56 protein-coding genes and 1 riboswitch are annotated in these 57671 nt (G+C 49.7%); of the genes, 2 read left to right on the top strand and 54 right to left on the bottom strand.

The annotated features are described in order from the left end of the window. Positions 1-16: 16 nt before the first annotated feature. The 42 genes from folP to ACE3MQ_RS25310 all read right to left on the bottom strand — a co-directional run bounded on the left by folP (position 17) and on the right by ACE3MQ_RS25310 (position 46050). Complete coding sequence (gene folP / locus ACE3MQ_RS25515) at positions 17-853, bottom strand: dihydropteroate synthase (RefSeq protein ID WP_379398101.1); 837 nt, start codon at positions 851-853, stop codon at positions 17-19. A 36-nt stretch (positions 854-889) separates the two neighbouring features. Further along, positions 890-1777, bottom strand: a complete 888-nt coding sequence (pabC, locus tag ACE3MQ_RS25510; protein ID WP_379398099.1) for an aminodeoxychorismate lyase — start codon at positions 1775-1777, stop codon at positions 890-892. Next, positions 1774-2355, bottom strand: coding sequence for an aminodeoxychorismate/anthranilate synthase component II (pabA, locus tag ACE3MQ_RS25505; RefSeq protein ID WP_379398097.1), 582 nt, complete (start codon positions 2353-2355; stop codon positions 1774-1776). Before pabA ends, pabC begins: the two co-directional genes overlap by 4 nt. Next, positions 2352-3941, bottom strand: coding sequence for an anthranilate synthase component I family protein (locus ACE3MQ_RS25500; RefSeq protein ID WP_379398095.1), 1590 nt, complete (start codon positions 3939-3941; stop codon positions 2352-2354). The genes pabA and ACE3MQ_RS25500 overlap by 4 nt, the downstream gene beginning before the upstream one ends. Before the next feature lie 175 nt (positions 3942-4116). Further along, on the bottom strand, positions 4117-5055 hold the full coding sequence (cysK, locus tag ACE3MQ_RS25495; protein WP_379398093.1) for a cysteine synthase A: 939 nt from the start codon (positions 5053-5055) through the stop codon (positions 4117-4119). Positions 5056-5312: 257 nt separating this feature from the next. Continuing rightward, positions 5313-6203: an Hsp33 family molecular chaperone HslO gene (gene hslO / locus ACE3MQ_RS25490; RefSeq protein ID WP_379398091.1), complete on the bottom strand. Its 891-nt coding sequence runs from the start codon at positions 6201-6203 to the stop codon at positions 5313-5315. 92 nt (positions 6204-6295) lie between these two features. Beyond that, entirely contained in the window at positions 6296-7060 is a 765-nt protein-coding gene (locus ACE3MQ_RS25485; RefSeq protein WP_379398089.1) for a type III pantothenate kinase, read from the bottom strand. 5 nt (positions 7061-7065) lie between these two features. Further along, positions 7066-7932 (bottom strand): carboxylating nicotinate-nucleotide diphosphorylase, encoded by an 867-nt coding sequence (nadC, locus tag ACE3MQ_RS25480; protein ID WP_379398087.1) that lies wholly within the window; start codon positions 7930-7932, stop codon positions 7066-7068. Then, the gene (gene nadB, locus ACE3MQ_RS25475) at positions 7922-9538 is read right to left on the bottom strand and encodes an L-aspartate oxidase (protein WP_379398085.1); all 1617 of its coding nucleotides are present in this window, start codon (positions 9536-9538) and stop codon (positions 7922-7924) included. Before nadB ends, nadC begins: the two co-directional genes overlap by 11 nt. Positions 9539-9577: 39 nt before the next feature. Then, on the bottom strand, positions 9578-10516 hold the full coding sequence (gene nadA, locus ACE3MQ_RS25470) for a quinolinate synthase NadA (RefSeq protein ID WP_379398083.1): 939 nt from the start codon (positions 10514-10516) through the stop codon (positions 9578-9580). Between the two features lie 407 nt (positions 10517-10923). Further along, on the bottom strand, positions 10924-13068 hold the full coding sequence (gene ftsH / locus ACE3MQ_RS25465) for an ATP-dependent zinc metalloprotease FtsH (protein ID WP_379398081.1): 2145 nt from the start codon (positions 13066-13068) through the stop codon (positions 10924-10926). Positions 13069-13170: 102 nt separating this feature from the next. Next, positions 13171-13710 (bottom strand): hypoxanthine phosphoribosyltransferase, encoded by a 540-nt coding sequence (gene hpt / locus ACE3MQ_RS25460; RefSeq protein ID WP_379398079.1) that lies wholly within the window; start codon positions 13708-13710, stop codon positions 13171-13173. Between the two features lie 60 nt (positions 13711-13770). Beyond that, a complete protein-coding gene (gene tilS, locus ACE3MQ_RS25455; RefSeq protein WP_379398116.1) occupies positions 13771-15204 on the bottom strand; it encodes a tRNA lysidine(34) synthetase TilS in 1434 nt (477 codons plus the stop codon). Between the two features lie 58 nt (positions 15205-15262). Then, on the bottom strand, positions 15263-16201 hold the full coding sequence (locus tag ACE3MQ_RS25450) for a serine/threonine protein kinase (RefSeq protein WP_379398114.1): 939 nt from the start codon (positions 16199-16201) through the stop codon (positions 15263-15265). After that, positions 16185-16928 carry a vWA domain-containing protein gene (locus ACE3MQ_RS25445; protein WP_379398077.1) on the bottom strand — a complete coding sequence of 248 codons (744 nt, stop codon included), beginning with the start codon at positions 16926-16928 and terminating at the stop codon, positions 16185-16187. The genes ACE3MQ_RS25450 and ACE3MQ_RS25445 overlap by 17 nt, the downstream gene beginning before the upstream one ends. Before the next feature lie 372 nt (positions 16929-17300). Continuing rightward, on the bottom strand, positions 17301-19805 hold the full coding sequence (gene spoIIE, locus ACE3MQ_RS25440) for a stage II sporulation protein E (protein ID WP_379398075.1): 2505 nt from the start codon (positions 19803-19805) through the stop codon (positions 17301-17303). Between the two features lie 385 nt (positions 19806-20190). Continuing rightward, positions 20191-20670 (bottom strand): S1 domain-containing RNA-binding protein, encoded by a 480-nt coding sequence (locus ACE3MQ_RS25435; protein ID WP_379398073.1) that lies wholly within the window; start codon positions 20668-20670, stop codon positions 20191-20193. Positions 20671-20784: 114 nt separating this feature from the next. Continuing rightward, entirely contained in the window at positions 20785-21132 is a 348-nt protein-coding gene (locus tag ACE3MQ_RS25430; protein ID WP_379398071.1) for an FtsB family cell division protein, read from the bottom strand. Between the two features lie 16 nt (positions 21133-21148). Continuing rightward, on the bottom strand, positions 21149-21718 hold the full coding sequence (gene yabQ / locus ACE3MQ_RS25425) for a spore cortex biosynthesis protein YabQ (protein WP_379398069.1): 570 nt from the start codon (positions 21716-21718) through the stop codon (positions 21149-21151). Further along, the gene (yabP, locus tag ACE3MQ_RS25420) at positions 21715-21996 is read right to left on the bottom strand and encodes a sporulation protein YabP (protein ID WP_379398067.1); all 282 of its coding nucleotides are present in this window, start codon (positions 21994-21996) and stop codon (positions 21715-21717) included. The genes yabQ and yabP overlap by 4 nt, the downstream gene beginning before the upstream one ends. Before the next feature lie 131 nt (positions 21997-22127). After that, positions 22128-22400, bottom strand: a complete 273-nt coding sequence (locus ACE3MQ_RS25415) for an RNA-binding S4 domain-containing protein (protein ID WP_125081651.1) — start codon at positions 22398-22400, stop codon at positions 22128-22130. After that, the gene (locus tag ACE3MQ_RS25410) at positions 22400-22672 is read right to left on the bottom strand and encodes an HU family DNA-binding protein (RefSeq protein WP_110930517.1); all 273 of its coding nucleotides are present in this window, start codon (positions 22670-22672) and stop codon (positions 22400-22402) included. The genes ACE3MQ_RS25415 and ACE3MQ_RS25410 overlap by 1 nt, the downstream gene beginning before the upstream one ends. 184 nt (positions 22673-22856) lie before the next feature. After that, the gene (gene yabN / locus ACE3MQ_RS25405) at positions 22857-24359 is read right to left on the bottom strand and encodes a bifunctional methyltransferase/pyrophosphohydrolase YabN (protein ID WP_379398064.1); all 1503 of its coding nucleotides are present in this window, start codon (positions 24357-24359) and stop codon (positions 22857-22859) included. Positions 24360-24454: 95 nt separating this feature from the next. Continuing rightward, positions 24455-26152 (bottom strand): putative polysaccharide biosynthesis protein, encoded by a 1698-nt coding sequence (locus ACE3MQ_RS25400; protein WP_379398112.1) that lies wholly within the window; start codon positions 26150-26152, stop codon positions 24455-24457. Between the two features lie 194 nt (positions 26153-26346). Then, positions 26347-26889: a stage V sporulation protein T gene (spoVT, locus tag ACE3MQ_RS25395; RefSeq protein ID WP_379398062.1), complete on the bottom strand. Its 543-nt coding sequence runs from the start codon at positions 26887-26889 to the stop codon at positions 26347-26349. A gap of 327 nt (positions 26890-27216) precedes the next feature. Next, a complete protein-coding gene (locus tag ACE3MQ_RS25390) occupies positions 27217-28359 on the bottom strand; it encodes a peptidylprolyl isomerase (protein WP_379398060.1) in 1143 nt (380 codons plus the stop codon). Further along, positions 28346-31870: a transcription-repair coupling factor gene (gene mfd, locus ACE3MQ_RS25385; RefSeq protein WP_379398058.1), complete on the bottom strand. Its 3525-nt coding sequence runs from the start codon at positions 31868-31870 to the stop codon at positions 28346-28348. Before mfd ends, ACE3MQ_RS25390 begins: the two co-directional genes overlap by 14 nt. Before the next feature lie 149 nt (positions 31871-32019). Continuing rightward, on the bottom strand, positions 32020-32250 hold the full coding sequence (locus tag ACE3MQ_RS25380; protein WP_379398056.1) for an anti-sigma-F factor Fin: 231 nt from the start codon (positions 32248-32250) through the stop codon (positions 32020-32022). A 148-nt stretch (positions 32251-32398) separates the two neighbouring features. Beyond that, positions 32399-32959 carry an aminoacyl-tRNA hydrolase gene (gene pth / locus ACE3MQ_RS25375; RefSeq protein ID WP_379398054.1) on the bottom strand — a complete coding sequence of 187 codons (561 nt, stop codon included), beginning with the start codon at positions 32957-32959 and terminating at the stop codon, positions 32399-32401. A 645-nt stretch (positions 32960-33604) separates the two neighbouring features. Beyond that, positions 33605-34558, bottom strand: a complete 954-nt coding sequence (locus ACE3MQ_RS25370) for a ribose-phosphate diphosphokinase (protein ID WP_379398052.1) — start codon at positions 34556-34558, stop codon at positions 33605-33607. A gap of 216 nt (positions 34559-34774) precedes the next feature. Beyond that, positions 34775-36169 carry a bifunctional UDP-N-acetylglucosamine diphosphorylase/glucosamine-1-phosphate N-acetyltransferase GlmU gene (glmU, locus tag ACE3MQ_RS25365; RefSeq protein ID WP_379398050.1) on the bottom strand — a complete coding sequence of 465 codons (1395 nt, stop codon included), beginning with the start codon at positions 36167-36169 and terminating at the stop codon, positions 34775-34777. A 127-nt stretch (positions 36170-36296) separates the two neighbouring features. Then, positions 36297-36581 carry a septation regulator SpoVG gene (gene spoVG, locus ACE3MQ_RS25360; protein WP_110930526.1) on the bottom strand — a complete coding sequence of 95 codons (285 nt, stop codon included), beginning with the start codon at positions 36579-36581 and terminating at the stop codon, positions 36297-36299. 183 nt (positions 36582-36764) lie between these two features. Beyond that, positions 36765-37595: a pur operon repressor gene (gene purR, locus ACE3MQ_RS25355; RefSeq protein ID WP_379398048.1), complete on the bottom strand. Its 831-nt coding sequence runs from the start codon at positions 37593-37595 to the stop codon at positions 36765-36767. Between the two features lie 70 nt (positions 37596-37665). Then, complete coding sequence (gene ispE, locus ACE3MQ_RS25350) at positions 37666-38520, bottom strand: 4-(cytidine 5'-diphospho)-2-C-methyl-D-erythritol kinase (protein WP_379398046.1); 855 nt, start codon at positions 38518-38520, stop codon at positions 37666-37668. A 191-nt stretch (positions 38521-38711) separates the two neighbouring features. Further along, positions 38712-38888, bottom strand: coding sequence for a small, acid-soluble spore protein, alpha/beta type (locus tag ACE3MQ_RS25345; RefSeq protein ID WP_379398044.1), 177 nt, complete (start codon positions 38886-38888; stop codon positions 38712-38714). A 173-nt stretch (positions 38889-39061) separates the two neighbouring features. Continuing rightward, complete coding sequence (veg, locus tag ACE3MQ_RS25340; protein WP_379398042.1) at positions 39062-39340, bottom strand: biofilm formation stimulator Veg; 279 nt, start codon at positions 39338-39340, stop codon at positions 39062-39064. Between the two features lie 249 nt (positions 39341-39589). Then, positions 39590-40486: a sporulation peptidase YabG gene (gene yabG, locus ACE3MQ_RS25335; RefSeq protein ID WP_379398040.1), complete on the bottom strand. Its 897-nt coding sequence runs from the start codon at positions 40484-40486 to the stop codon at positions 39590-39592. A gap of 94 nt (positions 40487-40580) precedes the next feature. Further along, entirely contained in the window at positions 40581-41465 is an 885-nt protein-coding gene (rsmA, locus tag ACE3MQ_RS25330) for a 16S rRNA (adenine(1518)-N(6)/adenine(1519)-N(6))-dimethyltransferase RsmA (RefSeq protein WP_379398038.1), read from the bottom strand. Positions 41466-41471: 6 nt separating this feature from the next. Continuing rightward, a complete protein-coding gene (rnmV, locus tag ACE3MQ_RS25325; protein WP_379398036.1) occupies positions 41472-42026 on the bottom strand; it encodes a ribonuclease M5 in 555 nt (184 codons plus the stop codon). A gap of 112 nt (positions 42027-42138) precedes the next feature. Continuing rightward, positions 42139-43275: a G5 domain-containing protein gene (locus ACE3MQ_RS25320; RefSeq protein ID WP_379398034.1), complete on the bottom strand. Its 1137-nt coding sequence runs from the start codon at positions 43273-43275 to the stop codon at positions 42139-42141. Between the two features lie 256 nt (positions 43276-43531). Further along, a riboswitch (cyclic di-AMP (ydaO/yuaA leader) is annotated at positions 43532-43763 on the bottom strand. Positions 43764-43977: 214 nt separating this feature from the next. Continuing rightward, positions 43978-44745, bottom strand: a complete 768-nt coding sequence (locus ACE3MQ_RS25315) for a TatD family hydrolase (RefSeq protein ID WP_379398032.1) — start codon at positions 44743-44745, stop codon at positions 43978-43980. Between the two features lie 18 nt (positions 44746-44763). Continuing rightward, positions 44764-46050, bottom strand: a complete 1287-nt coding sequence (locus ACE3MQ_RS25310) for an HD domain-containing protein (protein ID WP_379398030.1) — start codon at positions 46048-46050, stop codon at positions 44764-44766. Positions 46051-46386: 336 nt separating this feature from the next. Between ACE3MQ_RS25310 and ACE3MQ_RS25305 the strand changes: the two genes are divergently transcribed. Continuing rightward, positions 46387-46641, top strand: a complete 255-nt coding sequence (locus ACE3MQ_RS25305) for an AbrB/MazE/SpoVT family DNA-binding domain-containing protein (RefSeq protein WP_019640040.1) — start codon at positions 46387-46389, stop codon at positions 46639-46641. Between the two features lie 185 nt (positions 46642-46826). On the opposite strand, the gene rsmI is transcribed toward ACE3MQ_RS25305, so the two are convergent. The 10 genes from rsmI to ACE3MQ_RS25255 all read right to left on the bottom strand — a co-directional run bounded on the left by rsmI (position 46827) and on the right by ACE3MQ_RS25255 (position 54686). Next, a complete protein-coding gene (gene rsmI / locus ACE3MQ_RS25300) occupies positions 46827-47717 on the bottom strand; it encodes a 16S rRNA (cytidine(1402)-2'-O)-methyltransferase (RefSeq protein ID WP_379398027.1) in 891 nt (296 codons plus the stop codon). Next, complete coding sequence (locus ACE3MQ_RS25295) at positions 47714-48481, bottom strand: tRNA1(Val) (adenine(37)-N6)-methyltransferase (protein ID WP_379398025.1); 768 nt, start codon at positions 48479-48481, stop codon at positions 47714-47716. Before ACE3MQ_RS25295 ends, rsmI begins: the two co-directional genes overlap by 4 nt. 91 nt (positions 48482-48572) lie before the next feature. Further along, complete coding sequence (locus ACE3MQ_RS25290; protein ID WP_379398023.1) at positions 48573-48953, bottom strand: initiation-control protein YabA; 381 nt, start codon at positions 48951-48953, stop codon at positions 48573-48575. 44 nt (positions 48954-48997) lie between these two features. Beyond that, the gene (locus ACE3MQ_RS25285) at positions 48998-49798 is read right to left on the bottom strand and encodes a PSP1 domain-containing protein (protein ID WP_379398021.1); all 801 of its coding nucleotides are present in this window, start codon (positions 49796-49798) and stop codon (positions 48998-49000) included. 118 nt (positions 49799-49916) lie between these two features. Further along, positions 49917-50891 (bottom strand): DNA polymerase III subunit delta', encoded by a 975-nt coding sequence (gene holB / locus ACE3MQ_RS25280; RefSeq protein ID WP_379398019.1) that lies wholly within the window; start codon positions 50889-50891, stop codon positions 49917-49919. An 86-nt stretch (positions 50892-50977) separates the two neighbouring features. Beyond that, positions 50978-51421, bottom strand: coding sequence for a YaaR family protein (locus tag ACE3MQ_RS25275; protein ID WP_379398017.1), 444 nt, complete (start codon positions 51419-51421; stop codon positions 50978-50980). A 198-nt stretch (positions 51422-51619) separates the two neighbouring features. Beyond that, positions 51620-51949 (bottom strand): cyclic-di-AMP receptor, encoded by a 330-nt coding sequence (locus ACE3MQ_RS25270; protein WP_379398015.1) that lies wholly within the window; start codon positions 51947-51949, stop codon positions 51620-51622. A gap of 81 nt (positions 51950-52030) precedes the next feature. Beyond that, the gene (gene tmk, locus ACE3MQ_RS25265) at positions 52031-52675 is read right to left on the bottom strand and encodes a dTMP kinase (RefSeq protein ID WP_379398013.1); all 645 of its coding nucleotides are present in this window, start codon (positions 52673-52675) and stop codon (positions 52031-52033) included. Next, positions 52665-54335 carry an aminotransferase class I/II-fold pyridoxal phosphate-dependent enzyme gene (locus tag ACE3MQ_RS25260; protein ID WP_379398011.1) on the bottom strand — a complete coding sequence of 557 codons (1671 nt, stop codon included), beginning with the start codon at positions 54333-54335 and terminating at the stop codon, positions 52665-52667. The genes tmk and ACE3MQ_RS25260 overlap by 11 nt, the downstream gene beginning before the upstream one ends. Positions 54336-54500: 165 nt before the next feature. Next, on the bottom strand, positions 54501-54686 hold the full coding sequence (locus ACE3MQ_RS25255) for a sigma factor G inhibitor Gin (RefSeq protein WP_379398009.1): 186 nt from the start codon (positions 54684-54686) through the stop codon (positions 54501-54503). A 227-nt stretch (positions 54687-54913) separates the two neighbouring features. Here ACE3MQ_RS25255 and ACE3MQ_RS25250 point away from each other — a divergent pair, with 227 nt between their 5' ends. Further along, positions 54914-55438: a hypothetical protein gene (locus tag ACE3MQ_RS25250; protein WP_379398007.1), complete on the top strand. Its 525-nt coding sequence runs from the start codon at positions 54914-54916 to the stop codon at positions 55436-55438. A 116-nt stretch (positions 55439-55554) separates the two neighbouring features. Here the strand turns inward: ACE3MQ_RS25250 and ACE3MQ_RS25245 are convergent, their stop codons facing one another. Next, complete coding sequence (locus ACE3MQ_RS25245) at positions 55555-55983, bottom strand: hypothetical protein (protein ID WP_379398005.1); 429 nt, start codon at positions 55981-55983, stop codon at positions 55555-55557. Between the two features lie 279 nt (positions 55984-56262). Next, a complete protein-coding gene (locus tag ACE3MQ_RS25240) occupies positions 56263-57348 on the bottom strand; it encodes a PdaC/SigV domain-containing protein (RefSeq protein ID WP_379398003.1) in 1086 nt (361 codons plus the stop codon). Positions 57349-57671 lie beyond the last annotated feature (323 nt).

The following is a 57671-nucleotide window of genomic DNA, read 5'->3' as shown; positions in this document are numbered from 1 at the left end:
GCCTGATTTAACAACTTTAGGCATAAATGATGGCATCGCACATTTTAGCCATGCGTTTGATTTCCTTCACGTCGTGAACCCGCATCATTTGACAGCCCTGCGCAATGCCGAGAGCTACTGTCGCAGCAGTGCCCATAATCAGCTCATCTACCGGCAAATCCAGCGTGGTTCGGATAAATCTTTTTCGTGAAGTTCCGAGCAGAAGCGGGAAACCTAGCCCCACCAGCCGATCCAGCGCCTGCATCACCCGCAAATTCTCATGATAGTCTTTGGCAAACCCGATTCCCGGATCAAGGATGATTTTCTCGTCCTTCACTCCAGCTCGCCGGGCAATCTCCACACTAGCCAGCAAATCCGCTTCCACGTCCTGCATCAAATCCCCGTAGTCCCGATCATGCCGGTTATGCATCAAAATGACGGGACATTGATATTCCGCCGCGACCTCTGCCATGAGCGGATCTGCTTTGCAACCCCATATATCATTGATGATATGAGCCCCCGCGGCAAGTGACTGCCTCGCTACTTCGGCTTTATACGTGTCTACAGATATCGGAATATGAGGAGCTTCGCGGTGTATGGCCTCCACGATCGGTATAACCCGCTTCAGCTCTTCGTTTAACGATACAGGCTCATGCCCAGGCCGAGTCGATTCTCCGCCAATATCGATGATATCCGCTCCGTCCACGATCATTTCCAGCGCATGGGCAACCGCTCGATCCGTATGATTATAACGCCCGCCATCGGAGAAAGAATCAGGAGTCACATTTAAAATACCCATAATTAAAGTCCGTTCACCGAGCTTAAGCTCCTTATCCCCACATGTGTAGGTTCGTTGATACAACGTAGGCTGCATGTTATTTCGCTGTCTCCCTTCCATCCATCTATCCGTCTATATATCAGAATAACTTCTATAACTATTTAGAAGCATTTCCGTAATGGGGCCAATCCTTCCATCCCCAACCGAATATCTCGTCCCCTCAGGTTCAACTAATGTCGTCACCGGCACCAGCTCCTGAATCGAATTCGTCAAAAAAATCTCCTCCGCCTCAATCAGCTCATCCCAGGTATAGTATCCCTCCGCATATTGGAGTCCCTGCCGCTCAGCAAGCTCCATGACAAAAATCCGAGTGATTCCGGGTAGTATGCCCGTCCCGATCACAGGCGTATATAACCTTCCTCCGCGCACAAAAAATAAATTACTAACGATCCCTTCGGCTAAATATCCTTGGGCCGTCAAGAGCAATCCTTCAGGCATACCCGCTACATGAGCATCTCCGATCAATCCCGCCAGCTCCCGCTTGGCTAGAATATTATTCATGTAGTGCAGCGATTTGAGCCTTATTTTACCCTCAGGCGTATTGCGCGGCGTTGTTAACCGCCATAATTCCTTACCATGGGTATAGAGCCCGGATACAGTCGGCGGCAAAGGCTTCACATAGACTATAACGGTCGGCTCCGTATAATCCTCTGGCGGCAAACCCAGCGGCCCGGCGCCCGCCGACACCGTCAGCCGGATATAACCCTCCAGCAGTTCATTTGCCTCCAGCAATTGGGCGATTTCATATTGCAGCAGCTCTTCTCGTGCATCATAACGTATGCCCAATTCCCGGCATCCGCTCCGAAGACGCTCCAAATGCCGATCCAGGAGAAAAGGCCGCCCCCGATACGTCCGAAATGTCTCGAACAGACCCATTCCGTACATGAAGCCGTGATCCATTACGGATATCACGGCTTCAGCAGAAGGGGTAGGAACTCCGTTCACCCCGATATAATTCATACCCCCGTTCCCGCCTTGCGGTTCAGGAAGTTGCGAAGAATTTGATGGCCATGCTCGGTAATAATCGATTCCGGATGGAATTGAACCCCTTCCACGGCATATGTTTTGTGGCGCAAGCCCATGATTTCACCTTCTTCGGTCTCTGCAGTAATTTCAAAGCAATCGGGAAGACCGGCTCGCTCCACAATCAGCGAATGGTAACGGGTTGCCGTAAACGGCGAAGGAAGCCCGGCAAATACAGACTCGCCTTTATGATGTATCGCTGAAGTTTTGCCGTGCATCAGCCGATCGGCTCGCACTACCTTGCCTCCAAATGCTTGGCCAATGGCCTGATGACCCAGGCAAACGCCGAAAATCGGAATCGTTCCTTTAAACCGCTCAATGACATCCAGGGTAATTCCCGCCTCATTCGGGGTACATGGCCCTGGAGACAGCAGAATGTGATCCGGCCGCAGCTCTTCGATGCCTTGCAAATCAATTTCATCATTTCGGCGCACAATGATTTCTTCCCCAAGCTCGCCTAAATACTGTACGAGGTTGTACGTAAAAGAATCGTAATTATCGATAACCAGTATCATAATTTCATCCCCTGTCTTTGGCCTTCCGTGGCGAATTCCTCACTCAACTGAACCGCCATCGTTATAGCTCTGGCTTTATTATGGCATTCCCTGTATTCCCGATAAGGCACGGAGTCGATCACGATACCCGCTCCGACCTGAATATGTCCTACGCCGTCCTTAACGGCCAGTGTACGTATAATAATATTTAATTCCATATTTCCGTTGTAGTCAATCCACCCCATTGCACCCGTATATGGCCCGCGAGTCACGGGCTCGAGCTCCTCGATAATCTCCATCGTCCTGACCTTCGGTGCGCCGGTAATGGTTCCCCCTGGAAATACGGCGGCGATGGCATCGAATGGCGTCTTCCCTTCGTCCAGTTCCCCTTCTACCTGAGACACCAGGTGCATCACATGGGAATAGTATTCGATCATCATCAGCTCGCTAGCCTTCACAGTGCCGAACTTGGACACGCGCCCCAGATCATTGCGGAGCAAATCGACGAGCATGATATGCTCTGCCCGTTCCTTTTCGCTGCCCAGCAGCTCCCGAGCCATCATCTCGTCTTCCTCCAGCGTAGCGCCACGGCGTCTAGTGCCGGCAATAGGGCGTGTAGCCATCTTTCCCTGCTCCAGCTTCACGAGGAGCTCTGGAGAGACCGAGACAAGCTGGAAATCAGGAAACCGGAGCAGTCCCATATAAGGAGAAGGATTCAACAATCTCAGCCATTCATAAATCTCCTCCGGCGCAGCCTTGAGCGGAATGCCCCGGCGCAGCGACAAATTCACCTGGAACACGTCGCCGGCCGCAATATACTCCTGCACCCGGCGTACCGCTGCTTCAAAATCCTTCTGAGCAAAAGAGATCGAAGATGAACGCTCCAAAATATCATCCCATTCGGTTGACGAAGCATCTCTGGCTGCCAGCGCTGACCGCCGAATTCTTATTTTCTCCGCCAAGGCTCCCTTCTTAGCCTCATCGATCATCTCATTCCAGCGGCCAAGCATCAACGATGCCCGCCGCCCCGCTTCCTCAAATGCTTCGGCCAGTGACAAAGCAGAATCTCCCGTTGCAATGGGGATGGGGCTATGAACTATAGCGTATATCTCTTCATGCTCATGATCGAACACCCATAGCTCTTCCATACGCATCCATATATAATCATCAATCTGGAGGTCATCCTCGGCCAGGACGGGAAGACGTTCCAAAGAGCGGGCAACATCATAGCTGAGATATCCTACACCGCCTCCGCTGAATTTGGGCAGTCCAGGAAGCGTTGGCGACGTAAAAGGCTTCAGCCACTCGTGGAGCACGTCCAGCGGCCGTCCTTCAACTTGTGTGATATGGCCTGTGGAGATATCCTCGATTCGGGCTGAATTCCCTTTTCCCCGAATGACCGACAACGGCTCCAATCCAAGAAATGTATAGCGACCGTCCTTGCCGCTCTCGAGCACAAAGGAGTACGGATGCGCTTTATTCCAGGCTTGTGCCCAATCACCCGGCAGGCGGGAGCCCGACTTCATTTTGATGGCGTAAGGAAGCAGCGTCCAGTTCCCTTCCGCTGCCCATCTTTCCCAATGTTCCCATCTTGTAATGGTAACCATGCTATGTCACTACCTCCAGCCCTTCATGCGTTCTTGTTGCTAGCTAGTATACTAGAACCTTATTCTGTTGAACATCCCCAATCTCGTGCAAATACATGCACTAAACATGCAATAACCCCCATACCGTCTGACGCAAGCGGTTGGGGGTTAATTCAATTTATCAAAGCCGCAGCTCTTATGCCTCGAAATTATACAGCGGCGTGCTCAGGTAACGCTCGCCGTTACTTGGAACGACAGCCACAACGCGTTTGCCTTTGCCCAATTCTTTAGCTACCTTAAGCGCAGCGAAGATGGCCGCACCGGAAGAAATTCCGGAGAGAATGCCTTCCTCTTTAGCAACTTGGCGAGCTTGCTCGAAGGCTTCGTCATTCTCTACATGAATAATCTCATCGTAAATTTCACGATTCAGAATTTCAGGGACAAAGTTGGCGCCGAGACCTTGGATCTTATGCGGCCCAGGCTTACCGCCCGAGAGAATTGGAGAAGCAGCTGGTTCAACAGCAAAAATCTTAAGCTCAGGGAAACGCTTCTTCAGCACTTCGCCAGCACCGGTGATCGTCCCACCCGTTCCGATTCCCGCTACGAACGCATCGAGCTTGCCGTCAAGCGATTCGATCGCTTCAACGATTTCCGGGCCTGTCGTTTCGCGGTGAATCTTCACATTGGCCTGCGTTCTGAATTGGTCTGCCAGGAAATAGTCCGGATTCTCGGACAGAATTTGCTCGGCCTTCTTCACGGCACCATTCATGCCTTCGGCTCCCGGAGTCAGTACGAGCTCGGCTCCATAAGCACGCAGCAGGTTACGGCGTTCTATACTCATCGTCTCAGGCATAACGATAACCGCTTTATATCCTTTAGCGGCAGCAACAAGCGCCAGCCCAATTCCTGTATTTCCGCTAGTTGCTTCAATGATTGTACCGCCTGGCTTCAATTTGCCCGCTTTCTCAGCTTCTTCAACGATACTGATCGCAATGCGGTCTTTAACGCTGGCGCCCGGGTTTTGGTATTCCAGCTTTACATAAATCTCAGCGCTGTCCTCGGGTACAATGCGGTTCAAGCGAACAAGCGGCGTATCCCCGATCAAATCTGTTACGTTGTTAACGACTCTAGCCATACGAAAACCTCCCTGAATAGTTAAAAAATATAATAATAAAGGTTGCAGGACAATCTAATCTAGCTGCAAAAAACGAAAGAGGAGTCGGATTTTCTGCGGTTCTCCTGCCCTCATTTATTTCCGAGTAATTAAGTTGGTATTGTTCTTTCATTATCTTAACAATCTGCGGTAGGAGTTGTCAAGAAAGGATATAAAAAAAATACTTTGCCGCTTAGCCCATCTTCGGAGAACGACAAAGTATTGAGATATTTCCGATGTTATTTCTTGGTCTGGGCCTGAAGCTCGGCAATCCGCTCCGGGCTGAATTTATAAGCTTCATTGCAGAAATCGCATACGACTTCAATCTCTTTATTCTCCTCCAGCATCTCGGTAAGCTCCTCATAACCCAAGCTGATTAGCGTACGTTCCACGCGCTCAACCGAGCAATTGCAAGAGAATACGACTTCCGATTCGTCCAGGAGATTAAAGTCTGGCACAATCCAGCGCAGCATCTCCTCCAGCTCAAGCCCTTGATCAAGTAGAGAGGTTACAGGCGGAAGCTGACCGATCGCCTGCTCAATCGCACTGATCTCCTGGTCGCTGAGACCAGGCAGCAGCTGGATAATGAAGCCGCCGGCCACAATGACCGAAGAATCGGCATCCACAAGCACACCTAGCCCCACGGCTGATGGCGTTTGCTCCGATACGGCAAAATAATACGTAAAGTCCTCTCCAAGCTCGCCGGAGATAAGCGGAACGCTTCCCCGATAAGGCTCTTTGAGGCCCAAATCCTTAGTTACATGGATAAAGCCCGTCGTACCGACCGCTCCAGCCACGTCGAGCTTACCCTGGCTATTGCTAGGAAGCTGTACATGAGGATTCGTGACATAGCCGCGAACCTCGCAGTTGGCGTTCGCATCGGCGATAATCTGCCCGATCGGCCCATCGCCCTTTACCTGAACCGTGAGCTTCTCATCCCCCTTCAGCATAGCGCCCATCATCGTTGCTGCCGTAACGGTTCGCCCCAGAGCTGCTGTTGTGGTTGGGTATGTATCATGACGGCGACGCAGCTCTTCCACAAGTGCAGTCGTGCGCACGGCAAACGCACGTACCTTGCCGTTCATGGCCGTTCCCCGAATTAAACGGTCCTTCTCTTGCTCCGTTCCCATAGATGGTAAGCCTCCTTATACAGATGAATTGATTTCTTTTTAATGGATTTACTGATCACGCGAACTCATTTGCTACCGATTGCCTTACTGCATTACTGATTGCGTTCGTATATGATGCGCAGCCCTTCCAAAGTAAGGAGCTGATTCACTTCCTGAATCGATTCGGCTTCACTGGCAATTAACTCCGCCAGTCCTCCGGTCGCTATCACCTTCAGCTCGGCATCCATCTCCCCGCGAATCCGGTTCACGATACCATCCACTTGCCCCGCATAGCCAAAAATGATTCCCGATTGCATCGCATGAACCGTATTGCGGCCAATGACCTTCTTCGGCTTCTCCAGCTCGATCCGCGGCAGCTTGGAAGCACGCTGGTAGAGTGCCTCCGTGGAAATGCCGATGCCCGGCACAATGGCTCCACCGAGATAATTGCCCGCCGCATCGATGCAATCAAACGTCGTCGCCGTTCCAAAGTCGACGACAACGAGCGGGCCACCATACTGCTCTACCGCAGCTACCGCATTGACGATGCGATCCGCGCCGACCTCGCGCGGATTCTCATATCGCAGATTAAGTCCCGTTTTGATGCCCGGCCCGACAATCAAAGGTTTTTTGCGCATATACTTCTCGCATAGCTCTTCCAGGACATGCATCAATGGAGGGACAACCGAGGAAATGATGACCCCCTCAATATCGTCTACAGCGATTTTGGACATTTGAAATAAATTATAAATCTTTACCCCGTATTCATCGGCCGTAGACTGCCGATTTGTACTAAGTCGGAAATGGTGAAGCAGTTCTCGGCCCCTGTAGATTCCTAATACGATATTTGAGTTGCCTACATCTACCACAACGAACATGCTGCTTACCCCTCTTTCTTCTCGTTCAGATCCAGACTAATGTCCAGACTGTCAAAAGAATACGTGAGCCTTCCGACGGAAATGACATCTACGCCACTCTTGGCGATCCCATAAATCGTCTGTAGGGATACGTTCCCTGAAGCCTCTACCGTAACATGAGGCGCCCTTGCTTTAATTCGGCGCACCGCTTCCTTCATCAGCTCCGGCGCCATATTGTCCAGCATAATAATGTCTGCACCGGCTGCCAAAGCCTCGTCCACCTGCTCCAAATTTTCCGTCTCGACCTCGATGGTCATCGTATGCGGAATAGCCGCACGTGCTCGCTGCACCGCTGAGGCAATCCCGCCGGCACCTTTAATATGATTATCCTTGATCATGACCGCATCATACAACCCGAAGCGGTGGTTGGAGCCGCCGCCTACGCGTACCGCATACTTCTCTAGCATTCGATGCCCAGGCGTGGTCTTCCGCGTGTCGACGAGCCTCGCGGGAAGCCCTTGCAGCGCATCGACATACTGCCTCGTCCGCGTCGCTATTCCTGACAAGCGCTGCAGCAAATTCAAGGCAAGCCGCTCTCCCGTAAGAATACTGTGCGTGCTGCCCTCCACCTCGGCCAATACCGTCCCTTTGCTGACGGCATCGCCATCACTTACCAATGCCTTGAACGAAAGTGAAGGATCTACCACCTCAAAAACAAGGGCAGCGACCGGCATACCTGCTGCGATACCGTCTTCCTTGGCATGGATAATCCCCTTGGACTGATGTCCTGCCGGCACGGTTACAGCTGCCGTAATATCGCCTGAGCCGACGTCTTCCCTAAGCCAGTGGCGAATGGATTCCACCAGACCTTCGTTATATCCGTTAAACATCATCGCTCATTTCCTCCAACATTCCTTTTTTCCGTTGCTGCAAAATATGCTTGCGCCAGCCTGCATCATCACGCTGCGGATAGTCCTCGCGGAAGTGACCGCCTCGGCTCTCCTTCCGGGCTAATGCCGACTCGGTCAACAAAAGGGCGCATGTCAGCATATTAGCATACTCCCACTGTTCCCGGGTATGTAATGCCGCCCTGAATATCGGCAGCTGACGGCGCAGCTCCTCCAGCCCTTTGACCAGCCCTTCTTCGCTTCGGCGCAAACCCACTTGCCGCACCATAACCTTCTGCAGCTTCAATCGCCGTTCCACAATCGGCTGCATAACGGCATCATGGCGCTCGGTTTGACACTTTATGCCCTCCCCTGTTCTATTCAGAGGGGATAGCTCTTGAATGCGTTCAATAATGCGCCGTCCGAACACGATCGCCTCGGACAAGGAATTGCTCGCCAGCCGATTCGCTCCATGAACCCCGGTCGATGACACTTCCCCGCAGGCAAACAGGCGCTGCACGCTAGTCTCGCCATTAAGTCCCGTACGGACTCCTCCCATCATATAATGCGCAGCCGGAGCCACGGGAATCCAATCGGTCGTCATATCCAGGCCGTACCCAATGCAAGTATCATGGATCGTCGGAAAGCGGTGCTTGATCGTCTCCGGTGCCTCATGCGTGATATCCAAATAAACAAAACTCGATTTCGTCTCCTCCATCTCGCTGACAATGGCCCGCGCCACGATATCGCGAGGAGCAAGCTCCAGCAGCTCATGGTATTTCTCCATAAACCGCTCGCCCTTCATGTTGCGCAGCACCGCGCCTTCCCCGCGAACCGCCTCGGATATAAGAAAGCGCGGTGCCCCAGGATAGCAGAGAGAGGTCGGATGGAACTGAATGAATTCCAGATCCCGAATGACGGCTCCAGCCCGGTAAGCCATTGCAATCCCGTCCCCGGTAGCCACATCCGGGTTGGTCGTGTATCGATACAACTGCCCTGCTCCGCCCGAGCACAAAATGGTAGCAAGACCCCGGAGAAATACGCGCTGTCCATCCGGACGCTGAACGAGTGCCCCGATGCATTCATTTTCCTCCGTAATGAGATCAATTACAAAATGCTCGTTCCAAATCTCGATGTTAGAATGGCCAGCAACCTGCTCGGACAACGCACGAACAATCTCATAGCCTGTCGCATCCCCATTAGCGTGAAGAATACGACGATGACTGTGAGCCCCTTCCCGCGTTAAAGCCAGCTCCCCGTTCTCAAGGTCAAAGGCTGTGCCCAGCGTAATCAATTCATTTACTCCAGCAGGCCCCTCATTGACTAGAATATCCACCGCCGCCGAGGAACATAGCCCAGCCCCGGCCATCAGCGTATCTTGTCTGTGGTATTCCGGGGAATCCTCGTCCGAAATGACCGCCGCAATGCCTCCCTGGGCATAACGGGTATTGCTCTCTAGCAGCGATTTCTTCGTAATCACGATAACGCGATGCCTCTCACTTGCTTTAATGGCCGTAAACAGTCCGGCGATGCCTGACCCAATGACGATGATGTCCGTATCGATGACAGGCAGCTCACTTAAATCAAAATCAACCAAATATTGTGGTATCATTACACAGGTCACCTATCTTGAACAAGAGAGTAGCGCATGCTACTTGACTTGTAACATGCGCTCTAAGGAAGTTCTGGCTTTGTCGGCTACGGCAGGCGGCACGTAAATCTGCGGCTGCATCGTCTCCAAGCACTTGACCAGCTTTTTCAAATTGTTGACTTTCATGTTCGGACAGACCAAGAACTTCGTCGCGAAGTGGAACGTTTTATCGGGACTATCCTTCCGCAGTTGATACCCTGTTCCATCTTCTGTTCCCACGATGAACTCCTTGTTGCTTGAATTTCTGCAATACTCCAAAATGGCTGTCGTACTGCCGACGAAGTCCCCCATGGCAACCACCTCAGGACGGCATTCTGGATGAACCACGAACTCCGCATTAGGATGCTTCGCTCGCATCTCCACTACGTCTTTCACCGTCAGCATATCGTGCGTATTGCAGTAGCCTTCCCAAATAATCATCTTCTTGTCGGTGTGCTGCTGTACATAGTGTCCCAGGTTCTTATCCGGCACCCATATAATTTCATCGGAGTCTACCGAATTGATAACCTTAACCGCATTGGAAGACGTACAGCAAATATCCGTCTCAGCCTTGATCTCGGCGGAAGAGTTAATATAAGTTACAACCTTCGCATTAGGATGCTGGGCCTTCAATTTGCGCAGACCATCCACATTGACCATGTCCGCCATAGGGCAGCCCGCACGCTCGTCGGGAATCAATACCGTTTTGTTCGGCGCCAGAATTTTGGCACTCTCCCCCATGAAATGCACGCCGCAAAATACGATCGTATCCGCATCCGTCGAAGCTGCCTTCTGGGCCAGCAAGAAAGAGTCGCCCCGAAAATCGGCAACCTCCTGAATTTCATCACGCTGATAATAATGCGCCAAAATAATAGCGTTGCGTTCCTTCTTCAACTGAAACAGTCTCTCGCGCAGTTCGCGGTTCATTTCCGCCTTCCGCTCTAATGCCAGAGCTTCCACGATGATCCTCCCCCTTAATCATTCATCCGCCGTTCTCTCTATGTAGCGGGATTGCACTCCTGCGTTATCGTCCTATGTTCCTGACAACTCCCTGACACTATAACATTGGAGAACGTATAAAATTTCACGTTGCTCGTCATGAAAGCTGGCCAAGGATGTGAAATTCGGTACGTTCTTATTTGCGTAAAACCGATGTTTCACTTCATTGTCACATTACGGTGTTCAACAACTAATTTACACAAGGTGTGTATCGCTGTCAATCGACCTGAATCCACAATGTATTAAATTTAAAGATTAATAACCAATTTCTAGTTAATCTTAACTGACCATAAGCATTCAGCAAAAAAAGGACAACCCCTAGTAAAATATCTACATAGGGGCTGCCCTGATTCACTTACGTATTCCGATTAGACGGTCGGATTGTTATTTCCGTTGTTCCCGGAGCCTTTATCTGGATCGTCTCCGTCAGGACGGTTACCGTCCGGTAAATCATTCACCGTTCCGTCCGGTGTATCTACGACTGGATCGCTCGTTATGTCATTCGCCGATCCGCCAGGCACGTCATTAGGGATGTCGCCCGTCGGAATGCCTGACGCAGTAGGAGAACCATCCTCAGGCTTGCCTTGGATACGAACGCGTACATCGCCGATATTATCAACGACTGGCTCGCCAGACTCCGTTGATCCGCCGCTGCCTTCGCCACCCTCTTCAGGCTCAAGCAATTTCCCGTGCTCGATCAATTGCTTAATTTGCTCCAGCTCCAGCGTCTCCTTCTCAAGCAAGGTTTGCGCGATAAGATGCACTTCTTTGGAGTGCTCGGTCAGAAGCTGCTTACAACGTTCATACATTTCCGTAATGAAGCGGTGCATCTCCTGATCGATTTCATAAGCGATTTGATCACTATAGTTCTGTTCATGGCCGATGTCGCGGCCCAGGAATACTTGGCCTTGCGATGTGCCAAACTGCATCGGTCCGAGCTTCTCACTCATCCCGTATTCAACAATCATGCTGCGCACGATGCTGGTTGCTTGCTGGAAGTCACTATAAGCACCGGTACCGATCTCACCGATGAACAGCTCTTCGGCAACACGGCCGCCAAGGAGACCCGTTACCTTGTCGAGCAGCTCCTGCTTCGTGACAAGCATCCGATCTTCCTTCGGAAGCATGATGACATAGCCGCCAGCCCGGCCACGCGGAATAATCGTTACCTTGTGAACCATATCCGCATGCTCCAGGAAGTAGCCGACAATCGTATGGCCTGCTTCATGGTATGCTACGATCCGTTTCTCGCGGTCGCTGATCACGCGGCTGCGCTTCTCTGTACCCACGATAACGCGATCGATCGCTTCATCCACTTCTCTCATCGAAATATCCTTGCGATTTCGACGTGCAGCCAAAAGCGCTGCTTCATTCAACAGGTTCGCCAGATCGGCGCCTGTAAAGCCTGTCGTGCGCTTCGCAATAATATCCAGCCGAACATCATTCGTCAGCGGCTTGTTGCGTGCATGCACCTTCAGTACTGCCTCACGGCCTTTCACATCCGGACGATCTACCGTGATTTGACGGTCAAAACGTCCCGGACGCAGCAGCGCCGGATCAAGAATATCAGGACGGTTCGTTGCAGCGATGATGATGATGCCTTCATTAGCCCCGAATCCATCCATTTCTACGAGCAACTGATTGAGCGTCTGCTCCCGCTCGTCATGACCGCCGCCAAGTCCAGCGCCCCGCTGACGACCGACGGCATCGATCTCATCGATAAAAATAATACAAGAAGCCGATTTCTTCGCATTTTCGAACAAGTCACGCACCCGGGAAGCACCCACCCCGACGAACATTTCTACGAAGTCGGATCCGGAAATGCTAAAGAATGGTACGCCAGCTTCACCTGCTACAGCACGAGCGAGCAACGTTTTACCGGTACCCGGAGGCCCTACGAGCAATACGCCCTTCGGAATTCGTGCCCCAACCGCAGAGAACTTGCGCGGATCCTTCAAGAACTCGACAACCTCGACAAGCTCCTGCTTCTCTTCATCCGCCCCGGCCACATCCTCGAATGTAACCTTCTTCTTCTCATCGTTATACAGGCGTGCCTTGCTCTTGCCAAAGTTCATCACTTTGCCGCCGCCGCCCTGGGCCTGGTTAAATAGGAAGAAGAACAGAATGAACATAATCGCAAGCGGTAACAGAGAGGTCAAGAACGTGAGCCAGATGCTCTGCTCCTGCATCTTCTTCCAGTTCAAATGGAAGCCGTTCTGTTCGCTTAGATCCGTGATTTCCTTCAAGACATTCGGGTCGTAAGGAATATAGGTCGTGAAATTCGTCGTTTTGCTATCTCCGACGGCTTGCTTATATTTACCGGTTACCAAATAAGCGTAACCGTCAAATTTCCCTGTAATTTCATCGACGTTGTCAGCCTTCAATTGCTGACGTAATTGATCATATCTAGGGGTGTCGGCCGTTTCATTAGAGCCGGTAACGATTTGGACGATGCCCACCACGACTAAGAAAAGTATTAAATAAAAACCAGAATTCCGGATGAACCGATTCATCCCCTGCCTCCTCTCAAAACAACTTAAGTTATTTTACCATAGTCCCTTACTCATTATCAAAAAAGTCGCAGGCGATGTTCGGCCAAAGGCCAGCTATAGGCTTTAGCTCTTGTACACTTCTGGCTTTAACACTCCGATATAAGGAAGGTTACGATATTGCTCCGCATAATCCAGCCCATAACCGACGACGAACTCGTCAGGAAGCACAAACCCGGACATATCCGCTTCCAAATCAACCGTACGACCTGCCGGCTTATCGAACAGGGTAACGATCTTTACGGACTTCACCTTGCGACGTTCCAAAACATCCACCAAATAGCTGAGCGTCAGGCCGCTATCGATAATATCCTCGACGATCAGAATGTCGCGTCCCTCTACGGAATTGTCCAGATCCTTAATAATCTTGACTTCGCCAGACGATTTTGTGGATGCGCCGTAGCTGGATACAGCCATGAAATCAAGCTCAAGCGGTACTGTAATTTCTTTAACGAGATCCGCCATAAAAATAAAAGCGCCTTTCAGAATGCAAATGACGAGCGGATTGCGTCCCGTATACTCTTCACTAAGACGCTTGCCCAGTTCTACTACTTTGTCCTGAATCTGTTCCCGGGTAATCAAAACTTCTTTAATGTCGTTGTGCAAAATAAGTAGACCTCCTACGTTATACTATGAATGCCATAACCCGGCGATAACCCGATGCTATTACTCACTGTTCCTATCCATAGTTATCAGCACGACGGAGGACGTATGTTGTCCAACCGCGGCTATCGAGGATCTCCGAATGCCGGGAATCCATAGAATCTGACCCTGACCATCGGTGACTATAGGAATACGGGAACGGAGAGAGGGAGGTATTTTCTCGTCGATGAAAATATCTTTGACTTTTTTAGTACCGTTTAGCCCCTTCACTTTCATCATGTCTCCCGGCTGACGGGAACGCACTGTAAGCGGATAAACCAGCTTATCCGCATCAAATACCGCTCTGTCCTTACCGTGCGCCATCGTACTCATAGCATCTTGCCCGGCCGCGGTCTGCGTAAACAACAGGTTGGTACCTAAACCTTGAATAGTAACCTCCGCTGGAACCCTGTCCACGCGGTATGTATAGCGAAGGCTCTTGTTCCCCCCCGCTGCATTAGGTATAAACCTGATGGTGTCGTATTCACGAACACACTGCAGCCCACCTCCAAGATCAAGACTCCATGTCGTGGGGGAGCTTTGAATCGCCCCTTGACGGACACGTTCGATCTTGATAAAATCGCTTTCTTCTATGCCGAAAGGCAGATAATTTAATATTAGTTTAATCAACCTCCGTTGTAAAGCGGCATGTAAGGAGGTAAACGGCCCGATTTGAAAGACTAAACCTTCATCTTTCGAAGTGACCAGCTCCTGATAAGCCTGGTGGGTCGCTTGCTGCATATAATCATCTTCTTCGCCAAGCGTCTCGGCCAGTCGATTCAACGACTCTGCCAACTGTCCATTATATTGCCCCAAAAATGGCAGCACATCCAAACGAATTGCATTTCGTGCATACTTATTTTGAAGATTGCTGCTATCCATGCGATAAGGAATCCCTGAATCCTGGCAAGCCTGCAGGATCTCGGCCTTATAAATTCGCAGCAAGGGACGGATCAGGTTCACGTTATCCTCACGCCGCTTCATGCGCATTCCCGCAAGCCCGGACGGACCGCTTCCGCGCAAAATACGCATCATCACCGTCTCCGCTTGATCATCTGCATGATGGGCAAGGGCAATGGAGGCTGCCCCATATTTCTCGGCCACCGCATGAAGATATTCGTACCTCTTCTCCCGGGCCGCAAGCTGCGTTCCTTTTCCCGATTGCTCCATGTAAGCAGGGACATCGAGGTTCCCTAACTCAAAGGGCACATCAAGCCGCTTGGCCAGCCCCTCCACAAATTCGGCTTCCTCCCGGGATTCTTCAGGTCGAAATCCGTGATTGATATGGGCACATACAAGCGAGAAACCCTGTTCCGTACGGGAGGCTATCGCATGCAATATATGAAGCAAAGCGACGGAGTCAGATCCTCCGGACACGGCGACAACGATACAATCTCCGGGAGACCACAACCGCCCCTCCTCCCCGATGCGGCGAACCCGTTCTACCAGGGGATACATGCTGTAATCATCCAATGTCTCCCACCTCACAACTGATTTATTCCCAAAACTGCAATAGTCAGAACCGAAAGGCCAAATAAAGCGCATAAATCAGCAATGTAACAGACACCGCGAATGCGCTAATAATCCATCGTGGGGTTGAAGCCTTCTTCTTTACTCCCTGCTTGGGAGCCATGATAAGTTCTCTCCATAATAAGCAAGCCTCCGACGTATCGCGGAACTCTCCTTGAATCGCCCTCTTCAGCCATGGCCTGTAGGGCTCGAGTGAAGGAGCCGTATGGACGATGGCCAGCAAATCATCTTTGCTTCTCATCTGCGGCAGCTGTGTTGCCGCATGCTTCAGGGATCGCTCCGAAAGCAGATGGATGCAAACGACGGCAAAGCTGAACCAGTCATAAGAAGGCTCTGCCGTGCGGCCGCCGGCATTCCAGAAGCCCCGGTCATACCATTCGGTGAATTGCTTGACGCTGCGGCCAATACTGCTGACGCCGCCATAATCAATCAGCTCTACTTCTCCGTAAGCCCCTACCAGCACATTCTCCGGCTTCAAATCACCGAATACCCAGCCGGATTCGTGCAAACGACGCAGCTGCTGAAGCAAGTTCAAGCCGGCTGCATCCATCCAGCGGGTTCCCCTTCTACCTAAAAAAGCCCGCAAAGGTTCTCCTTTTATGTATCTCATCACGTAGAAAGGAATCTCCTTGCCCTGGAGAGAATAATCGTCTACCTCTACCAGATAAGCGAGATCCCGTTTAATAGAACCATGCCGTCTTCCTTGGCGCTGCAAGGCTTTTAGCACATTAATTTCAGACTGAATATCCACCGTATCAAAACCCATCTTAAGTGCGTACAGTCTAGCGCTATCCACCTGCTTTACCAAATACACGACCCCATTAGCTCCCTGTCCCAGCAGGCGCTGAATGAGGTATCGGCCGCCCTTCCAGCGTCCGGTGATGAGCGTACCCTGCGGCAGATTCAGCTTAAACGACGTAGTCACCGAGCATTCCTTCTCCTTCATCGGATTCCTCCGGCCAAGCCACTTTTCCGTTTCCATCCAGTGTACCATAACGGAAGAATTCCATCACCTTCTTGATCGCTGGACCGGTAGGCGTCGCCCCCTTCATGACCAATCGCTGAAAAATCGATCTGGCGCTTCCAAGGTCGAGCGTCCAATCCAGATCCAGTACGGCATCCTCGCCTCTAGATCCCGGAAAATGAAAAACAGCTAATTGGCTTTGCCCCTTCCTTGCTCCCAGACTAAGCATCATGTCACGGATCGCCTCCTCCACCGCCGCAAGCTTAGGCTTCATGCTCGCGCTTGCATCAATAAGCAATGCAACCTGCAGGGGACTGCTTTCACTAAAATCATCGATCACTTCGACGACGCGCGAACGCTTATCGGGCGGCAAATCCTCAATGCCGTCACTTCCCAGTATATGTCTCAACTCTCTATTAACCGCCTGCTGAACTGTCTGAACCACCGTCTTGCGCGTAAGCATTTGCATCGTCTGCGCAAGGCGCTCCGTTGCGGTAAGCTGGCTCATTCCGCCTCCCGCCCTGGCAATCTCCGAAATCTCCTGGCTTCCCAACTCACCGATCGTTCCATAATCAACGATACCTACAACGTTAACCGTTATTCCCTCTTGCCGAGCCAGGGCCGCCGCCAGAACCGGACTTTCACCTACATTAGAGCAACCATCCGTGATTAGCATAATTTGTCGCATTAGCATATGCCCCCTTCCATTCTCTCTCTCTCTATCATTTCCAGAGATCTCGGAATTCAAACCACGTGCATGCGCATTTCAACCGAATTCCTCTATAACCAATAATAAGAGAATAAGCACACCCCACAGCGTTCCTGCTGATGTCAAAAAGCTTAGATAAGCCGCAAAAAGGTATAGATACAGGGCTGCCCTACATCCATACCTCCCGCTTTCTGTTCCGTAGCTACTAAATTAAGCGGATCAAAATACCGCTACTACATGATCCATTCACCTTGTAAAAAGAAGCAATCCGGGATAGCGCAGGAGACGCTGGTTCCCCCAAGCACTCTAGCTTTTGCAAACAACGGTAACAAATAGACTAGCCCCTCCCTATCAGCTTACGGTACGGGGGCGCTCAAGCCGGCTAATCCCCGGAATATGCAAAGTCGACCACTGTGGACGCAAATGCTCTACCTTGGCTACCACGACGGTCATATCGTCTTGGATCACATTTTTCTGGTAGCGAATGACGGATTCCAGCAAATGATCTGCCATTTCCTGCGGTTCATCCGTCTTAATCTCTAAAATGAGCCGCTTCATCCATAATTCCTTGTTGACGGCATGACCCGGGGCATCATAGATCCCATCTGTCATCATAATCAAGGTATCGCCCGGTTGCAGTTGAACGGTGACCAGGTCGATATCAATCTCTTGAATAATCCCGATCGGCAGATTACTTGCCGACACAGGGATCACTTCGTTGCCCCTTTTGATAAAGCTTGGGGAGGAGCCGATCTTCATAAACGTCGTCTTAGCCGTATATTCATCGATTAGCGCCATATCGACCGTGGCATAGACCTCATCTGGAGAACGCAGCATAAGGATCGAATTTACCGACTTTATGGCAATCGTCTCATCCATCCCCGATTGCAGCAGCTGCTCCAGGATGTTGAGAGCCGTGCTGCTCTCCTGCCTCGCCCTTTCTCCATTTCCCATCCCATCGCTGATAGCGACCGCAAAGGTTCCATTGCCAAGCTCCATGGCACTAAAACTATCTCCTGATAGCAAATCCCCACCTTTGGCCGTACCTGCTACGCCCGTGACAATTTCGTACGTTTTAGCCGATCCGAACGTTACGGTCGTCAGGCCCTCCTTGCCCCCGCGTTCACTTTCTCCGGTTACCGCGATATGCTCTCCCAGAATATCGGATAACAGCGGCGCGATAATTTTGCGGCATTCGTCAAATCCTCGAGTATAGGCATGAACGATCTCAATCTCCACATTTCCCTGATCCAAATTCACAATGTCGATACTGTAAATGGACAGCCCCAGCTTCTCCAAAGCTTCGCGAATCTGTTCCTCCTGGCGATACATCGCCTGTCCTTCCCGCTTAATCTCCTTAGCCAAGTCCTCCATAACCTGAGATACACCCGACAATTGCTCGGCCACGAGCTGCCGGCTATCGTATATTTGCCGTTTCCACTGCATATCATGTTGGTACAGATCATATTCCCGCTTCATCAGCTCCAGCACTTGATCTGTCTTGGTACACATTTTGCTCCAATTGGCGGGCAGATCCCGTTTCGTTAAATCCGGCTTTTCCTCAATCGCAGTCATCATTTCGGTCATGAATTTATACGTTTGATAGAATTTCCCGTCCCAGCAGCTGTTCCGGCGGTAACAGGTCGAGCAGGCTCCTTCTGTGACTGCATTCATAAAGTGATCCATCTCCTCACTGCGCTTCGCCATGTCACCGGAGCTGGATACTTGTCCAAAGCTGCGGGACAATTGCTTGAATACCTGCGAGAACTGCGTCACCCGTTCAGCCGTAATATCACGCACCCGCTTGGCGTATTCATGCTGCGTTTTCGTATGATCCTGCGTGCCTGGCACATATTTGGCGATCATTCTCATTACGCTGCCTGGGGTTAAAAGGAATAACAGCACGGCCGCACAGCTCTCCCATGTCGAGGAGATAATATCCTTTGAGCCGGTCAAATAAATCGATAGAATCGAGGAACCAAGCAGCATGCCAAAGCCGACAGCCCATTTTCGCCCCTCCCGCATCATGCCTGCCAGCATGCCCGAAAAAGCGAGCAGACTCATTTGATACAGCGCTGCCATATTGGCCAAACTGAGGATCAGTCCCGTAACGACGCCAACCGACGCTCCTAACGAGGCACCGCCGACCAAGGCAAATACCAGGATGAGATACCTGGATAAAATATGCTCTGCCGACAATCCGTAGATTTCCCATCCGACCAGGCCGGTCATGACCGAGGCCAGCATGATGACCAGACATAATATTTCCTCATTACGCAGCTGATAGTTTTTCTTTCGATAGGTGAATATAGGAATCGCTTGCATAAACACAAGCGTTAAAACGAAGCTTAAAACCGCGTCCATCACAGTCATGGTTAAGGCATACCATGTAAGCGAAGGACCGATCACAGCACCGAACAGCCCTACGATAAAGGTGGACGTAAAAACCATTAAAGGGGCGTAGGACAGATCCGCCCGCTCGAACGACTCCATCCCCCGGTAAATCAAATAAAAGATCAGCAGTTCGGCGGCAATGCTTACAACGTGCTCGCCAGACCCGAACAGAGCACCCGCAAGGATGGAAGAAGCTACAAGGATAGCGATATCCCGGCGAAGGAACATCATCACCGCGAAAAAAGCCGCCGCAAAGGGAGACAATTCATCCAAAATGGTTGCTCTACCCAGCAAAAAGCTCATCGTCATCATTAACAGTGCCCAACGGTTTGTTGCAAAGAATTGGCTTGCTTTATTCAGTACAGGCGCTTGGCTCCATCCCCTCCACCAAGACTCCCTTACCTGCTCCTTCGTTGCCCTCCGCGATCCCGGGAAAGCGATGACATTCCATTTTTCCCTCATTCTGGCACCACCTCTTCTAAATTTTGTAAGGTATGTCCCATTATAGGGAGATGCCATCGGAAAGTTTGTCACAAACCGGAACGGATCAAAAGAAATTTCCGACAAATTGAGAGGGATTTATAAAATGGCGCGAATATAGGCCTGTTCTAACATAGCGGCTCCGGAGGGGTTTCTATGTTCGTACTAAACTAGCAAAATAGCGTCCTTATGATCTAGCGATTCCCCTTGAGATAGCTGGAAAAGCGTAGTAACCTGTCGGTAAAAAAATGAAGACGACAAAAAAACCACTCTCGTACTAAGCAAAATTCAGAGTGGCTGATTAGAAAAAAATATAAAAACCGCAGGCTAATCCTTCAGCCTGCGGTGTGCATCATTATATACAAAATTACATACGCTTGGCTCCGCGGCCTCCGCGTTTGCCCTCGGTGTTCTTCTTCAACGAAGAAATGCGCTCTTCACTATCTTTGAGGAAGCGGGACATTTTATCTTCAAAAGAAGCTTTGCCGGCTGGGGGCTTGAATGAACGCCCTCCCCGTTCACGGTTAAATCCGCCGCCGGGACGATCTCCCTCTCTTCCGCTAGGACGATCCGGACGCGGCGCGCGAGGTGGTCTAGCTGCCTCTACCGGTTTGTCCACGGCCTGTTTAATAGAAAGGCCAATCTTGCCGTCCTTGTCAACGTTAATAACCTTAACAGTTACAGCGTCGCCTATCTTCAGGTGATCGTTAACATCCTTGACGTAATTGTCGGCGATTTCTGAGATGTGAACGAGACCCGTGACACCTCCTGACAGATCCACAAATGCTCCGAAATGCGTGATGCCTGTCACTTTTCCTTCTAACTTGGTGCCCACTTCAATTGCCATAAAATAAAATGATCCTCCCTTAAAAATATACAGCCAGGCCTCGAAATCTTGACTGCGGTGATTTGATTATACCGAATGACTGAAACAAGGTCAACAGACGTATGTCCTGCTTAATTAGTCATTTCCTGCCTGTGACTCGGAAACACGAACCGGAATTTCGCCCGGCTTATAAAGACCATACTTCTTCATTGCAATTTGTCCTATATATTCGGGGTCTTGGAGACGATTGATTTCGTACTTCAATTGATCCAAGCTCTGCGTGGCCGCTGCCATTGAAGCTTTGCGTTCCTCCAGCTGCTGAGATTTCACACCTATTTCGCCCGACTGGGAAATGTATGTATACCCTGCCCAACCGAGAAAAACAATCATGAAACCCAGCCACAGCCGAATTCGCCGACGTGCCCCAGCCATTTGATTGGAAGCCTGAGTTTTTGAGCTTGCTGACGTAGTTGCTTTGTGCATAGGGCACCTCCTGACCTCAATGTTTGCCGAACCAACGCTTCCATAAAGCCGTTATTCGTTCTCGCATGGATATCGCCATTTCTACGATTCTGAGCTTCCTGACCAACGGCCTTGCGGCCCAGGCGATGATCTTCCATAACGGAACGAGGGATATCCGCCCCAAAAACAGCATGATGACCCAAATAAAGCCAAGTAACAGCTTGATTCCTTTCAATAACCATATTATCGGCGCTACAATAAAAATACTGAATATTCTCACCGATGCTAGGTAAATCTTTTTAACTATCCTCATTAACATTACCACAAAACGCGCCGTTATAACACTTAAGAACAAAAAATAAATCCAAACGCCTATAAATAATCCAAAAAAAACATAGAAACGCAGTTCACCCTGGTTACTATGGTATAACATGCGGAACACGAACAACGATGCTGCCACCCAATAGACAAAATCTAAAGCATGCACACTCCACCGTGGGAAGCGGAGTTGTCCCGATACGACCCGATAGCTGTCAAAGGCGATCCCCAAAATCCCCCCGGAGGCTGCCATCCATAGGAGCGTCGCCCATTGAATCTCCAAATTCATCGGAACAGCTTGCCGAGCAGCCCTTTGCCGCCGGGTGAAGAGCCGGGATCCAAGTAGGACAAGGAGTTGACAAGGCCCTCGATACTGACGAGTCCCTGCTCCAAATTCAGATTTTTGATATGTAAATTCTGGCCGCGAATCGTTAAATGACCCAGCTCCGTTTGAAGCAAGAACTCCTCGCTATCGAAGCTCTCCACATTAAGGACACCTGTAATTTCAAGCAGCTTCCGCTGGAACAATCGAATTTCCTGATGCTTTCCTTTATTGAGATCCACCATGGCATGTACCCCTCCTTCTTACAGATAGCTTATGGAGGGAGGTATAGGTTTAGAACTGCTAAATAGAACTGCTAAAAAACCAAAACGGCGCCATGACGGCGCCGTAATTTGTTCGTTTCAATCCTAATTGTTCATAGAAAGTTGTCCTTTGGAATCGGCTCTTCCTTCACCAGCGTATACAGTGTGGAGGCCTCCTCCTTGCGAGTGGTTTCTGCCAGCCGTTCGACACGTACAGTTACCAGCTTTTGGCCAAACTGAATCGTAATTTCGTCCCCGACCTTCACAGAGGTGCTTGGCTTGGACTCACGTCCATTGATGAGAACCCGGCCCTGCTCGGAAACATCCTTGGCCACCGTACGCCGCTTGATCAACCGCGACACTTTCAGGAACTTATCAAGACGCATTATTTTACAGCTTCTTTAAGTTTGTTGCCCGCTTTGAAAGCTGGAACGTTAGATGCGGGAATTTCGATCGTTTTACCAGTTTGCGGGTTACGACCTGTGCGTCCGGAACGTTTACGAGTCTCGAACGTGCCAAAGCCGATCAATTGCACTTTGTCTCCGCTAGCGAGAGCTTCAGTAATTTCACCAAGAAACCCGTTCAATACGGACTCAACGTCTTTTTTAGTCAAGCCGCTTTTGCTGGAAATGTTGTTGATCAGATCTGTTTTGTTCATCAATAATGCCTCCCAATAATTAAAGAAATGATGATATACGGCTGTACAAAGGAGTCTATACCTCCCATAAGTCGCCATACCTTTGTAAGAGTATTCTTGCTTCACTTTAAAAATCCTGCCCGAAAGCGATAATTTTTTTTGTTTTTTTCCCAAAAAGCACCGCTATTTAGACAAAATGTCCATTTTACGACTGCTTTTCTAGCTCTTTTACTTCATCCCAGTACTTGTCCATTTCAGCAAGGGAGCTCGTCGCCGGCGTCTTGCCCGCCGCTTTGAGCCTCTGCTCGACATGCTGGAAGCGCCGTACAAATTTGCGAATCGTCAAGGAAAGCGCCTCTTCGGGGTCGACCCCGATAAAACGAGCGGCATTCACGACCGAGAACAGCACATCGCCCAGTTCCAGTGACTGCTCATCGGCGGACTCGGCTTGCTGAACCGACGCTTTGAGCTCCGCCAGCTCCTCTTCGATTTTGGCCCATACCCCGGAAATATCCTCCCAATCGAACCCGGCCTTGGCTGCCTTCTTCTGGAGCTTATAAGCCTTCATCAGGGCGGGCAAATCGCGAGGCACACCGCTAAGCGCAGATTGCTCTTCCGGCTGAATGCCCTTGCTTCGCTTCTCCTCGGCCTTCATGGCCTCCCAGTTGCCGAGCGCCGCTTCCGCATCTTCGGCACTCAGCTCACCAAAGACGTGGGGATGGCGATAGATCAGCTTCTCATTCAAGGCCTGAATCACGTCATAAGCAGTAAAGGTGCCCGTCTCCTCCTCTATTTGCGAATGAAGCATCACCTGAAGAAGTAAATCTCCGAGCTCCTCCCGCATATGATCCGGGTCGTCATCATCGATCGTTTCAAGCACCTCGTACGTTTCTTCAATGAGGTTTTTGCGGATAGACTGATGGGTCTGCTCCCGATCCCAAGGGCAGCCTTCCGGGCTCCGCAGAATCGCGACGATTTCATGCAGGCGCTGAAAGCTTCTGTTGCGCAATTGATCATCCTGGCTCGCCGGAATGTAAATCAGCGACAAATTGCCATACCCGGACACGTGATCCAGCTCGTGAAGCGGTACGCGAAATATTTGCTCCTGTCCCTCAACGCCAAGAGCATGGCAGGCGATCACTTCGTAGTCATCGGGGTACATTTCCATGAGGCTAAGCTTCACGTCAGATGCCGTAAAGGTATCATACACTTGGCCAATCAGTGTATGCATGCGCGGATCCAGCGTCATGCCTCCTACATCAGATGCGTCGAACAGCTGGAAGCCCTCGATAGGGTCAAAGCCGAGCCGGACAAAAGCTTCATCCAAAAAGCTCTCCCCGCCGCGCACCTGCAGCTCGATTCCTTCTTCTGGACAGCGACGCCGCAATATTTGCACGGTTGCTTCGGCGACCATTGGGTGTCCCGGAACCGCATATAGTATAGTTGTGTCGTCCGCAGCACGCTGTGCCCTTGCTACCAGTTTCGCTGCGATCTCTTCATATACGGACGGAAAGTTATCCTTCTCCTCATATACCGAGTCAAAAGATTGAAATTCAATACCTTGCTCGCCTTCAAGCCAGGATACGACCGGATGATCCTTCGTGCGAACATATCGCTCTGTCGCTGTCTTTAACTGTTTCATTATGCCTAGAGTCAATTGATCCGGATCCCCCGATCCAAGGCCAACTACGATGATCGCTTTGCTCATGTGGCTTCACACTCCTGTTCTAGCATCTTGTTCTACTATAACACCGGAAGGCGTGCATTAAAAATATCATGCGCCTCCTCGCCGAATCAGCGGCGCTACCGCAGCAGCCGCAGACGGTGCAGCGCCGCCACCAGCCGCGGCGAGACGCGGGGCAGTGCCGCCAGCTCAGCCGCGCTCAGCAGCCCGGTGCGCAGCACGGCTGCCGCGAACACGGCGGTGCCAACCGCCACGCCGAGCAAGCTCTCGGCGAGGGCTGCCATGCGCCCGCCGCCCAGCGGCAGCGCGCCCACGCCCAGGCGCACGAGCAGCACGGCGCACGCCATGGCGAGCACGGCCGCCACTGGGCGCAGCAGCGCCAGCGCCGTGCGGGCGCCTCGCTGGGCGCGCCCGGTGCGCCGCGAGAGCAGCGCGAGGTTGAGCGCTGCGGCGGTGCCGTAGGCGGCGATGCCGGCGATGGCGGCGCCCGTGATGCCAAGCGGCGGCACGAGCAGCGCGTTCAGCGCGGTCTTGAGCGCTGCGGCGGCGAGCAGATGCAGCGCGGGGGCGCGGACGTGGCCGAGCCCCTGCAGGAGCGCGGCACTCACGGTGACGAGTGCCCCGGGCGCCGCCGTCCAGGCGATCCACGCCAGTGTTGCGCTGCCGGTGGCGTCCTCGTACAGCATGACATTAATCGGCCTCGCCAGCAAAGCGAGGCCAACCGATGCCGCGAGGCCGATCAACCAGAACCAACGCAGGGCGAGCATCGTCTGCCGCTGGATGCCCTCCCGATCGTTCTTCATACGCAGCTCCGTCAAAGCAGGAATAAACAATACCGATAGCGAGGAGGCCAGCATCGTCACCAGCTGAACTAGCGGAACGCCCCGATTGTATATGCCGACCTCTACCATCGCTTGCAGTTCGTCCGCCCCTCTGCTCTGCAGCAGTCTCGGAAGCGTAAATGTATCCACTAGACTAATGAGCGGAACAGCAAGCGCCGCAAGACAGACGGGAATCGCATAAGCGAGCATCGATAAGAGCAGCTTCGTCCCTTTTTCCCGATGTGCGCTCTCCCCACGATTAGACACCCCAACAGACTCAGACTCGTCCGAATTTAACGTATCGTTCAGCCTTCGGTCAGATGCCGCCCTTCCCCTTCCTCGGGTGCCGTTGATCCAGTAAATAACCATGACGATGAGTCCGGCCGCTCCGCCTGCGGCTGAACCAGCAAAGGCCCCTCCCGCAATAACATCATCCGCGGCTCCGAGCCCCGTCAAGTAGACAAGCAGAATAATCATTACCGCTACGCGCACCGCTTGCTCCGTTACCTGGGAGACCGCCGTCGGAATCATTTCCTGTAATCCTTGAAAATATCCGCGGAATGCAGCGCTTAGCGGAATGAACAGCAGAGCCGGTGCCGCATTCTGCAGAGCCGGAATCAACTGACTGCTGCCGATGGCCCGTGACAACAGCGGAGCTCCGAAATATAGGAGGGCAAAGCCCGCTGCTCCGAGCAGCCCCATAATCAGGCTGGCCATCCGTAGTACGGCCCGCTTGCCTGCCTCTGTACCCAGCACCTGGCGCTCCGCAATAAACTTGGAGACCGCTGTCGGAAAACCTGCCGTAGCCAGCGTAATGATAATCATATAGAACGGATAAACGGTATTGTAAATTCCAAATACCCCGTCTCCCCCGATATTCTGCAGAGGAATTTTCTGCAGTGTCCCCAGAAGCTTGGTCACTATGGCCGCTAATGCGAGCACTGCAGCCCCCTTAAGCAGTTTAGCTGAGCGGGGTTCGATTTTTTCGTCTTTCATAGGCACCCTACTTTACACTTCAAAATGTGCATCAGGTACCATTATATGACGATTTCGCCCCCCGTTAAAGTTAACTGCCCCCTGATGCACCTGGCTGAACATGTCTTTACAAACAAACTCCCGCCTGCCAAACGGAACTTCACCGTTCGCAGAAGCGGGAGATCATCAGCTTTACAGAAGCAGCAGGATTAGAATTACTGCTCCATTTGTTTGCCGAGGAAGCCTGCAGCCGTCTCAGCCATTTTTGATTCAAGCTCTGACATTTTTACAGCATCATCCTTATTCATCAATACTACTGTACCGATAGGGTCGCCGCCCGATATGATCGGAGCAATTACGAAGGAGGATATATTCTCAGGATGATCCTTATTAATTTCATAACTTCCCGTATTCGTCTCAAGCATAATTTTGCGTCCATCCATGCTGCTTTCCAGCAGCGAACTGATTTGCTTGTCCAAGTACTCCTTCTTGGAAGCCCCAGCCACCGCGATCAGTGTATCCCGGTCAGAGATGAGCGTAATATGGCCTGTGCTTTCATACAGAGACTCGGCGTATTCTTTGGCAAAATCGCCTAATTCGCCAATGGGGGAATACTTTTTCAGAATCACTTCACCGTCACGATCCACGAAGATTTCCAGCGGATCTCCCTCGCGAATCCGCAATGTTCGGCGGATTTCCTTCGGGATGACCACCCGTCCAAGATCATCAATACGTCGTACAATTCCAGTAGCTTTCATATCACATGTTGCCCCGCTTTCTTAAGAAGTTTTGACTACTGTCCGATGAATATTTCCTTTGCCCTTTGGTACTGGTACTTAATTACAAAAGTCCGCGATATGGCAGACGGTTTGCATCCCCTTGCATCAAGCAAGTTAGCTGGCGATTGTGTATATGATAAAGGGATCTCGGCTTCTGTGATTCTGACCATAGTATTCATCCCTTTCCAGCACCTTATTCATTCGAATTGACCTTGAAATTAACTTCATTGGCGGATTGGGAAAAGAAAGCAGCGCGAAATATTTCGCGCTGCCCCTTCAAAGGTGAAGTAAGAAACCTAATTCGCCTTACTTCGCACTGCCTGCATTTCCATCCGTTTGCCCACTGTCATTTGCTCCAGTATTACCGCTATTGTCAGATCCCTTATTCGTTCCATCCGAATCTGTGCCTGCGTTGCCTTCGCTTGCCGGTGGCGTTGCAGCTCCGTTGTCGGTTTCCGTGTTGTTCTCCGCCTTAGGCAGGTCGATATTCTTGATGATCTTGTCCAATTCCGTCTCCATGAACTCGTCCAGCTTGTTCGAACCGACCAAGTTCTTGATCATGTCTTTTTCCTCTTCGGTCAGATCCTCGTACTTCTTCTCCGTACGGGATTCGACCCGCATAATATGGTAACCGTAGTCGGTCTCTACGGGCTGACTGATTTCGTCGATCTTCAGCGTCCGCGCCTTTTCCTGGAATTGAGGTACCCATTCCATTACTAGCTTATTCTCATAAAGGCCGCCGTTATCTTTGGAGCCCGGATCTTCGGAATATTCCTTAGCCAGGGTCGCAAAATCTTCCCCTTTATCGAGCTTGGCCTTAACTTCGTTGGCTAGCTTCAGAGCATCTTCCTTGCTGCGCTCCTTGCCTTCCGCATCCGTTAAGCCAATCAGAATATGCCGTACCGATGCTTTCGTATAATCATCTTTGGTCGCTTCAAATTCCGTCTTGATGTCTTCCTCCGTAATTCCAGCCGTCTGGCTGGCCACTACCGTGAAGATGCGAACCATGTAGTTTTTCAATTCTTCCTCGGTCACCTTTTGAGCGTCCAGCATTTGCTTAAATGCGTCATCGCCCATTTGCGTTTTAATCGACTTCAGTTGATCTTCCGCTGTTTTCTTGCCTTCCTTCTGCGCCTTATCGTCGGCTTTCTCAGACAAGTATTCATAGGTTATGGCTTGCTTCACCAAAAATTCCCGGAAATCGTCCAATTCCAGCAGCTGTCCCATCTGCGGCTGAAGTGTCTTCATGATACGCAGCTCCAGGTCGAATTCCTTCTCCGTGATTTCTCCGCCTTCATAGGTGGCGACCACTTTACCTGAGCTACCGTTATTTGCAGCTTCCTTATTCCCGTCATCCTTCTTACCGCAAGCTGCCAGCATGGAAATCGTTAAAACCGCTACCAGCGCGATAAAAAGAGTCTTCCAGGAACGTGCTTTACTTCGAGACATCTTGTAGTTCCCCTTTCAATTTGAACGAAACCTTCAGGGCCTCAAGGAATTGCTCCAACAAACCCATCAATGCTTTATCGTCCAATTCCTTGGTTTTGATTCGGATCAGCATGGCTGAACCCTGATTAAATTGTACACGCCTTCCGAACAGATTGCCAACTTCCGCAAGTTTGGCCGGAATGATATCCTTCTCGCGCCCATCGAGGAACTTAATGATAACCTCGTCACCCCGCCGCGTCATGGACTCAATGCTATAAAGCTTCCCATATAGCTTCACTCGGGCTACGGAAAGCAAATTAACTACAGCCTCCGGCAGCTCGCCGAAGCGGTCGAGAAGCTCGTCCTCCAACTCGGCCACGTCCTCAAAGGATGCTGCTGATGCTGTTTTTTTGTAAATCTCGATCTTCTGAATACTATCATAAATATAGTCGGACGGTAAATATGCATCAATGCCGAGGTCAATCGTCGTATTCCATGTCGTATTCTCAGGCGCTTCCTCGCCAAGCATCGATACCTTCCGCTTCTGTATTTCCTCGGCCAGCATTTGCGAGTAAAGGTCAAATCCTACAGAAGCGATAAATCCATGCTGCTCCGCACCGAGTAAGTTTCCGGCCCCCCGAATGGATAGATCCCTCATTGCGATCTTAAAGCCGGAGCCGAGCTCCGTAAACTCCTTGATGGACTGAAGGCGCTTCTCTGCTACCTCCGTCAAGGACTTGTCTCGCTGGTAGGTGAAATAAGCATAGGCGATCCGATTTGAGCGGCCGACCCGTCCACGCAATTGATAAAGCTGGGAAAGCCCCATCTTATCCGCGTCATGGACGATTAATGTATTTACGTTCGGGATGTCCACCCCGGTCTCAATGATGCTCGTGCTGACCAGCACGTCATATTCGCCATCCAGGAAATCAAGAATGGTCTTCTCGAGCTCCTGCTCCGACATTTGGCCGTGCCCTACTCCCACTCTAGCCTCCGGAACAAGCATCGATATTTGCGCAGCCATCTCCTGAATGCCCTGAACGCGATTATACAGGTAATAAATTTGCCCGCCCCGCGCTAGCTCGCGCTCAATGGATTCCCGTACGAGAGCCTGACTATGCTCTACGACATAGGTTTGAACAGGGAATCGATTCTCTGGCGGCGTCTCGATGACCGATAAATCCCGCACGCCGAGCATAGACATATGCAGTGTCCTTGGAATCGGCGTCGCGGTTAAGGTCAGGACATCGACATTGGTCTTCAGCTTCTTGAGCTTCTCCTTGTGTGTTACGCCAAACCGCTGCTCCTCATCGACAATTAACAGGCCTAAATCCTTGAATACTACGTCTTGGGATAGAAGGCGGTGCGTACCGATGACAATATCGACCGTCCCTTGCCGAATACCCTTTATCGTCTCATTCTGCTCTTTGCGGCTGCGGAAGCGGCTCAAGGTCTGAATGTTGATCGGATAACCTGCAAATCGTTCACGGAACGTCTCGTAATGCTGCTGTGCCAAAATCGTCGTCGGCACGAGTACAGCTACCTGTTTGCCTTCGATAGCGCTCTTGAAAGCAGCTCGTATGGCCACCTCCGTTTTTCCATAGCCCACATCGCCGCATAGCAATCGATCCATCGGTCGAGGCTGTTCCATATCCTTCTTGATTTCCTCAATGGCTCTAACCTGATCGCGAGTTTCATCATACGGGAACATCGCCTCAAACTCCTGCTGCTCGGGAGTATCCTTCTCGAATCCATAGCCGGGCGAAGCCTGGCGATCGGCATACAGCTTGATGAGATCATCGGCGATATCCTGTACCGAGGAGCGAACCTTGTTCTTGACTCTCGTCCATTCGTTTCCGCCGAGCTTGTATACTTTTGGTTCTTTATCTTCTGAACCTACGTATTTCTGGATCAAATCAATTTGCTCGATCGGTACGGACAGTTTATCCCCGGCCGCATACATAATATGCATATAGTCCTTGTGTATGCCGCCGACTTCCAGTGTACCGATGCCGAGGTATTTACCGATCCCGTGATTTTGGTGAACCACGTAATCGCCGACTTTAAGCTCCGTATAGCTTTTGATCCGCTCGGCGTTATCCATGCTTTTCGTTACTTTGCGCGCCTTACGCTGCTTCTTGGAGAACATTTCCCCTTCTGTAATAACGACCAGGTGTACCGAAGGCAGCTCAAACCCGGACTGCAGGTTCCCCTGCAGCAAGGTAGGCTCATCAATGCCATAGTCGAGCAGCACCCGGCGCATCCGCTCGATGCGCTCCTCGCCGTTCGCCAGCATGATCACATTTGCTCCGCTCTTTTTCCAGCGATCCATTTCCGCTTTGAGTACGTTCATTTGGCCATGAAAATCCTGCATCGCACGGCTGACGAAGTTAATAATGTTCTGCGGCTGAACATGGGGCACCTGCCTTAGGAACAACGACAGGAACAATGTCTGAAAAGGACGACGGTAAAGAACCTGATCCCCCTCCATCGCAAGCGGCAGATCAGGCAGGCTTTTGCCATTCTGGAACAGATGCAGGTGCCATTCCGCTTCATCCCGCTCCAGCTGTTTCGCCGTCTCCAGCAGCCTAGCCGGTTCGTCCAGAATCAGCAGCGTGTCATCTGCCATAAAGTCGTATAGTGTTTTGCTCTCAGGGTAGATTAACGAAATATATTTATAGATTTCAGGAAAATACACCTGCTCACGCAGCAGTTCAATTTCTCTGGAAATCTCCTCTTTCAATTTTTGCTTTGCCTGACGATCCGTCATTTTCTCCAACTGCTGCTCCAGCCGTTCGGATACGTCCTGGGCCGCCTTGGCCAGTCGCTCCTTGGAAGCGATAAGTTCCTTGCATGGAGGCACCGAAACGTGCTTCACCTGATCGATGGAACGTTGATCCGCTGGGTCAAACGTACGAATCGAATCAATTTCGTCATCGAACAGCTCGATCCGGTAGGCCACTTCAGCAGTCAGCGGATAGAAGTCGATAATTCCCCCGCGAATGCTCATCTCTCCGCGCGATTCTACTCGTTCAACACGCTCGTAGCCGAGCTCGACCATTTTGTTCAAAAATTGATCCAGCTGCAGAGTGCCGCCTAGGGATATGTCCAAATGCGCAGCAGCCATCGTTTCTGGCGATGGAATGAATCTGCGGATGCCCGAATAAGGCACTACTACAACTCCCCTGAATCCTTGGGAGCATTTCAGCAGTACCTCAATCCGCTGTGCCAGCGTCTCGGGACTAGAGACCGCCGATTCGGCAGCGACAAGCTCGTTCGCCGGATAGAGCAGCACTTCATCAGGCGATAGCGCTTCCTGTAAATCTTCCGCAATTTTCTGAGCTGCAAACATATTATGAGTGACGACAAACAGCGGACGGTCTGTTTCCTTGTACATCGCGGCCAGCATGATTTGTTTAGACGATCCGGATAAACCGGAAATCAATTGTTCCTTCATCCCCGAGTTGACGCCCGCGAGAGCGGTCGCAAAATCAGAGTCCTTAGAAAAAGCTTGTATAAGTGCTTGTAGCAAATGAGGCACCTCTCTTAAAATACTTACTAAAAATCTATATCTGCCGTTTCACGGCCTGTGGACTCGAAGCAAAAAGGAGCCTCAGCAACCGTGCCAAGGCTCTATTCTAGCTCCATCGATGTATAACCTGCGCTGTTTGTTCCGCCTGGTCATTGCAGCGGGCTGTTGAGCAGTGTCAGCTCTGGATGATTCAATAGCGCCTCGGCGCAATAATCGCAAGTCACGCGAACCGTAGTATCGCCGCTCGAATCATACGCTATTATATCTCTCCGCTCATCGGGGGTCAAGAAATGGAAACCAAGCTGCGCTTCGGATATATCCGCAGCTTCAATTCGGCCAATTTGAGTGCGGCAATGTCTGCATACATAGTTTATTGCCATCTATATGCCTCCTGAAACATCATTATACCTTCAGTATGCCCCGAATAACCGACGTTTAGCCTCGGTCACAATCTGCATTTCGCTGCAATAATCTACTGAGGTTCTGTTCCAGTCGCAAAATGGAATACAACTTTGTTTATAACCGTTATCAGCGGTTGAACTTAGCCATCGTTTGTTCGAAGGTATGATCCAGGCTGAACTCCAGCGCATCGCACGCCTCTTGAATCGAATTATCCAACAATGGCCTCTCTTTCTTTGCAAAAGAGGACAGTACATAATCGACGATGGCATAACCCGGCTCCGGTCTGGAGATGCCCATCCGAATCCGATTGAACGTTTGGGTTCCGGTATGCTGAATGATGGACTTAATTCCGTTATGACCGCCGGCGCTTCCTTGGTAACGAAGGCGATTTCTGCCTATTTCAGTATCCAGATCATCATATACAACGATCATGTCTTCTAGGCTGACCTTATAATAATCCATGAATGCCCGAACCGCTTCACCGGACAAGTTCATGTAAGTCATCGGTTTAATGAGCGCAACTTTCTTTCCGCCAATCAGGCCATCCCCGATCAGGGCTTTGCATTTGCTTTGGCGGATATCTATGCCGTGCCTTCGAGCCAGCTCGTCCAGCGCCATAAATCCGATGTTATGTCTTGTTTTCTCATATTGGGCTCCCGGGTTACCGAGGCCTACGATCCATTTCATGAGGTGGTATACTCCTTTCAGTGAATCTCAACCCTCCCAAACCCTCCCTTACCGTAAGGGAGGGCCCCCAGGGCCTGCAGCCCTCGGGACTCCCGCAAATTGGGGGAACGTGGGAGGTACAGAGGCGCTCCTGCGCGCTGTCCCCTTCGGGGATGCGCTCTACTTTCGGTGCGTGGGACGTTTTTCCCCCTTCGGGTACGTCTTACTTTTGGTGCACCCGGGCAACCTGGAAACATGCTGCGGAATGGGGGAGGCTCGGCGCTCCCGGGCTGTATTATGCTCTGAGCCGCTTGTCGCCCTGACGGGCCCGCTCTACGTCCCTGCTCCTGCGGAGGGAGGTGATTGAGCGGCTTCGTGCTATTTATGCGTTACTCCCTACTAGGAATCGCTCTCCCTTCGGGATACGCTTTGCTTCGTGATCTTCTTCGTGCTGTATGCGTGACCCCCTGCTGAGAGACGCTCTCCCTTCGGGATACGCTTTGCTCCATGATCTTCTTCGTGCTGTATGCATTACTCCCTGCTGGGAGACGCTCTCCCTTCGGGATACGCTTTGCTTCGTCGTGTGTCTCTATATAGACGTAAATACGCCGATAAGGGTTACATCTTCCGTATGGGAAGATGTAACCCCCGAATAACAAGGAATCCTTATTCGATTTCGAACAGTTTACTGATGGAGAGCTCCTCATGAACGCGAATAATCGCTTCTCCCATCAGCGGAGCGACCGACAACACTTTAAGCTTGCTCGTTGGATTCGGATGCGTAATTGGAATCGTATCAGTAACCACAACTTCCTTCAGCGGAGAGTTTTCCAAACGTTCCATCGCCGGACCAGACAGCACAGGATGCGTACAGCAAGCGTATACTTCTTCTACACCGCCTTCTTTCAAGGCATTGGCGCCAAGTACGATCGTACCGGCAGTATCAATGATGTCATCGACGAGTATGGCTGTCTTGCCCTCGATGTTACCGATGATATTCATCACTTCACTGACATTCGGCTCCGGACGGCGCTTGTCGATAATCGCCAGGGGTGCATTCAGGAAATCCGCCAATTTCCGGGCACGCACAACGCCGCCATGGTCCGGTGATACGACGACCGGATTCGGAATTTGCTTGGAACGGAAATACTGTGCCAGAATCGGCACGCCCAGCATATGGTCAACCGGAATATCGAAGAAGCCCTGAATTTGCATCGCATGCAAGTCCATTGTAATGACGCGATGCGCACCGGCCTTCTCAATCAAATTCGCTACCAGCTTCGCCGTGATCGGGTCACGGGAACGGGCCTTCCGATCCTGGCGTGCGTATCCGTAATACGGGATAACCACGTTAATGCTTTTGGCTGAAGCCCGCTTCAAAGCATCCACCATAACCAGAAGCTCCATTAAATTATCGTTGACCGGTGCGCAGGTCGATTGCACGATATATACGTGACAGCCGCGTACGCTTTCGGACAGCTTCACCTGGATTTCTCCGTCGCTGAAGCTTGTCGTATCCGAGTCTCCCATCGGAATGCCGATATAATCGGCAATTTGATGCGCCAATTTGGGATTAGAGTTACAGGTGAATATCTTCAGTTTAGAATCACAATAAGTCATAAAATAAAAACCCTCCGTGCTGTATCGATAGTTCATATCGATCTGGTCATTAAAATGGTTACTGCGTCTCATTCCATTGCGATATGTTGTCATGCCTTTACTGCAATAAATCAAGATTCCCCGGCACACACTTTTATGAACACATACTTCTATATTACACTATCTTGCTATGACATTACTAATAGAGGTTGTTCACTTTGTGAACGAGAGCTATGATTATTTTTCTCTGTCATGCCTGGCCTTTGCCCGGGCGCGAAGCTTCTCGGCATATCCTGCCTTATTCTCCTGTCGATTTCTGGCAATGGCAAGGTCGTTATCCGGCACGGAATGAGTAATGGTTGAGCCTGCAACGACATAAGCCCCTTTACCAACCTTTACCGGTGCAATCAAATTGACATTACTGCCCACGAATGCATCGTCTTCAATTTCCGTAATAGATTTATTATAACCATCATAGTTGACGGTTATCGCACCACAGCCAATATTTACATTTTTGCCCACTTTGGCGTCCCCGATATAGCTTAGATGAGACACTTTAGAGCCCTCGTCAATCGAGGCGTTCTTAATCTCCACAAAATCTCCAACCTTAACGTGCGATCCAAGCTTTGAACCTGGACGCAAATAAGCGAAAGGTCCAACGGTAGCCTCACTACCTACTTCAGCATCCATAAGTACCGAATGCTTAACCTTTGCGCCGTTGTCGAGTTTGCAATTATTTATTTCAGTTCCAGGCCCGATGACGCAGTCCTCGCCGATCAACGTATTTCCCGATAGCGATGTTCCCGGATAAAGAATGGTATCCGCTCCGATTTGAACATCCGCTCCGATATACGTCGATTGAGGGTCGATGATGGTAACGCCATTCAGCATATGCTTCCGGGCAATTCTCTCCCGCATAAACTGCTCTGCTTCCGAGAGGGCCAACCGATCATTGACGCCGATCGACTCCGCATAATCCTCGGTCATATAGCCTTCAACAACTTCGCCGGAATCTACAAGAATACCGATAACATCCGTCAAATAATATTCCTGCTGGGCATTGTTGTTCGTTACCTTGCCAAGAGCGGCAAACAGCTTCGCATTATCAAAACAATAAGTGCCTGTATTAAATTCCTGCACCGCATCTTCTTCCGGAGAACAATCCTTCTGTTCTACGATCCGCACAACAGAACCATTCTCCCCCCGGATAATTCGTCCATACCCCTGCGGGCGTTCCGTCCAGGCAGACAGCACAGTAGCCGCAGCACCGCTCTTCGTATGCAAGGCGATGAGCTCCTCCAGCGTCTCTGGCTTCACGAGGGGCGTATCTCCGCATATGACAATGGTAATTCCCTCTTCACTGCTCAGCAGCGGCTCTGCTTGCTTCACAGCATGGCCCGTACCGAGCTGCTGCTCCTGTAGAACGTATTCAGCCGACGTTCCGAGATATGACTGTACAGCATCTGCTCCGTGGCCTACAACCACAATACTTCGTTCACAATGAATTTGCTGAACCGTGTCCAGAACGTGTCCGACCATCGGTTTGCCGCAAACGGGATGGAGCACTTTATAAAGCTTGGACTTCATGCGCTTCCCCTGACCTGCAGCAAGAATAATCGCTAATCTTTTCAAGGCCCCGGCCTCCTTCTCTAGAACTCATTACTGAATATATCTTATTTAAGACAAAAAGAAAAGAGAGCCATGATATACATGGCACCCTTTTCTTCGAACCCCAATTGGTTAAGACAAAAACCAGTACTTAAGCCCCTTCTTCAATAACTTCTTCTTGGTCAGCAGCGCGTTCGTACTCAGCCAATACTGCGGCTTGAATCTTCTCGCGTGTGCCTGAAGAAATTGGATGCGCGATATCCCGGAACTCCCCGTCCGGTGTGCGCTTGCTTGGCATTGCTACAAACATTCCATTATTTCCGTCGATGACGCGAATGTCATGAACAACAAATTCGTTATCGATGGTAATGGATGCAATTGCCTTCATTCTGCCTTCCGAGCTGACTCGGCGGAGCCTTACATCCGTAATTTGCATATGTGTTCACCACCTTTTTCCATCAGGGACTTGGTGTAATATTCCACATAGCCAACGGAAATCCTCCTTTTTTATGGAACAAAATACCCTAAATTCAGGAATTTTTTTGAAATCATGAGATTTTCGACATGATTCGTCTATAACACAGTTGATTTTTTATAAATCGACATAAAAACTAGTCGGTTATTCTATAGAAAAATAATTGCCAGGCTCAACTTTGATTTCCTTCCCCTTAGCATCAACCACCGTGAGCGTTGCCAAGGACACATAATCCTGGAGCAATCTTTGTTCCGACTCGATCTCTCCCGATTCTACGAGAACGCCGACTCCAGCGACCTTGGCATCAAATTCGGCAAGTAGGTCTACCATCCCCTGGATCGTTCCTCCAGCCTTCATGAAATCGTCCATAATCAGGACTCTGGATTTCTCTTTGAGCGCACGGCGCGACAATGTCATCGTATGCAGGCTTTTATGCGAGCCCGATACATAATTGATGCTAACAGCAGATCCCTCTGTAACCTGATGGTCCCGCCTTACGAGCACGACTGGTAAATTCAGCTCAGCTCCAGTGGCATAGGCGAGAGGTATTCCTTTGGTCTCTACGGTCATGATACAATCGATTTCGCGATTCGCAAAAATAGTAGCAAATAATTTACCGGCCTCATTCATGAGTGCAGGCTGACCTAATAAATCGGACATATACAAATATCCGCCAGGCAAAATACGATCCGGCTGCGACAGCTTCTCGCAAAGCTGATTAATAAATACAAGGGCATGCTCCTTGCTTACCATAGGAATATACTTTACCCCTCCGGCAGCCCCAGCCAAGGTGTGCAGCTCGCCCATGCCTTCGCTTTCGAATACTTCTTTTATAATAGCCAAGTCCTCGCTTATGGAGGATTTGGCTGCTCCGTAACGCTGTGCAAAAGTCGTCAGTGGTATCAAATGATGGGGACGTGACAATAGAAATCGCGTCATTTCCACCAATCGAGCGCTTCTTTTTAGTTTTTTCACGAAGTACCCCTCTAAATCCGAATATTTTAATGAAAATATTACACGTTTGTACGTCTTTATTCAAGTATGTTTAAGTAAGCAGGCGTACGGCGTATACCTCTTTGCAAAAACCCCGCAGCCCATTATAAATTCGGGATACCTTGGATTCCTTAGAAACCAGGCCGAATACGGTTGGCCCGCTGCCGGACATTAAAACGCCATCCGCTCCAAGCTTCAGCATCGATTCCTTAAGGTGCGCCACCTCGGGATAAAGCTTCAAAGTCACCTCTTCCAGCACATTGCCTAATTCCTCGCATACCCCTTGGAATGATAAGCGCTCAATTGCCTGCCGCATGCGATCCGCCGAAGGGTGCGTCATTACTTCATCACTGCGGAAGCGACCGTAAATTTCAGCCGTCGATACGTTGATGGGCAGCTTCGCCAGCACGACCCAGCACTGCGGTGGATTGGGAAGGGGGGTAAGCAGCTCCCCCCGGCCAGTCGCAAGCGCCGTTCCGCCTGTAATGCAGAAAGGTACGTCCGACCCCAATTCAGCACCGAGCTGCTTAAGCTCTTCCATGGGGATCTGTAGATCCCATAACCGGTTTAAGCCACGCAGCGTCGCTGCTGCGTCGCTGCTGCCTCCAGCCAAGCCTGCGGCTACCGGAATATTTTTATCCAAATGAATATATACGCCGCTACGGACGTTGTACCGTTCTTTAATCAGCTTAGCCGCCTGAAAGGCCAAGTTCTTCTCATCCAGCGGAATATAGCCAGCCTGACTCGAAATAATGATCGTATCCCGCGAGAGGGCTTCCATCTCCAATCGATCAGCTAAATCCACCATGGTCATGATCATTTCAACCTCGTGATAACCATCCGGTCGCTTATGCAATACGTCCAGCATCAAATTGATTTTGGCCGGAGCTTTCTCGTAAATCTTCAAGGCGTACACCACCCTCAGCATGTCCATGGAATCATTTCTTACTGTTATGCAAGTAATAACGTTTACCATATTATAAATTTAACTGCCGCCTTCGTCTATTGCAGACGGTCAAATACATGTCGTGTGTACGCTTTATTCTTAATATGTTAACAAACAGGGGGCCTTCCTGGATCAGGAAAGCCCCCTGTGAATTATTCCCGTGCAGCCGCACGCTCTGCCAGCTCAATCGCCCTCTTCACCATGTTGCCGGCATCCTTCGCCTTAATGCCTCCCCAGCCTTCCTGCTGAACGGTGTCGTAGAACCCCAGATCCTTCGCAAGCTCCACCTTCAGCTCATCCGACATCACACTACGCCGTCTCCGTGCCATGGGATGTCCCTCCTTACAGAATGATGGATGTAGGAACATTCGATAGTATGCGCTGTTGAATAGCCTTCATACGACGAAATACCTTCCAAGGGAACGGCAGGAGTAACGGGAAAAAGAAAAAAACGGCTCCGCATGAATGCGGGCAGCCGTTTACTGACTAATCATGATGCTCACTATTTAATATACGTAATCCGCATCTCGTTGTCGCTATTGTCGTCACAAATCATAACTTCAACGGATTCGGTAAGTATATCGGCATAACTGTAAGACACTCGCTTAAAGGTCTGTTGCTCTTCATCCAACTTCACGATAAAGACAGATGGATATGTCTCCTCCAATACGCCGGTACGTTCGACGGTCTTACGGCGACCACCGTTTGCACGCAGCATAATTTTCTGTCCTACATAAGCGTCGAGACTGTGCTTAATTTCCGACAGCGCATTTTTAGCCATTGCCTGTGACCACCTTCTTTCTTTGTCCATTATACACAAAAAACAGTCACATGTCAAACGCAAAACAAATAATTATATCAGTCGGGAAAAAGTATTGTCAACGATTTTTTTTCGACATATTTTTGATGAGCGATTTATCAGTTGAAAATACAGGGGGAAAACGCGCGATTCAGCTTTATCCAGCCGCTAATAAATCCTTGTAAAAAAACAAAAAAGCACCTTGCGGTGCCTAAAGACTGAATATAAGCATTACATGGACGGCACGACCTTCAAGGTAGCTAAGTCCCTAAGCTTGGGCAGACCGATCCGGTAGCTGCCCCGTGTCTCGATTCCACCTACGCCCTTCGTCCCGCTGATCGTATTGTTTAATATTTCCGTCATATTAATGGTATCACGGATCGAGGTAAAGGATACCTTAGCTGCAATGTAGACCGGATCAAGCGCGTGAATGAGGACGCGTGAGGGTGAACTGGCAAAATTAGCTCCAGCCTGCAGCAAAGCCTCAAAATGGGACTGACAAGCTCCTGCGATGACGGTTAACGCATCGAAGTGGCGCTCATACTGTCTAGCCGCCTGTACAGCTTCCACGAAGTGGCTGGAGTTCTTATAGCTCGTCAAATTGTAAAGATCCGCTTGCGGGCGATTCTTCAGCACACCATCATGTCCCGTTATGACGACAATATCCGGGCGAATGCTGGGAAGCAAGCGATATAGTGCGTTCGCCATTTGCGATTCCGTCACGTAATAGCCATGAGCGGGAACCCGGAGCTTTTCGTACAGATCAAGACTCTTTTTCAAATATCGCTCATCCCCGTCCAGATGCAGGACTTTGCCCGGAACCTCAAAATAGGATGGCTCATTCTGCGTGTACCACAATGGACTCAGATTAGCCTGATTACGTTCCGTTTGCTCCTGACGATCCCGGTGCAGCCGTTTAAGCGACTCCGTGGCTTTAATGCGCGCTCTTTTAGCCTTCTCCGTTGGAGAAGCCGGATCGACCTTTACAAGATCGTGCAAAGGCGCATCGGCCAGCAGCCGAAATTCCGTTCCCTTGATCATAGCTTCATTATGCTGTATGCTCTCTACCCGGAATGTCACGTCTCCGCCGTATGATTTCCGGACGACCAAGTCTCCCAAATTCGTCAAATGAATCACCTCTACCCTAAGGTATGGGCGAAAGCGGGGATTGGTGACCTTCTCGGTGCTGAAAAGTTGATTTTTAAATTTCAACAACAAATATCTATTGCTTCAGGCCTGCTGCAAAAAGCACATTGCTAAGCACAGCATATTCCTGCAAGGAAAGCGTCTCGGCTCGGCGCCTTGGATCTATGCCCGCTTCATTAAGCAGCTGCTCCAACCGTTCACGGCCTTCCTTTGGAAAAAAGCGGCTCTTCAGGTTATTGGCAATCGTCTTCCTTCTTTGGGCAAACGACGCATGCACTACGTCAAAGAAAAAACCCTCGTCCTCTACCGATACAGGAGGCTGCTTACGCACGCTTAAGCGGATGACCGCGGATTCCACATTCGGCTGGGGAATAAATACCGTATGAGGCACGATACAGACCAGTTCAGGCTCGCTGTAATACTGAACGGCTATGCTCAGGCTGCCATACTCCTTGCCGCCGGGGGATGCGGCCATTCGCTCCGCAACCTCCTTCTGAATCATTACGACGATATGCTCCAGAGGCAGCCCTTCCTCCAGCAGCTTCATCAATATCGGCGTGGTAACGTAATACGGCAAATTCGCCACGACACTAACGCCGGATACATCTTTAAAATGCTGCTCGAATAGGTCGCGCAAAGGGAGCTTGAGGACATCTCCATGAACGACATCCACATGCGGATACGGCTCGAGCACCTCCTCCAGAATAGGAAGCAGCCGCTGGTCGATCTCCACAGCGGTTACTTTGCCGGCCTGCTGTGCCAGCTTCTCTGTCAGCGCACCGATGCCCGGCCCAATCTCCAGAGCGCCCTTGGTCTTGTCCAACCCGGCAGCCTCAATGATTTTGGCTAGTATATTCTGATCGATCAGAAAATTCTGACCGAGACTTTTCTTAAATGAGAATCCATGCCGTTGAATAATTTCCTTCGTTCGGCGCGGCGTCGATATATCTTCTCTACTCATGGCACTCTAAACCCCTTTGTCCTCCAGTTGAGCCAGCGCAGCCGCAAACTCTTCCCGGCTAATCCGAAATACGGTAAGCCGCTTATACAGCTGCTTCCCGTTGCAATAACCGATCCCGAGCAATTCACCGATCACGCGCCGTCTAGCGGCGGCTTGCGGGTGAACGATCAGACCGGCCTCTATTAAGTCTTCCCAATCGATCAATTTATCATCGTTCGCGGCAGATACTGTTTCGGTATGGACGCGACCCAACGCTTCTCGAATTACTTCGGGCGAAGCGTTCTCCACGCCGATATCCCCGCGCCGAGTGGCATCCGCCTCTCGAAGGAAGGCATGCTTGCAGCCCGGTACCCGGCCTGCGACAATTTTGCGGATTCGCTCACCCGCATGGTCGGGATCGGTCAATATGATGACCCCGCGCCGCTCCTGAGCCAGGGCAATCTTACGCAGCACGGCCTCGTTGACAGCCGAGCCCCCGGTTTCAATCGTATCCGCTTCTACGGCGCGTTTAACGGCGACGGTATCGTCCCGTCCTTCCACGACAATAACCTCTTTGATCATCAGAAGCTAACCCTCTTCCTCATACGCAAAAAGAAGAGGACTTCTCCTCTTCTTTACATACCTTTTTCATTTATCTATAGTATCTTATTCCCTGTTCAAAGTAAAACAGGAGTTAGTTTAATTCTGGTTTGTTTGGACCAATTACATAAACCGTACGGCCCTTCTTGCGGCCGAAGTTTTTCGCAGATTTCAAACTATCGAAATAAACGTCCATTTTATTGCCCTTAATGGCGCCACCCGTATCTTCGGCTCTGCGGAACCCAATGCCTTCGATATATACCCACCAGCCCATAGGAACGACATTCTTATCTACGGCAATCGTTCTGCCTTCCGTGACACGCGTCCCGGAAGCCGTCTTCGTGCCGATCCCGTCCTCTTCGGCGGAGTATGCGGTTAATGTGACGTTCTTAAGCACCTTTTTATATTTAAACGAGACGCCGCCTTTGGTTGTCAATCCACTGATATCCACTTGACCCCCGGTCCGGGATATATTAGCGGATAGCACAGCTTCTGGCTTGGGCTTCGTACCGACAGCAACCACTTTATCCTGAGCCTTCGTCTCAACCTCTTTGCTCAGCCAGCGCTTGGATACGAAATTTCCGTCTTCATACACTTTTTCAACGTGATGGATAACTACTCCCTCGCTGCCTTGCTGCAGCACTTTCGTCTGACCCTTCTCCAAATTAGGATCCGAGGTTTTGACGACGGCAAATGGCACGGTCTCTTTCGTCTGTACCGTATGCTTGGATACGCGTACCACTTTGATCTTGAGATCGGAGGTAACTTTGCTGCTCAGCTCCGGAGTCACTTTATCCTCCGGGTTCACCGTAATGCCAAGCTCGTTGATAATACCCTGCACACTGGATTGAGTCGTTAGATGCGACTTCGTTGCACCATCCACGCTCACCTGCACCGGAACCGCCCTTACGATAACGATCCGGTCCCCTTCTTTGAGGGAGCTTTCGAGCGGCCGCGATATCGTATCACCCTGGCTCAGCACGATAGCATGTTCATCCAATACTTGATTGACTACAGTTTTGCGGGTCTCGATCTCTTGGATCTCCCCGTCCACCACTAAATAAATGTTCTTGCTGCTGCCATTCAGCCAAATTAGAATGACGATAATCGCTGCGACAGTTAACAAAGTGACGACCGATATCTGACGTAGATTCTCATGCTTCCATCTTAATGCGTAAGACATACTGGATGAGCGTGATTCATGGGTCTCTTCTTTCTGGAAAATGCCCACTTTCCGTCCTCCTTCATAGTCCCGCCCTAGGTCAATGCATGATTAAATGTTGACGTGACTATATCCGTTTTTTACGAAATGCTAGAAGTTCAGCACCCCGCATCCTGCCCCAGTCCGGTCGGCATTTGTCACCTCCTGTTATAGAACAGTATGATGACCCTATTACAATTATTCAAAACAAAAGAAGCCGGGAGAAAGAGTTAAAGCAACTCTTTCGTGGCTTCCTGAAGTTCTTGGGTGTAATAGGATGCACGAAGTTGCCTCTCTTGACACGCTTACGAGGTTAGCTGTCGGGTTCGGACGAAGAGAGCCGCCCTTTCTTAGTTCATTCGCTCATGGCGCAATGACCTCGAATTCACCCCAAAGATCCTGCAAAGAAATCAAATACGGCATGATTACTTTCTGTTGACTGTGAATCAAGAATAGTTTCATCAAGACCGTATCCGGTTCCCCCGTTCTCCAAAATGGAGACTCAGCGAGACTGGTTCATGGAACATGGATCGTGGCCATTTGCATTGCTCTAAACTCGGCCAATTCGATCACTGAAAAGATTCTATCCTGTTTCGATGCATGTTGTAAAGGACGGATCAAGAACGTTTTCTTTAGAAAAAGGTTAAAAAAATGTAATAAACTCGGGGTTTTAAATTAAAATGTATTAATCTTTCCCGAAATCTCTTCTTTTCACCGCTTTTCCTCCCATTTTCATCGAATGCCAAATCGTTCCAGTGCATTTTGGGTAGTTTTTTCTGCAATTTCTTGGAAGGACAGCCCTTTTAATTCAGCGGCTGCTTCGGCTACGAATTGGACATATGCGGATTCATTTCTTTTCCCGCGATAAGGATGCGGCGTCAAATAAGGGGCGTCCGTTTCAAGCAATAATCGGTCGATTGGAGTTTGTTTTAATACCTCTTTGGGCTGTTTTGCATTTTTAAACGTGATCGGGCCTCCAAAGGACAAGTGAAACCCCATATTCAGGCATAATTTAGCCGTTTCCCAGCTTCCCGAGAACGAATGCATAACTCCACCCACTTCATGCGCCTTCTCTTCCTGCAAAATGCGAACGGTATCCTCATGGGCATCCCGATTATGAATGACTATCGGCATTCCCAGCTCCCGGGCCAGCCCGATTTGTTGGCGAAATACAGCATGCTGTACATCTTTTGGCGATGTATCCCAATAGTAGTCAAGACCAATCTCCCCGATGGCAACGACCTTTTCGTGGCGACACAATTCGGCAATCCAATCCAAATCGCCTTCCTTCATCGTTATCGCATCCTGGGGATGCCAACCGACAGCGGCATAAATGAAATCATAGCTCTCGGCCAGCTTCATCGTGGTAGGAATCGTATCCCGATTAAAACCGATATTAATCATGCGCGAAACCCCTTGCTCGACGGCGCGAGCAATCGTTTCCTCCCGATCCTCGTCAAACTGCTCCGCATCCAAATGTGTATGTGTATCTATCAACATAGCGATATTCCTCCTAAATTAACATTCCCGGCTAAAAAATCGAGCCAATTCCGCAGGCAAACGATGCCATACCGCTCTTAATTTATTGTCCGGATAGTACAAATAAAATTTCCCCCGCTGCATGCCGCTGATGGAACGGACAATATCGGATACCTCTGAAATCTCCACCAATCGCTCCTGCTTGTCCAGCAATAAAATTTGCTTTCCCCGAAGCTCTTCATCAGGACGAGACACATCATAAGGCAAGTCCGTCGGAAAATCAATTTCCAGATCATAATCCGGATTTAAGCCTATTTTTCGGAATTGTTCGCGAATTTCCGTGATTTTCTCCAAATCGAGCGATTCAAGTTCAACATATTTGTACAATTTGCGATCCATAAACCGGGTACAAAGATCAGAAAGGAGACTGTCCTCTTCATTTTTCCACTGCATAAAGGCCGTTTGAATTAAAGCTTCATCTAATAGCAAATATTGCTGAACCGTCAAATCCGCGTTGAACAAGCCGGGTAATGGAGCCGGCAGGAACGAGAACGTATACCCTTCAGCATACAATTCCTTAACCCGGCGAAAAATCTGCCGCAGAATAATTTCCGAGCTCCGCGTAACCGGGTGGAAATAAACCTGCCAGTACATTTGATAGCGGGACATTAAATAATCCTCTACCGCATGCATGCCCGTTTCCTTAACTACAATTCTACCCTGATAAGGCCGGAGCATTCGCAATATCCGATCCATATCGATCGTGCCGTAATTGACGCCCGTAAAATATGCGTCTCTCAGCAAATAATCCATTCGGTCTGCATCAAGCGGACTGGTCACCAGGTTAACGACAATCTCATTCGGGTAATCCTTACGGATGACCGAGGCTACCTTAGCCGGAAAATTCTCGCCCATTCGCTTTAGAACCTGTCCTACCTCCGTATCTCCAAGCAAAATGCGGCAAGTCCAATCCTCATGGTTCATTGCAAAGGCTTGTTCAATAGAATGAGAGAAGGGGCCATGTCCCAAATCATGCAACAACGCCGCGCAAAGAGCTACAAGACGTTCGTCCTGCGGCCAGTCTGGATAATTATTTCGTTCAAACTGAGAAATGATTCGCCGCGTGATTTCATATACTCCTAGAGAATGAGAGAATCGGCTATGCTCTGCCCCATGAAAGGTTAAATACGAGGTACCGAGCTGACGGATCCGGCGTAGCCGCTGAAATTCCTTTGTATTAATAAGTAACCAGATCAATTCATCCTGAACATGAATATAATTATGAACAGGATCTTTGAATACCTTTTCTTCGCGAAGATTATGCATGGTTAATTCTCCTTGTTTTCAATTTTTTTGAAATTAAAAGAATTTAACGACTTTGCCTCTCCAAGATATTCGACTTATTTTGTCGAATTATGTCTAATAATGTCGTGATAGGTGTCGGAAATATGTCGATTGCCTAAAACCCCGGTATAAAAGCAATTATTTGATGCCATTCATGCATTTATGTCTTTAATTTAGTAAATTAACTGAACTCTACCATAAATAGGTTGACTGTTTTGGGAAACGTTGGTATTATAAATATCATAAAAGATAGAAGTTTGTCGAATAATGACGCTTTAAGTTTATTTTAAAAATTTCGCGAGAGGGGTATCATCAGTCATGATGAAATCAACAGGTATTGTTAGAAAAGTAGATGAACTAGGTCGAGTAGTTATTCCTATCGAATTGCGCCGCACGCTCGGGATTGGGGAGAAAGATGCGCTTGAAATTTATGTAGATGGTGAGCGTATTATGCTTAAAAAATACGAGCCTGCCTGCATCTTCTGCGGCAATGCTGAGAACGTTACTTACTTCAAAGGCAAAATTGTTTGCCATGAATGCCTCACGGAAATTCCAACACCTGTGACAAATTAAGAATTATAGTATATAATAGACTTACTGAATCTGTTAATTCTAACCTTTTTCATATCTCCTTGGTGCCTTCTTCGGCTTGAACCCGGCCGAATGAAGGCTCCCTTTTTTTTGTGCGCCCATTATTTCTATCCAATCCACAGGCTCAAGCCCACTCATACCTATTCTAAAAACAGTAAAATTTGCTGCTATATCAAGGATTTGTAAATATCCCTCTTGGATACCCCACGGTCATTCGCTGCCTTCTTCATCGCCTCCTTCCGCGGCAACCCCTCCTCCTCATAATGCGTCACATGCTCAACAATGGACATAGATTGCCACCAGGCATTCCGCTTTTCTTTGAGCTGCTGGGGATCGGCTCCTTCCACCACGATACAATATTCTCCCATCGGCGGATGCTCCTGCAGCCAGTTCAGGCAATCTTGTATCGTCCCCCGGGTCATTTCCTCGAATCGCTTGGTCAGTTCACGGGCCAAAACAATCCTCCGGTCTCCCCAGGCGTTAAGCATCGATTCCAGGGTTTTGATCAGCCGATGCGGAGATTCATACAATAGTAAGGTGCTCTCCTCCTCCTCCTGCAGCTGCAGAAGCTCATCCCGCTCCCGCTGCTCCCGGGGAAGGAAGCCGATAAATTTAAATTTCTCCGTAGACAGGCCGGATACGATCAAAGCAGATAGCGCAGCATTTGCTCCTGGTACGGGTACAACAGAAATTCCCGCCTCGATCGCCAGCTTGACAAGGTCGCTTCCGGGATCCGAAATGGCCGGCAGACCCGCGTCACTGACGAGCGCCAAATTTTTTCCTTCTATTATAAAACGTATAAGCTCTGGACCACTGGCTAGCCGATTATGGTCATGGTAACTCAACAGCTTGCCCGGCGTAATTTCAAAATGGGACAACAGCTTTCTCGTCTGTCTCGTATCCTCCGCGGCGATAATATCCGCTTCCCGAAGAATACGGACAGCACGATAAGTCATATCCTCTAAATTGCCGATCGGCGTAGCGACGAGATAGAGCGTGCCACTGCCCCCCTGATCACCGGGCTGCTCCGCAAAACTTTTTTGTACCTTTACACTCATGATCTTCCCTCTTTTGATCCATAGTATATTTCGAAGATTTCTTTGCAGTATTCCCCGTTTTCCTCGTACACAATAAGCGGTGGCAGCACTCGGACATCCGGCCTGCCGTCCCGCAGCGCTTCAATTAACACCATATTCGCTTCCATGCCCGCTCGCGGATGAACAAATCGAATGACCTTCGGTTCCAACCGATACTGGCGCAGCAGCGTCATGATTTCGCCGAGCCGCTGAGGCTTGTGCACCATCGACATTTTGCCGCCGGTTCGCAGCAGTCTCATCGAGGAACTGATGACCTCCTCTAATGTGCAGTGAATTTCATGCCTTGCAATGGCTTGGTGCGGATTCAGCTTCAAATCCCCGCCGGTTAGCGGCATGTAAGGCGGATTCACCGTCAAGGCATCGTATGCACCGTGTCCCGTCTCCTGCACAAGCTCCCGTAAATCCCCCTCCCTTATGGTAATCCGATTCTGCAGATGATTCAGCTGCATACTGCGCCGAGCCATGTCCGCAAGTCTAGGCTGTATTTCAATCCCCTCAATCTGCGCTTCGGTACGCGTGGACAGCAGCAGCGGTATAACGCCATTGCCAGTACAAAAATCAATGATTCTGCCCCGTTTCGGTACGGCTGCAAATCGCGCCAACAGCACTGCGTCCATCGAGAAGCTGAACACCTCGTCGCTCTGAATGATTCGCAAATGATGCGTCAGGAGATCATCCAGCCTTTCTTGTTCATATAAAGGTACTTCCATCGGCCATTGGCTCATCGAATACTCGCCTTTCTTAGTCAAGGTTGTCGGAATTGCATTGCAAATTCCCATATTGAAAAAAAACCGTAGGAAGCTCCTACGGCTTTACTCATTTATTCAGAAAAGACAAACAGAACAGGCAATCGCCTTCCGTTCGTAAATGTCCGTAATACACGTTGCAAATGTGGAATCCCTCGTGATACAGACGTGCGAGATTATCATACCCTTCCCCGACGATATCGGCCGCTTCTATCGGTTCCTTGCCTTCGGGCAACGAAGCATCGGCTTGATCTGAAGACGAGGACGGAAGGCGACCTTCGGTGGTCTCCCGCTTTAAAATTTTGCGTAATTGCTCGTTCTCCAGCCGAAGCTGCTGATTCTCTTCCACCAGCTTCTTCACCTCTAGCATCAGCTTGCTCAATTCGCCGTGAACGGTTCCCATTTGTGCATCCAGCGCCTGCATATGCGTAAAAATATCTTTGTTCTCCAAGTTCCCACCCCAGAGTCATCTCTAAAGTCTATCTTGAAAATCCATTACTTAACGACAACATCATCTAAAGGAAGTTCCTTGACTTTGCCTACTTCAAATAATTGCACATGAACCGAACGCGAACCTGCATTCAGTCCCACGACTTTCCCTTCGCCAAGTGAAGTAATCACCATCTTGCCTACCGACGGTAACTCTTCCTTCACGCTTTCATAATTATCATGCTCAAATTTCAGACAGCACATCAGCCTTCCGCAAAGTCCGGAAATCTTCGTCGGGTTAAGCGATAAGCTCTGATCCTTAGCCATCTTGATCGATACAGGCTCAAAATCGCCCAACCAGGATGAACAGCAGAGCACCCGTCCGCAAGGGCCAATCCCGCCAAGCATCTTCGCCTCGTCCCGCACTCCAATCTGACGGAGCTCGATCCGTGTACGGAAAATACTCGCTAAATCCTTAACGAGTTCACGGAAATCGACCCGGCCTTCGGCCGTGAAATAAAAAATGATTTTGTTGCGGTCAAATGTAAACTCGACATCGACCAGCTTCATTTTGAGGTCATGATCTTTGATTTTATTTAAACAAGTGGCAAAAGCGTTCTTTGCCGCAAGCTTGTTCTCTTCCACAACACGGGCATCAGCATCGTCGGCAATCCGGATCACCTTCTTCAGCGGAAGGACGACGTCCGATTCTCCAACCTGCTTCTTCCCGACGACAACCTTGCCATATTCGATTCCACGCGCTGTCTCGACGATAACGCTTTGTTCCTTCTCGACGGGAAGCTCCAGAGGATCGAAATAATATATTTTGCCCGCTTTCTTGAAACGGACACCTACTACAGTGTACAAAAACTTACCCCCTCGTCTAGCACTGGCACTAATGAATATGTGACCTTTCAAATAAATCCCTTGTTTAGCATGGGAGAAAGTTTGCTGAAAATCTGTCAGGGTCTTTATTTCTCTAATGTTATCCCTCGACACCAATCAAAAACTGTTCGACACAGAGCTGGCCGTTCATGTTCTGCCTAAGCTTCTTCCTGCTCTCTGCCGCAAGGGCCATCGCTTGAATCCAATGCTCTTGGCTGCGACTTGAAGCATGCCTATTGATAAAATCCAGCTCATCTATGAAAACGATTTGGTCATGTTTATGATAGAGCGCATGGAGCATGTCCTTAAACCACAAATGGAAAAGATTAAACAACATGTCCAAATGATCGCTCAGGCCTGCCTTGAAAATAGATTGCTGCGCTGTAATTAATGGACTCCCGCCACGTCCTGCGGATTCCTTCCCTAATTGTAACACTACGTTTCTAATTTCTGCAAACCAATTCTGCTGCAACAGCTCGCGGCACGGGCCTAGTCCAGCCGCCAAATGAACGGCACACCTCGATAAAGTGGGTGGAAATCCTTCGTTTGATAAAATTTGGAGCATCCTTTCCGGATCGAGCGGGGTAAAAGGCACCCACTGGGCCCGCGATTGGATGGTTGGAAGCAGAGCGCGTCCATTATCCGACAAAAGAATAGCAACTGCGGGTGAAGGCGGCTCTTCCAAAAATTTCAGCAGGCTGTTTGCTGCTTGCACCGTCATTTTCTCTGACTCGTCAATAATGTAAGCCTTCGGATTTCCACTCTCCGAACGATATGAGAAAATCCGCTGTAAATCGCGGATTTGATCAATCTTAATGGTCGAGCCCTCAGGAGCGATGTAATGGAGATCAGGATGATTGCCATGAAGTACCTTGCGGCATTCCAGGCATTCCCCGCAAGCATCGTCCCCCTCTTCCGTACAGAACAGGGCTTGAACGAACGCCATGGCCATTTCCTTCTGTCCGCTGCCCGGGGGCCCGCTAAATATATAAGCATGCGATATTTGATTACGGCGAAGCCCGCTTTGCAGCAGTTTTTTAGCCGCATCCTGCCCCATAATTTGCTCAAATGACATTAGCGATTCACATTCCTTATTGATTATAATACGAGTTTAAAATACAAGTTCAAGAAGTCGGCTTTTCAGCACCGTGGCTTAACCTTTTAAAAACAGAGATTGATTAGCATGCCTCTGATCTCACCGATCTTCTGAAGCAGCTCGATCTTCCCCTGCTCCGTTTCCAGCAAATCGTCGGCCATTTCCAGCAAAGCCGCATCGATTTCATCCAGCAGCTTATAGCGCTTGCCCCGTCCACGACGATCCCAGCCCCGGGAATCCTTCATGCCTACGCCGCGCCGCACCGTATCCTCCATGAATCTTTTGACGAGGAGGCGGTACGCCTTCAACTCGCGAATAGTCATGGAACGGGCCAAACGATCACCTTGAAGCTGAATTTCTTTGAATCGGCGATTCAGTTCCTCCTGGGAAGCACGCTCCCCCTGCTGCTGCATAACGTCGGAGAATGTTTTGGATTGAACTGGTTTGGCAGTATTATCATTCATCCCTAACCCACTGTTCAGCGGCCTGAACCCCGGATCTATCTTCATTTCATTCACAGCCTATCTTCTTTTATTTCAAAAATAAACCTCTGTATATAGCGAATTCAAGCTACATGAGCACCTAAAATGTTTCCAACGAAAACATCCTGCGAAAGCAAATTCTCTTCAAGGGTGAATGCAAGATTCGATGTCGATTCACATCCTGATCATGCTTCCATGATCAAAAGGGGACTTAATGAGCAGCCCTTAAAAATGTTCGAAACGGTCTACTGGCAGAACGAAGACGGTCGCTCCCCCAACCTGCACCTCGACCGGCAGCGGCAAATACGAGTCGGTCGTTCCGCTCATCGGCGTCACTGGCGTGACAAGCTGCTCACGGACTTTGCAACTGCTGCGGATGACGTTCATTACGGATTCCACCTGATTGTCATCTACCCCGATCATAAACGTCGTATTCCCTGCCCGCAAAAATCCGCCGGTACTTGCTAGCTTCGTCGCCCGATAGTTTTCCTTTACGAGCGCACTGGATAGACGATTGCTGTCTTTATCTTGGATAATCGCAATGATCAGCTTCATTGCAGCCCCTCCTCGTATTTACATTATAGTATGATTCGTTCGTATCCGGCTTACGAAACCGAATACATTTATATTTGACAATCATAGTGCAAATTCCTTTAATGCCGTGAAAAGATAACTCTTCATCTCCTCTTTGACCTCTTCGAGCGATCTTGAAGCATCGATCGTAATGATCCGGCTGGGATACATTTTTGCCGCGATCCGGTAGCCCTCCCTGACTTTATGATGAAACTCCAGGCTTTCCATATCCAATCTGTTCACCTCGCGCCCTTGGCCCGAGGCGATTCTTGCCAGTCCGGCCTCCGGTTCAATATCCATATAGAATGTTAAATCAGGAAAGCGCCCGTTTGTCGCAAAGCTGTTAATGGCCAGTACCTCGTCAATGCCGAGGCCTCTGGCATGGCCTTGATAGGCGAGACTGCTGTCGATGAAGCGATCACATAATACGATGAGTCCCTCTTCCAGCGCTGGCTCCACCTTTTCCGCCAAATGCTGCCGTCTGGCCGCCGCATAGAGCAAAGCTTCGGTTCGAGCATCCATCGCCGTATGCTCTGGCGCCAGGATCACCTCACGTATTCTTTCCGCGATGACAATCCCACCAGGCTCCCTCGTCGTCATGCTCGGAATTCCCTGCTCCTGGAGCATAGAACTAAGCAGCTGCAGCATGGTCGTTTTGCCCGAGCCTTCCCCGCCCTCCAGCGTAATAAACAATCCTTTACTCTTCATCGGTACTCCCGCCTTCTGTTTGCTCTTTATACAGGTGCTTATAAACTAAGATGGTATTTAGCCGAGAATCTGCAGCTCCCTGGCATTTTGCTCCGGACTGGCGCAACCCCTTTAAACGATTCATCGTTCTTTCCGAGATAGCCTCTCCCGGATAAAGCAAAGGAATACCCGGCGGGTAAGGAATGATCATTTCTGCTGCGGTTCGGCCTTGAGCATCCTCCACGAATACCGTTTCGATATCTTCCAGAGATCGTGGCTGCATATCAAAAGGTACCGGACTCGATACTCCATCCTCTAAATCCGTTTCAATGTTCCACGTGGAAACTAAAGAAGGAGCGGATGACTTTTTCTCATCCTTTTGTCTAGGCTGCTGCATCTGCTCTTGTTCTTGCTGATGCCCGTGCTTTTGCTCTTGCTTACGAGCTAGGTCACCGCCCGCCCGGCCCTCCTCATTCTCCCCCTTGGTCTCGTACCCGTTTCCCGCACCCTCTGAAATTTCCTGTAATGCCTGGTATAGACGCTCGGCATCCTCCATGGTCGTTCCCAGGCTCAGCGCCAAGACTACGAATCGTTCATCACTCATCTCCGGTATACAGCCTGCCGTCTCCAGCTTATCCTGCAGCTCGTAACCGTTACTGCCGCCAAATGCATCATAGAGTACAAGTTTGAACGGATCTTGTGTAGTATATGCAGCATCTTCTCCGCTGGAGCCCGTCTTAAGTATACCAAAGCGGGGCAATGCGGTATGAATCGCTTGCCGAAGCCAGTCTGCCGCCGCGAGGCCGTCACGGAACGCCGCATGGCCTTGCCGCTCCAGCAGGCTGCGGCTTAGGTCAAGCGAAGCCATGATCGGATACGAGGGGCTGGAGCTCTGCACCATCGCGAGCCGCTGACGCAGCAGACTGCGGTCGAGCAGGCTGCCCTGCACGTGCAGCATCGCGCCCATCGTGAGGGCGGCGAGCATCTTGTGCGTCGACTGCACGACGCCATCGGCGCCCTGGGCTAACGCGGACACCGGCAGAGCCGGGTGCAGCCCGTAGTGGGCGCCGTGCGCCTCGTCGACGAGCAGCGGCACGCCGTGAGCATGGCAGAGCTCCGCCAGCTCTGCCAGCGATGCGCCCATCCCGTAGTAGTTCGGGTGCGTGACGAGCAGCCCCTTCGCGCCGGGATACCGGCGCAGGGCCTCACGCACCGTCTCTACGGACGGGATGGTGGCGAGCCCGCTTGCGCCGTGCAGCTGCGGCGCAAGGAACACCGCTTGTGCGTGCGCGAGCATAAATCCGTGAATAACGGATTTATGCACATTGCGCTGCACAAGCAGCACGTCCCCTGGAGCGGTGCACACGCTCAGGATCAGGGCCAGGTTGCCGGCCGTACTGCCGCCGACAAGAAAATACGTCTCCTCCGCTCCGAATAAGGAAGCAGCCTGCTGCTGCGCCTCCTTAATCACACCCTCCGGATGATGGAGATCGTCTGTTCCGTTAATCTCCGTCACATCGATCTCCATAATCTGATCCAGCTCTGTAGCACGATCATTGCTGCCCATTCTATAAGCTTGGCCATTTTTATGGCCGGGCACGTGAAAAGAAGCGTGATTCGCCTTCTTATACCGAAGCAAAGCCTCATACAGAGGAGCCCTATGCTTCACATTGTCAGACATATTTATCTGATCCTTCCGAATTGACTTTTCTTCCCCTCTTATCAAGCAGGGTGAAACCTGCAAATGATTATAATAGGTTATCACTTCATTTTAACGCTACTCTCCTGCATAGGGCAACACAAAAGGACCCGCCACATACAGCCAGCAGGTCCCTAACTATGAATATTAAGCATTCTTCTGCACCCATATTTGCTTCATCCGATGAATAAAGAAGTGATATTTTTCTTCCTGAACGTCGGTGTGAACCATTTCCGCCTCACAGGCATCGCATATAAATTCGGACACAATATGAATTCCTTCCAGTTTGTGCTCGCCGCATATAATACATGTATTATGCGCATGTTCATCCATCCGCAATCCCACCTTGTTTATTTTACTATCAGTATGACACATGTTCTATTATTTTAAACCCTTTCATAGTACATTACTTACTATTTATGTATATGCAATGCCTGCTGCAATGGTGTTTGTACGTAACAAACGTAAAATATTCTTTTTTTCTGCCGATATATTAGTAAGAGCCTGCCTAATTATCAGGTTTGTCTATTTTATTATTCCAAGGAGGGTTGAATGTATCGATGCCCGCTGAATCCGGCACGAATGCAACATTTTACCATTACCGACTTCTCAAGAAATTGGTAATCCCCAAAACCCTGATCCATAGTCTTCTGACTCTTCCTCTGATTTGGCTTGCCGCAGAAATTGTTCTGTTCAATTGGACTAGCATATTTTTCTTCCTGCTGGCAATCCCGGTTGCATTTTGGATTCAGTATGTTATAGCCCGATCCGTACTGGTCATCATCCATAGCTCCTACCGTAAACGCTGGCGCTTTACCCGACGTTTGCCCTGGATCGGTTATATGCCGGATCAGTATGTTGCCTATTCGGTATATCGACGTGTGCAGCTGCATACCTCATGGATCGGATTGATCATTGTCGCGATCATGATTCCTTGGTCTCCGATATCTTTTGTGTTTTCCTTGTTCTTCTGGCACGCATGGAGCATGGCTCCACGGCTTTACCCCTTATTCGGCTTTAAAAATCAACCCAAAGAAGGCATGATCAAATTTAACGAAGAGGACATTTCCTACTACATGCCTTAAAGTATTACATATATAAACCTTTTATCCCCGATATTAAAAAATCCTGTTTCCTGCAGTCGCGCAGGAAACAGGCCGATAAGCCAACGCTATATTCGTATGCTTCATCTTTATTGGAGTTACGGACTGCTCTCCAGTCCCTGTATTACGGTTTTCTTCTCTTGCTTCGGCACCAGCACAGTAAACGAATTGTCATGAATCGTTAGTTGAACGATAACTTTATCTTTCTTATATACACGCGTTGTTCCGGAATTCTGATCTTCCTGCTCCGTCCAACCCCATTCATAAATCGCTTGCTGATATTCCTCAGGCACGCTGCTGGATTCATTAATTCCCGACAACGAATAATGGACATAATCCATTCTTGAATTATTAAGAGCGGTTTCCGTAATACTGGCTTCCTTTGGAACAGGAAAGCTCTTCTCAACAGCCGAGCCCTCAAATTTCGTCCAAGAAGGTGTGGAAGATGCACAGCCTGTGATCGCGAGCAGGATCATCCAGACTAACCCCATGAAGCATAAGGAATATCCCTTCCCTCTTAGCCGCATGTATTATTCCTCCTTACCTGACCTACATACTATTTCACCTGGATAATATTGACGATTTTTCCACAATATAATTACGAAGATAGGCTTAATTTCCTAGTCGAGAAACTACCATTCTCATTATAACGCCTGTCAGGATCATGTCGGTAACAAAAAGGTTACATTCAAATGAACAGTTTAATGAAAATAAACGGACATTTCTCTACCCGCTTACTTAAGAGAAAATATCCGTTTACCATTCAATATCTATTAAATTCGATGAATAGCAGACAATCCCTTTTCTTATTTCCCGTCAAAAGGACTGGCCCCACTAGGTAATATATCGCTGAAAGGAATTGAGAATTCTGGTATTCCGAATGCATAAGGAAAGTAATCATACAATTGGAAAAAAACCTTCAGCTTCCCCGCCTGAATATAAAATCCAGTCTCTTGATTAACCCCTTCAAAACCTCCCATATACTCCGGCATAGCTTGCAATTTAGCTGCTAATTGCTCGTTCAGCTTCTTCTTGTAGTCTTTATTCGTATCGAATAAATCATCTATGGTTAAAGAATTCCCGTCAGCTAGAGAAAAAGTATATCCCTCTTGGATCGTCATCCCATGAGCGCCACCCAAATACTCATATTTCTGCATGATTAGGCTAAGGATACCTTCTGCATTATAAGTGACTACATAATGGCTCTCATACTCGTATGGACGCTCCGCCGTCTCGTCTCTGTCCTGCAGCTGCTTTTCGATCGATGCTTCAAAGTCCAGCACGGCCTGCTTCAATGCTTCATTTATGGACTTTTCAGCATTCGGATTGTCCAATTTACTAATTTGCGGATAATTCAAACGAATCGTAGCTTCCTCGGATTTTTCCTCGATGGTCACAGTCTCAATATTAAGCTCATTCTCTTTAGTCTTCATCACGTTGAGCCTCTTGGTGGGAGAGTACCAATCGCCTTGATAGCCCATATAATCTTTAACAAGTGAAAAAGGGACAAATAATCGCCCGTTAACCAGCTTCCCTTCCATATGACTCAAATAATATCCGTTAATATCAATTCCAACCTGATTATCCGATACGGTAAGATTTACAGTTCTATAGCCTTTTCCAAGGGTATAGACTTTATTTACTGCATCGTATTGAAGCGGCAGCTTTAAGACATCTCTTAAAAATGTCACAGGTACCCAGGTCTGCCCGTCCTTAAACAGCCCCTGCTCCTGCGTAATGACTCCGTTTGATTTAAGCACGACAATCGGCGGCTCTGTATTCTTTGAGCTTGCTTTAGCTGCTGCGGCTGTTCCTGTTCCGGTTACACTTGAGCTAGCGAGCAATAAAGTTGCTGCGAGCACGGATGTAGTCCATTGTTTAATTTGCTTCATAGTTGTATTTCCCTCCTAAAGGTCATCGCGTATTACTTATTGTAGTAGAATTTGGAGCCAATTGATTTACAAATCCCCTTACAATATTGTTTTCTTCCCAGGCGGGATCTATCATTTTCTTAACCTCATTGAAATAAAAAAAACACCTGAAATATGTTCAGATGCTTCTAGCATTACATAATTTAGAATCCAAAGATGTTCTCGAGCGAGTACCTTCTATAAAAAAATAAAAACCACCACCGGTTCATCGGCAGTGGTTCTTCGCTTGGCGACGTCCTACTCTCCCAGGACCCTGCGGTCCAAGTACCATCGGCGCTGGAGGG

It is taken from the genome of Paenibacillus lentus (assembly GCF_042714055.1).
Lineage (GTDB): Bacteria > Bacillota > Bacilli > Paenibacillales > Paenibacillaceae > Fontibacillus > Fontibacillus lentus_A.
The sequence above is the reverse complement of the archived record's forward strand: the minus strand, read 5'-3'. Positions and strand labels throughout refer to the sequence as shown.

Coding starts and splice junctions, on each gene's coding strand:
- cysK (WP_379398093.1), bottom strand. CDS start 5,055: ATGGCTAGAGTCGTTAACAACGTAACAGATTTGATCGGGGATACGCCG.
- hslO (WP_379398091.1), bottom strand. CDS start 6,203: ATGGGAACGGAGCAAGAGAAGGACCGTTTAATTCGGGGAACGGCCATG.
- tilS (WP_379398116.1), bottom strand. CDS start 15,204: ATGTATCCCCTGGTAGAACGGGTTCGCCGCATCGGGGAGGAGGGGCGG.
- ACE3MQ_RS25435 (WP_379398073.1), bottom strand. CDS start 20,670: ATGGCAATTGAAGTGGGCACCAAGTTAGAAGGAAAAGTGACAGGCATC.
- ACE3MQ_RS25415 (WP_125081651.1), bottom strand. CDS start 22,400: ATGCGTCTTGATAAGTTCCTGAAAGTGTCGCGGTTGATCAAGCGGCGT.
- spoVG (WP_110930526.1), bottom strand. CDS start 36,581: ATGCAAATTACGGATGTAAGGCTCCGCCGAGTCAGCTCGGAAGGCAGA.
- pth (WP_379398054.1), bottom strand. CDS start 32,959: ATGAAATGGATCGTAGGCCTCGGTAACCCGGGAGCCCAATATGAGAAA.
- ACE3MQ_RS25400 (WP_379398112.1), bottom strand. CDS start 26,152: ATGAAAGACGAAAAAATCGAACCCCGCTCAGCTAAACTGCTTAAGGGG.
- ACE3MQ_RS25380 (WP_379398056.1), bottom strand. CDS start 32,250: ATGGCAATAAACTATGTATGCAGACATTGCCGCACTCAAATTGGCCGA.
- ACE3MQ_RS25390 (WP_379398060.1), bottom strand. CDS start 28,359: ATGTCTCGAAGTAAAGCACGTTCCTGGAAGACTCTTTTTATCGCGCTG.
- ACE3MQ_RS25305 (WP_019640040.1), top strand. CDS start 46,387: ATGATGAAATCAACAGGTATTGTTAGAAAAGTAGATGAACTAGGTCGA.
- rsmA (WP_379398038.1), bottom strand. CDS start 41,465: ATGAGTAGAGAAGATATATCGACGCCGCGCCGAACGAAGGAAATTATT.
- ftsH (WP_379398081.1), bottom strand. CDS start 13,068: ATGAATCGGTTCATCCGGAATTCTGGTTTTTATTTAATACTTTTCTTA.
- ACE3MQ_RS25255 (WP_379398009.1), bottom strand. CDS start 54,686: ATGGATGAACATGCGCATAATACATGTATTATATGCGGCGAGCACAAA.
- holB (WP_379398019.1), bottom strand. CDS start 50,891: ATGTCATTTGAGCAAATTATGGGGCAGGATGCGGCTAAAAAACTGCTG.
- folP (WP_379398101.1), bottom strand. CDS start 853: ATGCAGCCTACGTTGTATCAACGAACCTACACATGTGGGGATAAGGAG.
- ACE3MQ_RS25445 (WP_379398077.1), bottom strand. CDS start 16,928: ATGCGACAAATTATGCTAATCACGGATGGTTGCTCTAATGTAGGTGAA.
- spoVT (WP_379398062.1), bottom strand. CDS start 26,889: ATGAAAGCTACTGGAATTGTACGACGTATTGATGATCTTGGACGGGTG.
- ACE3MQ_RS25310 (WP_379398030.1), bottom strand. CDS start 46,050: ATGCATAATCTTCGCGAAGAAAAGGTATTCAAAGATCCTGTTCATAAT.
- pabC (WP_379398099.1), bottom strand. CDS start 1,777: ATGAATTATATCGGGGTGAACGGAGTTCCTACCCCTTCTGCTGAAGCC.
- ACE3MQ_RS25430 (WP_379398071.1), bottom strand. CDS start 21,132: ATGCACAAAGCAACTACGTCAGCAAGCTCAAAAACTCAGGCTTCCAAT.
- ACE3MQ_RS25315 (WP_379398032.1), bottom strand. CDS start 44,745: ATGTTGATAGATACACATACACATTTGGATGCGGAGCAGTTTGACGAG.
- ACE3MQ_RS25245 (WP_379398005.1), bottom strand. CDS start 55,983: ATGCGGCTAAGAGGGAAGGGATATTCCTTATGCTTCATGGGGTTAGTC.
- ACE3MQ_RS25295 (WP_379398025.1), bottom strand. CDS start 48,481: ATGAGCCAATGGCCGATGGAAGTACCTTTATATGAACAAGAAAGGCTG.
- rsmI (WP_379398027.1), bottom strand. CDS start 47,717: ATGAGTGTAAAGGTACAAAAAAGTTTTGCGGAGCAGCCCGGTGATCAG.
- veg (WP_379398042.1), bottom strand. CDS start 39,340: ATGGCTAAAAATGCGCTGTCGGAAATTAAGCACAGTCTCGACGCTTAT.
- ACE3MQ_RS25270 (WP_379398015.1), bottom strand. CDS start 51,949: ATGAAGCTGATCATTGCGATTATCCAAGATAAAGACAGCAATCGTCTA.
- ACE3MQ_RS25500 (WP_379398095.1), bottom strand. CDS start 3,941: ATGGTTACCATTACAAGATGGGAACATTGGGAAAGATGGGCAGCGGAA.
- ACE3MQ_RS25485 (WP_379398089.1), bottom strand. CDS start 7,060: ATGTTCGTTGTGGTAGATGTAGGCAACTCAAATATCGTATTAGGAATC.
- spoIIE (WP_379398075.1), bottom strand. CDS start 19,805: ATGAGGGAAAAATGGAATGTCATCGCTTTCCCGGGATCGCGGAGGGCA.
- yabP (WP_379398067.1), bottom strand. CDS start 21,996: ATGGTGGATCTCAATAAAGGAAAGCATCAGGAAATTCGATTGTTCCAG.
- yabQ (WP_379398069.1), bottom strand. CDS start 21,718: ATGAATTTGGAGATTCAATGGGCGACGCTCCTATGGATGGCAGCCTCC.
- pabA (WP_379398097.1), bottom strand. CDS start 2,355: ATGATACTGGTTATCGATAATTACGATTCTTTTACGTACAACCTCGTA.
- ACE3MQ_RS25370 (WP_379398052.1), bottom strand. CDS start 34,558: ATGACTTATTGTGATTCTAAACTGAAGATATTCACCTGTAACTCTAAT.
- ACE3MQ_RS25410 (WP_110930517.1), bottom strand. CDS start 22,672: ATGAACAAAACAGATCTGATCAACAACATTTCCAGCAAAAGCGGCTTG.
- nadC (WP_379398087.1), bottom strand. CDS start 7,932: ATGATGTTTAACGGATATAACGAAGGTCTGGTGGAATCCATTCGCCAC.
- tmk (WP_379398013.1), bottom strand. CDS start 52,675: ATGAAGAGTAAAGGATTGTTTATTACGCTGGAGGGCGGGGAAGGCTCG.
- ACE3MQ_RS25260 (WP_379398011.1), bottom strand. CDS start 54,335: ATGTCTGACAATGTGAAGCATAGGGCTCCTCTGTATGAGGCTTTGCTT.
- ACE3MQ_RS25250 (WP_379398007.1), top strand. CDS start 54,914: ATGCCCGCTGAATCCGGCACGAATGCAACATTTTACCATTACCGACTT.
- nadB (WP_379398085.1), bottom strand. CDS start 9,538: ATGATACCACAATATTTGGTTGATTTTGATTTAAGTGAGCTGCCTGTC.
- ACE3MQ_RS25345 (WP_379398044.1), bottom strand. CDS start 38,888: ATGGCACGGAGACGGCGTAGTGTGATGTCGGATGAGCTGAAGGTGGAG.
- yabN (WP_379398064.1), bottom strand. CDS start 24,359: ATGAGCAAAGCGATCATCGTAGTTGGCCTTGGATCGGGGGATCCGGAT.
- ACE3MQ_RS25275 (WP_379398017.1), bottom strand. CDS start 51,421: ATGAAGATAGATCCGGGGTTCAGGCCGCTGAACAGTGGGTTAGGGATG.
- ACE3MQ_RS25240 (WP_379398003.1), bottom strand. CDS start 57,348: ATGAAGCAAATTAAACAATGGACTACATCCGTGCTCGCAGCAACTTTA.
- rnmV (WP_379398036.1), bottom strand. CDS start 42,026: ATGATCAAAGAGGTTATTGTCGTGGAAGGACGGGACGATACCGTCGCC.